General features: G+C 70.2%; 55 protein-coding genes, 1 tRNA gene, 1 pseudogene and 1 riboswitch (2 of these 58 cut by a window edge). Of the genes and pseudogenes, 34 read left to right on the forward strand and 23 right to left on the reverse strand.

The annotated features are described in order from the left end of the window. On the forward strand, positions 1-655 hold the end of the coding sequence (locus tag V7Z98_RS09420) for a penicillin-binding protein 1A (RefSeq protein WP_334157808.1). It extends 1,580 nt beyond the left edge of the window; only the last 655 of its 2,235 coding nucleotides appear in the window; its start codon lies off the left edge, out of view; it ends in the stop codon at positions 653-655. 143 nt (positions 656-798) lie between these two features. Here V7Z98_RS09420 and cyaY read toward each other — a convergent pair whose 3' ends face one another. Beyond that, positions 799-1,125, reverse strand: a complete 327-nt coding sequence (cyaY, locus tag V7Z98_RS09425; RefSeq protein ID WP_334157767.1) for an iron donor protein CyaY — start codon at positions 1,123-1,125, stop codon at positions 799-801. 123 nt (positions 1,126-1,248) lie between these two features. Between cyaY and V7Z98_RS09430 the strand changes: the two genes are divergently transcribed. From V7Z98_RS09430 to V7Z98_RS09455, 6 genes are all read left to right on the forward strand, one after another. Continuing rightward, positions 1,249-1,575 carry a lipoprotein gene (locus tag V7Z98_RS09430; RefSeq protein WP_334157768.1) on the forward strand — a complete coding sequence of 109 codons (327 nt, stop codon included), beginning with the start codon at positions 1,249-1,251 and terminating at the stop codon, positions 1,573-1,575. Beyond that, complete coding sequence (gene lysA / locus V7Z98_RS09435; protein ID WP_334157769.1) at positions 1,572-2,846, forward strand: diaminopimelate decarboxylase; 1,275 nt, start codon at positions 1,572-1,574, stop codon at positions 2,844-2,846. The genes V7Z98_RS09430 and lysA overlap by 4 nt, the downstream gene beginning before the upstream one ends. A 171-nt stretch (positions 2,847-3,017) precedes the next feature. Beyond that, a complete protein-coding gene (locus V7Z98_RS09440) occupies positions 3,018-4,367 on the forward strand; it encodes a sensor histidine kinase (protein ID WP_334157770.1) in 1,350 nt (449 codons plus the stop codon). After that, positions 4,364-4,930, forward strand: coding sequence for a response regulator transcription factor (locus V7Z98_RS09445; RefSeq protein ID WP_293263602.1), 567 nt, complete (start codon positions 4,364-4,366; stop codon positions 4,928-4,930). Before V7Z98_RS09440 ends, V7Z98_RS09445 begins: the two co-directional genes overlap by 4 nt. A gap of 78 nt (positions 4,931-5,008) precedes the next feature. Continuing rightward, on the forward strand, positions 5,009-5,653 hold the full coding sequence (locus V7Z98_RS09450; RefSeq protein WP_334157771.1) for a glutathione S-transferase family protein: 645 nt from the start codon (positions 5,009-5,011) through the stop codon (positions 5,651-5,653). Beyond that, positions 5,650-6,117 carry an RNA-binding S4 domain-containing protein gene (locus V7Z98_RS09455; protein ID WP_334157772.1) on the forward strand — a complete coding sequence of 156 codons (468 nt, stop codon included), beginning with the start codon at positions 5,650-5,652 and terminating at the stop codon, positions 6,115-6,117. Before V7Z98_RS09450 ends, V7Z98_RS09455 begins: the two co-directional genes overlap by 4 nt. A 50-nt stretch (positions 6,118-6,167) precedes the next feature. On the opposite strand, the gene V7Z98_RS09460 is transcribed toward V7Z98_RS09455, so the two are convergent. From V7Z98_RS09460 to V7Z98_RS09550, 19 genes and pseudogenes are all read right to left on the reverse strand, one after another. Next, a complete protein-coding gene (locus V7Z98_RS09460; RefSeq protein ID WP_334157773.1) occupies positions 6,168-7,055 on the reverse strand; it encodes an AEC family transporter in 888 nt (295 codons plus the stop codon). Positions 7,056-7,314: 259 nt separating this feature from the next. Continuing rightward, positions 7,315-8,664 (reverse strand): ATP-dependent protease ATPase subunit HslU, encoded by a 1,350-nt coding sequence (hslU, locus tag V7Z98_RS09465; RefSeq protein WP_293263605.1) that lies wholly within the window; start codon positions 8,662-8,664, stop codon positions 7,315-7,317. Positions 8,665-8,678: 14 nt separating this feature from the next. Then, on the reverse strand, positions 8,679-9,215 hold the full coding sequence (hslV, locus tag V7Z98_RS09470; protein ID WP_293263606.1) for an ATP-dependent protease subunit HslV: 537 nt from the start codon (positions 9,213-9,215) through the stop codon (positions 8,679-8,681). 61 nt (positions 9,216-9,276) lie between these two features. Continuing rightward, positions 9,277-10,503, reverse strand: coding sequence for an STAS domain-containing protein (locus V7Z98_RS09475; protein ID WP_334157774.1), 1,227 nt, complete (start codon positions 10,501-10,503; stop codon positions 9,277-9,279). Positions 10,504-10,743: 240 nt separating this feature from the next. Then, complete coding sequence (locus tag V7Z98_RS09480; RefSeq protein WP_334157775.1) at positions 10,744-11,565, reverse strand: metal ABC transporter permease; 822 nt, start codon at positions 11,563-11,565, stop codon at positions 10,744-10,746. Next, complete coding sequence (locus tag V7Z98_RS09485) at positions 11,562-12,191, reverse strand: ABC transporter ATP-binding protein (RefSeq protein ID WP_334157776.1); 630 nt, start codon at positions 12,189-12,191, stop codon at positions 11,562-11,564. The genes V7Z98_RS09480 and V7Z98_RS09485 overlap by 4 nt, the downstream gene beginning before the upstream one ends. Then, positions 12,188-13,111, reverse strand: coding sequence for a metal ABC transporter substrate-binding protein (locus tag V7Z98_RS09490; RefSeq protein WP_334157777.1), 924 nt, complete (start codon positions 13,109-13,111; stop codon positions 12,188-12,190). Before V7Z98_RS09490 ends, V7Z98_RS09485 begins: the two co-directional genes overlap by 4 nt. Before the next feature lie 14 nt (positions 13,112-13,125). Then, entirely contained in the window at positions 13,126-14,625 is a 1,500-nt protein-coding gene (locus tag V7Z98_RS09495) for a hypothetical protein (protein WP_293263611.1), read from the reverse strand. After that, positions 14,622-15,758: a CobW family GTP-binding protein gene (locus V7Z98_RS09500; RefSeq protein ID WP_334157778.1), complete on the reverse strand. Its 1,137-nt coding sequence runs from the start codon at positions 15,756-15,758 to the stop codon at positions 14,622-14,624. The genes V7Z98_RS09495 and V7Z98_RS09500 overlap by 4 nt, the downstream gene beginning before the upstream one ends. Further along, the gene (locus tag V7Z98_RS09505; protein ID WP_334157779.1) at positions 15,755-16,762 is read right to left on the reverse strand and encodes a CobW family GTP-binding protein; all 1,008 of its coding nucleotides are present in this window, start codon (positions 16,760-16,762) and stop codon (positions 15,755-15,757) included. Before V7Z98_RS09505 ends, V7Z98_RS09500 begins: the two co-directional genes overlap by 4 nt. 112 nt (positions 16,763-16,874) lie before the next feature. Beyond that, the gene (locus V7Z98_RS09510; RefSeq protein ID WP_334157780.1) at positions 16,875-17,351 is read right to left on the reverse strand and encodes a Fur family transcriptional regulator; all 477 of its coding nucleotides are present in this window, start codon (positions 17,349-17,351) and stop codon (positions 16,875-16,877) included. 351 nt (positions 17,352-17,702) lie between these two features. Next, positions 17,703-18,911: a class I SAM-dependent rRNA methyltransferase gene (locus V7Z98_RS09515; RefSeq protein WP_334157781.1), complete on the reverse strand. Its 1,209-nt coding sequence runs from the start codon at positions 18,909-18,911 to the stop codon at positions 17,703-17,705. Between the two features lie 237 nt (positions 18,912-19,148). Next, positions 19,149-20,327: a VIT1/CCC1 transporter family protein gene (locus V7Z98_RS09520; protein WP_334157782.1), complete on the reverse strand. Its 1,179-nt coding sequence runs from the start codon at positions 20,325-20,327 to the stop codon at positions 19,149-19,151. After that, entirely contained in the window at positions 20,324-21,301 is a 978-nt protein-coding gene (locus tag V7Z98_RS09525) for a tyrosine recombinase XerC (protein ID WP_293263617.1), read from the reverse strand. The genes V7Z98_RS09520 and V7Z98_RS09525 overlap by 4 nt, the downstream gene beginning before the upstream one ends. A 59-nt stretch (positions 21,302-21,360) precedes the next feature. Continuing rightward, positions 21,361-22,050, reverse strand: a complete 690-nt coding sequence (locus V7Z98_RS09530; protein WP_293263618.1) for a DUF484 family protein — start codon at positions 22,048-22,050, stop codon at positions 21,361-21,363. Continuing rightward, positions 22,047-22,877, reverse strand: coding sequence for a diaminopimelate epimerase (dapF, locus tag V7Z98_RS09535; RefSeq protein WP_293263619.1), 831 nt, complete (start codon positions 22,875-22,877; stop codon positions 22,047-22,049). Before dapF ends, V7Z98_RS09530 begins: the two co-directional genes overlap by 4 nt. 19 nt (positions 22,878-22,896) lie before the next feature. Further along, entirely contained in the window at positions 22,897-23,439 is a 543-nt protein-coding gene (locus V7Z98_RS09540) for a GNAT family N-acetyltransferase (protein ID WP_334157783.1), read from the reverse strand. A gap of 16 nt (positions 23,440-23,455) precedes the next feature. Continuing rightward, positions 23,456-24,334, reverse strand: coding sequence for an LpxL/LpxP family acyltransferase (locus V7Z98_RS09545; protein ID WP_334157784.1), 879 nt, complete (start codon positions 24,332-24,334; stop codon positions 23,456-23,458). Then, a pseudogene (locus V7Z98_RS09550) lies at positions 24,331-25,248 on the reverse strand (lysophospholipid acyltransferase family protein); the annotation flags it as partial. The gene V7Z98_RS09545 and the pseudogene V7Z98_RS09550, both read right to left, overlap by 4 nt. A gap of 204 nt (positions 25,249-25,452) precedes the next feature. Here V7Z98_RS09550 and metK point away from each other — a divergent pair. From metK to metF, 6 genes are all read left to right on the forward strand, one after another. Beyond that, positions 25,453-26,619: a methionine adenosyltransferase gene (metK, locus tag V7Z98_RS09555; protein ID WP_334157785.1), complete on the forward strand. Its 1,167-nt coding sequence runs from the start codon at positions 25,453-25,455 to the stop codon at positions 26,617-26,619. A gap of 191 nt (positions 26,620-26,810) precedes the next feature. After that, the gene (locus V7Z98_RS09560) at positions 26,811-28,043 is read left to right on the forward strand and encodes an HD-GYP domain-containing protein (protein WP_293263623.1); all 1,233 of its coding nucleotides are present in this window, start codon (positions 26,811-26,813) and stop codon (positions 28,041-28,043) included. Between the two features lie 58 nt (positions 28,044-28,101). Further along, positions 28,102-28,209, forward strand: a riboswitch (S-adenosyl-L-homocysteine riboswitch). Positions 28,210-28,295: 86 nt separating this feature from the next. Next, complete coding sequence (ahcY, locus tag V7Z98_RS09565; RefSeq protein ID WP_334157786.1) at positions 28,296-29,723, forward strand: adenosylhomocysteinase; 1,428 nt, start codon at positions 28,296-28,298, stop codon at positions 29,721-29,723. 123 nt (positions 29,724-29,846) lie between these two features. Continuing rightward, a complete protein-coding gene (locus V7Z98_RS09570) occupies positions 29,847-30,476 on the forward strand; it encodes a LysE family transporter (protein ID WP_334157787.1) in 630 nt (209 codons plus the stop codon). 13 nt (positions 30,477-30,489) lie between these two features. Next, the gene (locus tag V7Z98_RS09575) at positions 30,490-31,332 is read left to right on the forward strand and encodes a TlyA family RNA methyltransferase (RefSeq protein ID WP_334157788.1); all 843 of its coding nucleotides are present in this window, start codon (positions 30,490-30,492) and stop codon (positions 31,330-31,332) included. A 46-nt stretch (positions 31,333-31,378) separates the two neighbouring features. Continuing rightward, the gene (gene metF / locus V7Z98_RS09580) at positions 31,379-32,242 is read left to right on the forward strand and encodes a methylenetetrahydrofolate reductase [NAD(P)H] (RefSeq protein WP_334157789.1); all 864 of its coding nucleotides are present in this window, start codon (positions 31,379-31,381) and stop codon (positions 32,240-32,242) included. Positions 32,243-32,401: 159 nt separating this feature from the next. Here metF and V7Z98_RS09585 read toward each other — a convergent pair whose 3' ends face one another. The 3 genes from V7Z98_RS09585 to V7Z98_RS09595 all read right to left on the reverse strand — a co-directional run bounded on the left by V7Z98_RS09585 (position 32,402) and on the right by V7Z98_RS09595 (position 37,642). After that, positions 32,402-34,903: a putative bifunctional diguanylate cyclase/phosphodiesterase gene (locus V7Z98_RS09585; protein WP_334157790.1), complete on the reverse strand. Its 2,502-nt coding sequence runs from the start codon at positions 34,901-34,903 to the stop codon at positions 32,402-32,404. Next, positions 34,900-35,922, reverse strand: a complete 1,023-nt coding sequence (locus tag V7Z98_RS09590) for an ABC transporter substrate-binding protein (protein ID WP_293263629.1) — start codon at positions 35,920-35,922, stop codon at positions 34,900-34,902. Before V7Z98_RS09590 ends, V7Z98_RS09585 begins: the two co-directional genes overlap by 4 nt. Before the next feature lie 190 nt (positions 35,923-36,112). Further along, positions 36,113-37,642 carry a helicase HerA-like domain-containing protein gene (locus tag V7Z98_RS09595; protein WP_334157791.1) on the reverse strand — a complete coding sequence of 510 codons (1,530 nt, stop codon included), beginning with the start codon at positions 37,640-37,642 and terminating at the stop codon, positions 36,113-36,115. 99 nt (positions 37,643-37,741) lie between these two features. Between V7Z98_RS09595 and V7Z98_RS09600 the strand changes: the two genes are divergently transcribed. The 21 genes from V7Z98_RS09600 to V7Z98_RS09700 form a co-directional block, all read left to right on the forward strand. Further along, positions 37,742-38,467, forward strand: a complete 726-nt coding sequence (locus V7Z98_RS09600) for a YebC/PmpR family DNA-binding transcriptional regulator (protein WP_334157792.1) — start codon at positions 37,742-37,744, stop codon at positions 38,465-38,467. Between the two features lie 92 nt (positions 38,468-38,559). After that, positions 38,560-39,417 carry a DMT family transporter gene (locus tag V7Z98_RS09605; RefSeq protein WP_442951827.1) on the forward strand — a complete coding sequence of 286 codons (858 nt, stop codon included), beginning with the start codon at positions 38,560-38,562 and terminating at the stop codon, positions 39,415-39,417. A gap of 7 nt (positions 39,418-39,424) precedes the next feature. Then, on the forward strand, positions 39,425-40,030 hold the full coding sequence (gene ruvC, locus V7Z98_RS09610) for a crossover junction endodeoxyribonuclease RuvC (protein WP_334157793.1): 606 nt from the start codon (positions 39,425-39,427) through the stop codon (positions 40,028-40,030). Then, a complete protein-coding gene (gene ruvA / locus V7Z98_RS09615; RefSeq protein WP_293263633.1) occupies positions 40,027-40,611 on the forward strand; it encodes a Holliday junction branch migration protein RuvA in 585 nt (194 codons plus the stop codon). The genes ruvC and ruvA overlap by 4 nt, the downstream gene beginning before the upstream one ends. Before the next feature lie 43 nt (positions 40,612-40,654). Further along, entirely contained in the window at positions 40,655-41,728 is a 1,074-nt protein-coding gene (ruvB, locus tag V7Z98_RS09620; protein ID WP_334157794.1) for a Holliday junction branch migration DNA helicase RuvB, read from the forward strand. Between the two features lie 92 nt (positions 41,729-41,820). Further along, positions 41,821-42,267, forward strand: coding sequence for a tol-pal system-associated acyl-CoA thioesterase (gene ybgC, locus V7Z98_RS09625; RefSeq protein WP_334157795.1), 447 nt, complete (start codon positions 41,821-41,823; stop codon positions 42,265-42,267). After that, positions 42,264-42,941 carry a protein TolQ gene (tolQ, locus tag V7Z98_RS09630; RefSeq protein WP_293263636.1) on the forward strand — a complete coding sequence of 226 codons (678 nt, stop codon included), beginning with the start codon at positions 42,264-42,266 and terminating at the stop codon, positions 42,939-42,941. The genes ybgC and tolQ overlap by 4 nt, the downstream gene beginning before the upstream one ends. A gap of 12 nt (positions 42,942-42,953) precedes the next feature. Continuing rightward, the gene (locus V7Z98_RS09635; RefSeq protein WP_334157796.1) at positions 42,954-43,373 is read left to right on the forward strand and encodes an ExbD/TolR family protein; all 420 of its coding nucleotides are present in this window, start codon (positions 42,954-42,956) and stop codon (positions 43,371-43,373) included. Positions 43,374-43,383: 10 nt separating this feature from the next. Then, positions 43,384-44,238, forward strand: coding sequence for an energy transducer TonB (locus V7Z98_RS09640; RefSeq protein ID WP_334157797.1), 855 nt, complete (start codon positions 43,384-43,386; stop codon positions 44,236-44,238). A 63-nt stretch (positions 44,239-44,301) separates the two neighbouring features. Further along, positions 44,302-45,600: a Tol-Pal system beta propeller repeat protein TolB gene (gene tolB, locus V7Z98_RS09645; RefSeq protein WP_334157798.1), complete on the forward strand. Its 1,299-nt coding sequence runs from the start codon at positions 44,302-44,304 to the stop codon at positions 45,598-45,600. Positions 45,601-45,662: 62 nt separating this feature from the next. Then, on the forward strand, positions 45,663-46,187 hold the full coding sequence (gene pal / locus V7Z98_RS09650) for a peptidoglycan-associated lipoprotein Pal (protein ID WP_293263640.1): 525 nt from the start codon (positions 45,663-45,665) through the stop codon (positions 46,185-46,187). Between the two features lies 1 nt (position 46,188). Next, complete coding sequence (ybgF, locus tag V7Z98_RS09655; RefSeq protein ID WP_334157799.1) at positions 46,189-47,010, forward strand: tol-pal system protein YbgF; 822 nt, start codon at positions 46,189-46,191, stop codon at positions 47,008-47,010. Between the two features lie 25 nt (positions 47,011-47,035). Then, positions 47,036-47,692 carry a 7-carboxy-7-deazaguanine synthase QueE gene (gene queE, locus V7Z98_RS09660; protein WP_334157800.1) on the forward strand — a complete coding sequence of 219 codons (657 nt, stop codon included), beginning with the start codon at positions 47,036-47,038 and terminating at the stop codon, positions 47,690-47,692. Positions 47,693-47,741: 49 nt separating this feature from the next. Further along, a complete protein-coding gene (locus tag V7Z98_RS09665) occupies positions 47,742-48,143 on the forward strand; it encodes a PilZ domain-containing protein (protein ID WP_334157801.1) in 402 nt (133 codons plus the stop codon). Between the two features lie 78 nt (positions 48,144-48,221). Next, complete coding sequence (gene queC / locus V7Z98_RS09670) at positions 48,222-48,923, forward strand: 7-cyano-7-deazaguanine synthase QueC (protein ID WP_334157802.1); 702 nt, start codon at positions 48,222-48,224, stop codon at positions 48,921-48,923. Positions 48,924-48,977: 54 nt separating this feature from the next. Next, positions 48,978-50,081 (forward strand): YeeE/YedE family protein, encoded by a 1,104-nt coding sequence (locus V7Z98_RS09675; RefSeq protein WP_334157803.1) that lies wholly within the window; start codon positions 48,978-48,980, stop codon positions 50,079-50,081. 125 nt (positions 50,082-50,206) lie between these two features. Further along, positions 50,207-50,280: transfer RNA gene (locus V7Z98_RS09680), tRNA-Gly, on the forward strand. Between the two features lie 74 nt (positions 50,281-50,354). Then, positions 50,355-50,747, forward strand: a complete 393-nt coding sequence (locus tag V7Z98_RS09685) for a diacylglycerol kinase (RefSeq protein ID WP_334157804.1) — start codon at positions 50,355-50,357, stop codon at positions 50,745-50,747. A 154-nt stretch (positions 50,748-50,901) separates the two neighbouring features. After that, positions 50,902-51,966, forward strand: coding sequence for an HlyD family secretion protein (locus V7Z98_RS09690; RefSeq protein ID WP_293263649.1), 1,065 nt, complete (start codon positions 50,902-50,904; stop codon positions 51,964-51,966). Then, positions 51,963-54,767, forward strand: coding sequence for a ribosome-associated ATPase/putative transporter RbbA (gene rbbA, locus V7Z98_RS09695; RefSeq protein WP_334157805.1), 2,805 nt, complete (start codon positions 51,963-51,965; stop codon positions 54,765-54,767). Before V7Z98_RS09690 ends, rbbA begins: the two co-directional genes overlap by 4 nt. Position 54,768: 1 nt before the next feature. Further along, a protein-coding gene (locus tag V7Z98_RS09700; RefSeq protein WP_293263651.1) for an ABC transporter permease crosses the window boundary here: on the forward strand, positions 54,769-55,421 show its 5' portion. Its footprint extends 499 nt past the window's final position; the window shows 653 of its 1,152 coding nt (coding positions 1-653); its start codon is at positions 54,769-54,771; its stop codon lies off the right edge, out of view.

Here is a 55,421-nt window from a genome sequence, read left to right on the forward strand (position 1 = left end):
CACCCGCTTCGGCTTCGACGCCGACAAGCACCCGCCCTACCTGACCATGGCCCTGGGCGCCGGCTCGGTGACCCCCTGGCAGATGGTGTCGGCCTACGCCGTGTTCGCCAACGGCGGCTACCGCATCCGCCCCTACGTGGTGAAGGAAATCCGCGACGAGCGCGGCCAACTGCTGGCCCAGGCCGAACCGGTGCAGGCCGGCGACGAGAACATCCGCGCCATCGACGCACGCAACGCCTACCTGATGGATTCGATGCTGCGCGACGTGACCATCTACGGCACCGCCGCCAAGGCCAGCGTCCAGCTCAAGCGGCGCGACCTGGCGGGCAAGACCGGCACCACCAACGACTACGTGGACGCCTGGTTCTGCGGCTACCAGATGAGCACCACCGCCTGCACCTGGATCGGCTACGACCAGCCCAAGCGCATCGGCGAAACCGGCGGCGCCGCCGCTCTGCCGGTGTGGATCGGCTACATGTCCCGGGCCCTGCGCGACGTACCCGAGGAAACCCGGCCCACCCCCGAGGGGCTGACGGCGGTGGACGTGGTCAACGAGCGGCGCGGCGGCACGGTGAAGGAGTTCTTCTACAACGAGAACGTCCCGGCCCAGATTCCGCCGGAACCGAAGGATGACGGCGCCAAGCCGGTAGACTGACCCGGCGCCGGCTCTGGAGCCGCCCGCGCCGGGTGGCTCCATACGGCAAACGGCCCTGGCGAAGGGCGCCGCAACCTGCGTGCGCCGCCCTTCGCCAGGGCCGTTTTCTTGTGTGTTGAGCGTCGCGCGAAGTGTCGCCAGCCTCAGCGCAACCGCACCGGCGCCCCACCGTGAGTCGCGATCAGGGCCCCCAGGCGCTCGAACAGTTCCACGCCGTCCCGGGTGTCCTTCCACACACCGTCCTCGGCGCGGAAGTGGAAGCCGCCGGAGCGGGCCGCCACCCAGATTTCCCGGGCCACACCGTGGCGGTTCACCACGATCTTGCCACCATCGTCGAACTCCACCTCCAGGATGCCCCCGGGGGCCAGTTCGAAATCGAAGTCGGCTCCCGCATCCACCGCCGCCTCCAGGGCGGCCTCCAGGCGCGCCAGGGTGGCGTCGGCCAGGGCGTTGAATTCGGCATCATTCATGCTGTGCTACCATCCTTGTCCATTTTTCGGGCGCTGCGGCGCGTCCATGCTGACATTACTGACATCGCGGCGGGAACGCCGCAGCAGCGCCGCTCCCAGCCTGCTTTCAGCCTTTTCTCGCCCATGATCAAACATCCACGGCACTCTTCCGGCACCACGCGGGCACCCCGGGCGCTCACCCTGGCCGTTCCCGCCGTCCTCGGCCTTGGCCTTATCCTGGCGGGCTGCGGCACCAAGGGGCCGCTCACCCTACCGCCGGGCCAGGGCCTGACGCCCGGGCATGTGCCGATCGTGCCGGTAGTCGGCGTCGGCGTCCAGCCGCCCGCCGCCACGGCCAAGCCGGCGCCGCAAGGCACGACGGCAACCCCGGCGTCGCCGGATGTTAGCACGGGCCAACCCAGCGCCCCCGCCACCGGTGCCACCAGCACCTCCACCCCATCCAAGCCATGACCCTGCTCGCCCCCGAACTCACCCGCATCGACGGCCGCCTGCATCTCGAAGGCGTCGCCCTGGACGCCCTGGCCGATCAGTACGGCACCCCCTGCTACGTCTATTCCCGCGCCGCCCTGACCCGGGCCTACCGGGAATACGCCGACGCCCTGGCCGCCCACCCGGCCGGCCAAGGCGCCCTGGTCTGCTACGCGGTCAAGGCCAACTCCAACCTGGCCATCCTCAACGTCTTCGCCCGTCTGGGCGCGGGCTTCGACATCGTCTCCGGCGGCGAACTGGCCCGGGTGCTGGCTGCCGGCGGCGACCCGGCCAAGGTGGTGTTCTCCGGTGTGGGCAAGACCGCCGCCGAGATGCGCCAAGCCCTGGAGGCCGGCATCCGCTGCTTCAACGTCGAATCCGCCCCCGAGCTGGACCGCCTCAACGCGGTGGCCGGCGAGCTGGGCCAGCGCGCCCCGATCAGCCTGCGGGTGAACCCGGACGTGGACCCCAAGACCCACCCCTACATCTCCACCGGCCTCAAGGAGAACAAGTTCGGCGTGGCCTTCGACGAGGCCGAGGCCCTCTATGCCCGCGCCGCCACCCTGCCGCACATCGCGGTAACCGGCATCGACTGCCACATCGGCTCCCAGATCCTCGATCCCTCGCCCTTCGTCGAAGCCCTGGACAAGATCCTCGGCCTGGTGGACCGGCTGGCTGCCCGGGGCATCGCCCTGCACCACGTGGACATCGGCGGCGGCCTGGGCATCCGCTACCAGGCCGACGACACAGAACCCAAAGTGCGCGACTACCTGAACCCGCTGCTCGACAAACTGGCCGGCCGCGGCCTGTCGGTGGTCATGGAGCCGGGCCGCCGCCTGGTGGGCAACGCCGGCCTGCTGCTGACCACCGTGGAATTCCTCAAGCCCAACGCCGCCAAGAGCTTCGCCATTGTCGATGCGGCCATGAACGACCTGGCCCGCCCGGCCCTCTACGACGCCTGGCACGAGATCGTGCCGGTGGTCGAGCGCAGCGACGCCCAGGCGCGCACCTACGAGATCGTCGGCCCGGTGTGCGAAACCGGCGACTTCCTCGGCCACGACCGGCAACTGGCCCTGGCCTCGGGCGACCGCCTGGCGCTGCAATCGGCCGGCGCCTACGGCATGGCCATGAGCTCCAACTACAACACCCGCCCCCGGGCCGCCGAAGTGATGGTGGACGGCAGCCAGGCCCACCTGGTGCGCCGCCGCGAGACCGTGGCCGAGCTGTACGCCGGGGAAGCCCTGCTGCCCTGAGGCCCCACGCCTCCCCGACAAACCGGCGCGTCGCCTGCCCAGGCCCGCGCCGGTTTGCCGTCTACGCCCGGCCGACCTTACGGCGTGACCGAATGCCGCAGGCCCCCGCCTCCTGATTCCGCCTTGCTCCGGCTAGAATCGGACCGTTCCCCGTTGCTCCCTACCCTGCCCGTGCCCACATCCACCTCGCCCGCAGCCCCAGGCACACCCACCGCCCTGCTGCACCGCCTCGTGCCGCTGCGCCGCTTCGAGGTGGCCAGCCAGCTGGCGGTACTCCTCGCCGCCACCCTGGGGCTGGGCATGCCCCTGCCCCTGCCGGTCATGCTCTCGGCCATCGGCGTCCTGCCCCTGGCCAACCTGGTGCTGCGCCGCCAGTTGCGCAGCCTGGCCGGGCGGGATGCCGCCGCCGGCGAAAAGCTGGTGCTGGCCCAGTTGGCCGTGGACGTGGCGGTGCTGGCGGTACTGCTCTACTGCGCCGGCGGTTCGGCCAACCCCTTCGTCTCGATGCTGCTGGTGCCCCTGACCCTGGTGGCCGCCTCCCTGTCGGCCCCTTACGTGGCGGCCATGGCCGCCCTCACCCTGGGGGCCTATTCCCTGCTGATGGTGGTCTACCATCCCCTGCCCACGCCCCGTCTCGACCTTTCGCCCCTGGACGCCCTGTTCGCCCCGGCGGAGGGTAGCGAGCACGTACACAGCGGCTTCGGCCTGCATGTGGTGGGCATGTGGTTCAACTTCGTGGCCAGCGCCACGGTGGTGGGTATCTTCGTCACCCGCCTGGCCCGGGCCCTGCGCGAGCGGGAACAGGCTCTGGCCGAGGCCCGGGAACAGGCTCTGCGCCACGAGCACCTGATCGGCATCGCCACCCTCGCCGCCGGCAGCGCCCACAAGCTGGGCACGCCCCTCTCCACCCTGGCGGTGACCCTTCACGAGTTGCGGCGCGAGCGGCCCGACGATGCCGAGCTCCAGGACGAACTGGCCTTGCTCGAAGACCAGGTGGGCCGCTGCAAGACCATCCTCAAGGAAATCGCCGCCGCTGCCGAGCCGGCCCGGACGCCCTTGCCGGTGGCGGACTGGCTCGCCGCCCTGGCCGACGAATGGCAAGTGATCCGCCCTCGGGCCCGGCTGGTGTGCGACCTGTCCGGCGCCGGCACCGCGCCGGTGGCCCCGGAACGGGCCCTGGAGAACGCCCTGCTCAACCTGCTCGACAACGCCGCCGACGCCACGCCGGAAGGGGGCGAGCCCCTGCGTTTCACCGGCCGCATCGACGGCGACCGGCTGATCCTGTCGATCGCCGACCGGGGCCCCGGCCCCGGCGCCCTGGGCCAGCGCCTGGGCGCGCCGGTGGCCTCCAGCAAGCGCGACGGCCTGGGCATCGGCTACTTCCTCGCCAACGCCGCGGTGGAGCGCCTCGGCGGCCAGGTCAGCCTGGTGCCCCGGGACGACGGCCCCGGCACCCTGACCCGCATCGACCTGCCCCTCATCCGCCTGGGCCCCGGCCCTGCCACCCCCGACACGCCATGACCGACACGCCGCCCCTCCCCTCCGCCGATACCGACGCCCCCACCCTGCTGCTGGTGGACGACGACGAGGTGTTCCGCCGCACCCTGGGCCGCGCCCTGGAGCGGCGCGGCTTCGCCGTGAGCGTGGCCGAGGACGCCGAATCGGGCTACGCCCTGGCCGCCCAGGAGCCGCCGGAATACGCGGTGGTGGATCTGAAGCTGCCCGGCGATTCCGGCCTGACCCTGGTGGAACGGCTGCACGCCCTGGGGGCCGACACCCGCATCGTGGTGCTCACCGGCTACGCCAGCATCGCCACGGCGGTGGAGGCGATCAAGCTCGGCGCCACCCACTACCTGGCCAAACCGGCCAACGCCGACGAGGTGGTGGCGGCCCTGGCGCGTAGCGGCGGCGACGCCTCGATCCCGGTGGCCGACAACCCCCTGTCGGTGGACCGGCTGGAGTGGGAGCATATCCAGAAGGTGCTGGCCGACCACGACAACAACATCTCGGCCACCGCCCGGGCGCTGAAGATGCACCGCCGCACCCTGCAACGCAAACTGGCCAAGCGCCCGGTACGCGAGTAGGCGGGCGCACCAAGCCTCCCGCCTGCGGCGCTGCTAGACTCCGGTCTTTTCCTACAACAACGACCGGAGACACCGCCCATGCTGACCTTCTACCATTTCCCCGGCGCCTGCTCCCAGGCCGTGTTCGTCGCCCTGGAAGAACTGGGCCTGGCCCATCGCCGCGTGGCCGTGGACCTGATCCGCGGCGAGGCCCAGTCCGCCGAATTCCAGGCCATCAACCCGGCCGGCCAGATTCCCGCCCTGGCCCTGCCCGACGGCCAGCTGTTGAGTGAAGCCGCCGCCATCCTCACCTGGCTGGCCGACACCCACCCGGGGGCCGACCTGCTGCCCACCTCGCCCCTGGCCCGCGCCCGGGCGGCGGAATGGATGAGCTTCATCGGCTACAGCCTGCACGCCGCCTCCGGCCCGGTGTGGAAGCCGGCCAAGTTCCTCGCCGACCCGACCCGGGAAGCGGACATCAAGGCCGCCGGCAGCGAACGCTACCTGGCGGCCCTGGCGGTGGCCGAGCAGCGCCTGGGCGACAAGCCCTGGCTGCTCGGCGAGCACTACTCCCTGGTGGATGCCTACCTGCTGCCCTTCTGGCACTGGCCCCAGCGCTGGCGGCTCGACCTGTCCGCCTTCCCGCGCCTGGCCGCCTGGCACCAGCGCATGCTGGCCCGTCCGGCGGTGCAGCGGGTACTGGCCGCCGAGAAGGACGAACTGAAGGCCCTGCTGGCCAAATGAGCGAACACGCAGCGATGACCGATCCCGCCGCCGCAGACTGCGAGGCCGAGCCGCCGGTGACGCCCCTGGATCAGGTGCCCGGGGCCGACCCGGCCGGACGCCTGCGCCTCGACAAGTGGCTGTGGGCGGCACGCTTCTTCAAGACCCGCAGCGCCGCCGCCACCGCCATCGACGGCGGCAAGGTGCGCTGGAACGGCGGGCCGGCCAAGGCGGCCCGGGAGGTGAAGGCCGGCGATGAGCTGGAGATATTGGCCGGGGAGCAGCGCTACACGGTCACGGTACGGGCGGTGAATCCCCTGCGCCGCCCGGCCCCGGATGCCCGGGTCTTGTACGAGGAAAGCGCCGCGTCCCGGGACAAGCGCCATACCGCCAGCGAACTGCGCCGCCTTGCCCCGGCTCCCGGCGAGGGGCTGAAGGGCCGCCCCACCAAGCGCGACCGGCGCCAGATCGACCGCTTCCGCTGAAGCAGCGCTCCCAAGCCCAACCCCCGGGCCGTCCGGCCGGGAGGGCGCCGCTAGAAGCTCGTCCCCGGCAAGGCCAGGGTCAAGGCCAGGGGAATGAAGCCCAGGGCCGCTAGGTTGCCGATCATCACCATCGAGGCCACCTTGTCCGGCTCCTGGTGATAGCGCTCGGCGAACACGTAGTTGAGCACCGCCGGCGGCAGGGCGCCGAACATGATCAGGAGCGCCCGCTGCTGGCCTTCCAGCCCCAGGGCCCAGATGGTGGCGAAGGCCAGGGCCAGGCCCACCAGGGGCCGGCCCACGGCGCTGGCCACGCCCAGGGGGATCGACGACAGGCTGGAGCTGGCCAGGCGCACCCCGAGGGAAAACAGCAATAGTGGAATCGACACGTCGCCGAGCATCTTGATGGCGATCTTGAGGGGCGCCCACACCGGGAAGTGGGTCAGGCTGACCGCCACCCCGGCGACACTGGCAATCACCGTGGGGATCTTCCACAGGTTGGCGAGGCGGGTGTGGTGGTCCAGGTACCAGGCACCGAAGGAAAAGTGCAGCAGGTTGGACACGAGGAACAGCACCACCGCCGGGGCCAGGGCCTGCTCGCCGAAAGCCAGCACCGCCAGGGGCAGGCCCAGATTGCCGCAGTTGTTGAACATCCAGGTGGGCACCAGGGTCTTGGCCGCCACGCCGGAGGAGCGGGCGATCAGCAGCGCCGCCGCGCCGGAACCGGCCACCCCCACCAGGGCGCCCACCGCCAGGCCCCAGTTGGCCACCAGGTCGAAGGACTTGTCGGCCATGGCGGCAAACACCAGGGCGGGGACGAACACGTCCATGTTGAGGTGGTTGGCGAAGGTCATGTCCGGCTTCTTGCGCCGGCCGTACCACCAGCCGGCGGCGATCACCGCGAACACGGGAAAGACGATGGCGACGATGCGCATCAGCATGGGGGGATGTCTCCGTTTTATCGTTGTTGTCGGCGCCGACCGTCGCGTGGGCGCGGCGGGGCCAGGAGGAATGGTAGCCTGCTAAGGTTTTTTCCGGTGTTTTTTACCCAGCCCTGCCAAACCCCGCGCCAGTGGCCGATCTCCAGGCATCTACCGCCAAGAGCCAATAAAAACGCCACTCTCCGGCGGTCATGCCTGAAGAGTGGCGTGGATACTAGACTTTAGGCCAACGGCCGGAGAAGCCCCCGGCCGTTCCGCCTTACAGCACGTAGCGCGACAGGTCCTCGTTGCCGGCCAGGTTGCCCAAGCGCTCCTCGACGAAGGGGGCGTCGATCACCACCTTGGTCAGGCCCGGCTTGCCGGCGTCGAAGCTGACTTCTTCGAGCAGCCGCTCCATCACCGTGTGCAGGCGGCGGGCGCCGATGTTCTCGGTCTTCTCGTTCACCTGGCAGGCGATCTCGGCCATGCGCTTGATGCCGTCCGGGGTGAATTCCAGGCCCACCCCCTCGGTGGCGAGCAGGGCCTCGTACTGGCGTGTCAGGCAGGCGTCGGTCTGGGTCAGGATGCACTCGAAGTCGGCCACCGACAGGGAGCCCAGTTCGACCCGGATCGGGAAGCGTCCCTGCAATTCCGGGATCAGGTCCGACGGCTTGGCCAGGTGGAAGGCGCCGGAGGCGATGAACAGGATGTGGTCGGTCTTGACCATGCCGTACTTGGTGGAAACGGTGGTGCCTTCCACCAGCGGCAACAGGTCGCGCTGCACACCCTGGCGCGACACGTCGGCCCCCTGGGCCTCCGAGCGGCTGGCGATCTTGTCGATCTCGTCGAGAAAGACGATGCCGTTCTGCTCCACGTTCTTCAGGGCGTCGAGCTTCACCTCCTCGTCGTTGACCAGCTTGGCCGCCTCCTCGTCGGTGAGCAGCTTGAGGGCCTCGGGAATCTTCAGCTTGCGGGTCTTCTTCTTGCCGCCGCCCAGGTTCTGGAACATGCCCTGGATTTGGCTGGTCAGTTCTTCCATCCCCGGCGGGGCGAAGATCTCCGCCTGCATGCCGGGCAGGGCCACCTCGATCTCGATTTCCTTGTCGTCCAGGCTGCCCTCGCGCAGCATCTTGCGGAATTTCTGCCGGGTGGCCGAATCCTGGGGTGCCGCCTCGCCCTCATGGGCGAGGAAGCCGGCGCCGCCGCTGCCCCGGGCCGGCGGCAGCAGGGCGTCGAGCACCCGCTCCTCGGCGGCATCCTCGGCGCGCACCCGCACCTGCTTCATGGCCGATTCGCGCCCGTTCTTGATGGCGATCTCCATCAGGTCGCGGATGATGGTGTCCACGTCCCGGCCCACATAGCCCACCTCGGTGAACTTGGTGGCCTCGATCTTGATGAACGGGGCGTTGGCCAGCCGGGCCAGGCGCCGGGCGATCTCGGTCTTGCCCACGCCGGTGGGGCCGATCATCAGGATGTTCTTGGGGGTGATCTCCTGGCGCAGCGGCTCGGCCACCTGGGCGCGCCGCCAGCGGTTGCGCAGGGCGATGGCCACGGCCTTCTTGGCGGCGTTCTGGCCGACGATGTGCTTGTCCAGCTCGCTGACGATCTCGGCGGGAGTCATGGTACTCATGGGCGGCGTCTCCCTTAATCCAGGGTCTCGATGGTGAAGTTGCGGTTGGTGTAGATGCAGATGTCCCCGGCGATCTCCAGGGACTTGCGCACCATCTCCTCGGGCGGCAGTTCGGTGTTGTGCAGCAGGGCCAGGGCCGCCGCCTGGGCGTAGGCGCCGCCGGAGCCGATGGCCACCAGGCCGTGCTCGGGTTCGAGCACGTCGCCGTTGCCGGTGATGATCAGGGAATGTTCCCGGTCGGCGATGGCCAGCATGGCTTCCAGCCGGCGCAGCACCCGGTCGGTGCGCCAATCCTTGGTCAGGTCGACGGCGGCGCGGATCAAATGGCCCTGGTGCTTCTCCAGCTTGGCCTCGAAGCGCTCGAACAGGGTGAAGGCGTCTGCCGTGGCGCCGGCAAAACCGGCCAGGATGCGATCCTGGTAAAGCTTGCGCACCTTGCGCGCGGTGCTCTTGACGACGATGTGGCCGAGGGTCACCTGGCCGTCGCCGCCCAGGGCGACGGTGTTGCCCCGGCGCACCGAGACGATGGTCGTGCCGTGGTATTGCTCCATGATGGCTCCGAAAAGGACGAAGGGGCGCCTGCCGGCGCCGTCGCAGGCGGGAAGGCCCCGCCTAGCGCTTGGGGGAAAGGACCTGGGCGACCGCGCTGACCCCGACCAGGGTGAGCAGCTCCGCCACCAGTTGGTTGGCGCCGCGGATCACCACGGTCTTGCCGGCGGTCTTGAGGGGGGTGAGGGCGTTGAGCAGGGCGCCGGCGCTGGAGAAGTCCATGCGCGCGACCCGGCTCAGGTCGATGGTCACCGGATTGCGCAGGGCGGCAAAGTCGGCCAGCCCGGCAAAGCGCTCGCCGGCCAGCTGGCCGGAAAGACAGAAGGCGTCGTCGCCGGCCGGGGCGGCACGCTCGGGCACCGCCGTGACCACGGCCTTGACCGGCTCCCAGGCGGGAGGCGACACCTCGAAGGTGACAGCATAATCCACCGCCTTTTCCTCGAAGCCGGCGGTATCTCCGCTCAAGGCCAAGAGGTTGAGCAGCAGCAGCCAACAGCCCTCGGCCTCGGGCTTGCCCGCCTCGCAGCGAGGCAGCAGCCGGGACATGAGGCCGTCGATGCCCGACAGGGCGATGCCGATACGGCGCTGCCGCGCCTGGTCGAAACAGGCCGCCAGGCGGGCACAACCTTCCGGGTCGATCAGGGTGACCTTGGCGAAATCCCAGGCCAGGGATGCCCCCGGCCGCCCCTGTTCCAGGGCGCGGGACAGGGCGGCAAAGCCCTCGTCGTTGCCGGCTTCCAGGGCCCCCTTGAACTGGAGGGCGCCCCGGGGCGCCGCCGGCGCGGGACAGGCATCCGGCTGGATCTGCCAGGTGGGCGGCGACTTCTCGAAGGCGTTAGCGAAGGCCAGGGCCAGTTGGTCGAACTCGGCGCGCTGGTTGAGCACCTGGCACAGGTCGAGCTGCATCAGCCACAGCCGCTCGGCCAAGGCGCCCTGGCGATGCTGCTCCCGGGCCTCGGCGAGGATCGCCGCCACCTGGGTGTCGGCACCGTTGGCGTAGAGCATGGCCACCTGTTCGAGCAGCCCCTGGAGCGGGCTCGCCTCGTGCTCCAGCTGGATGCCCACGTCGGAGACTTCCAGGCCGGCGAAATCCAGGGCCCCCAGGTCGTCGTCGGGAAATTCGGTGGAGGCGTCCAGGGCCGGCGCCGTGGCGGCGCCCCGGGACTGGGTGCCCTGGCTGCCGGTGGGGAAATCGAGGGGCGGCACCGACAGCGCTCCCAGCCGCTCCGCCTCGGCGGACGCAGGGCGCGGCGAGGCTGGCGGCGGCACGGCGGCGCGGGGCCGCGGCACCGTCTTCGGCTCGTCATCCGAAGGTTTTGGCTTTTTGAACAGCGAGAAAACCATGGGAACGGGAATCAGGGGCTCGCCGGAGGCGAATGTAGGCCGCCGGTTGCATTTCCGCTGTCAGGACGGCGGCGGAAACCCGGGCGGGGAAGAAGGTTTTAGCACAAGGCCGCCCCCCGGGCAATGTTGCACAGCAACGCTCGCCCGGCGACGGACGGTCGTTCGACCGTCGTCGGACCGCCCGGTTCAGGCGCCCGAACGCCCCGTCGAGGCGCGCAGCACCCCCAGCAGAGCCAGGGCCGCCAGTACCAGGGAAAGCACGGCGCCGAAGGGCTGGTCGAGCAGCAGGGCCAGGGCGAAGGCCGCCACGTAGCCCCCCAGGCCGCAGCCCATGGCGTAGACCAGCCCGCGCCGCCAGCTGCCGGCCCGGTGGAAGGCCAGGAAGGGCGGCACGAACACCAGGGCGAAGGCAGCCATCACCCCGACACTCATGGTGGCGAAGCCCAGGGCCGCCGCCACCAGCAGGTCGAACAGCAGGTGGGCGCGGGAGGCGGAACGGCCCCGGGCGCGGAAGTGGTCGGGGAAGAAATGGGCGGTGAGCAGGGCCCGGGACAGGAAGGCCACGCCGAGGGTGGCCACCGCCAGCACCGCCAGGGCGGTGAGCAGTTCGGCGGTGCCGGTGAAGTACAGCTGGCCGTCCAGCAGAGCATGGCCGAGGCGCTCGGCCACCGGCAGATTGGCTACCAGCAGGACCGCCACGCCCCAGCCGAACAGCAGCAGCAGAGCATAGGCGGCACCGCGCAGGGCCGGCGCAAGGCCCTCGGCGCCGTGCTTGCCGGCGGCCGCCACCAGGGCGCCGAGCAGCCCGCCCACGGCCGGCGGCCAGGCCAGGGCCAGCACCACCAGGGCGCCGGCGGCGGCGGTCTGGGCCAGGGCCAGGGCCGCCAGCCACTCGTCCTTGAGGCGCAGGTAGGCGCCGAGCAGGGGCAGCAGCAGGGCGTAGGGCAGCCCGGTGAGAAAGGGGGTGAGGAACAGGGGATCGAACAGCAACTCGGTCTGCAAGGTCATGCCCCATCCCCCGTGCGCGGCACCACGGCCACCCGGCGCTGGCAGGCGCAGGCCAGGAAGTCGGCGTCGTGGCTGACCACCAGGAAGGCCCGGCCGGCGGCGGCCTGGGTGCACAGTGCCTCGGCCAGGTGGGCGACCCCGGCCGGGTCCAGGTTGTTGGTCGGCTCGTCGAGGATCACCAGGGCGGCGTCACTGCCCAGGCTGGCCCACAGGGACAGGTACTGGCGCTGGCCGCCGGACAGGCGGTCGAGCCGCTCGTCGAGGCGGTGCTCCAGCCACGGCGGCAGCCCAGACGGGCTGGCGCCGGTGAGGGCAAGCAGTTCGCGGCCGGTCAGGGGCACGCCGTCCAGGGGCGGTTGCTGCTGGTTCTGGATCGACACTGCCAGGCCAGGGGCACGCTCCAGACGGCCGCCGAACAGGCGGGCGGCACCCACCAGGGCGCGCAGCAGGGTGCTCTTGCCGCAGCCGTTGGGCCCGGCCATTCCCACCACTTCGCCGGCGGCGACGGTGAACGACACCGGCCCCACCACAGGCCGGTCGTAACCGGCCACCAGGGCGTCGCCGCGCAGCAGCGCGCCACCCAGGACAGCGTCGGGCGCCAGGGAAGGGGCCTGCGCTCCACTCATTTGAGGGCCGTCTTGAGGCGGGCCAGGGTGTCGTCGAACAGGCCGAACAGGTCCTTGGCCTCGGCGTCGCCCCCCACGGTGAAGGGCAGCACCACGGCGGGGATCTTGGCCCGCTCGGCCACCCACTTCGATGGCCCATCGTTCTGGTAGGCGGCGCGGATCACCATGCGCGCCGGGGTGGCCTGCTGGCGGGCCAGCACGTCGGCCAGGGAGGCGCTGGTGGGCTCGACCCCGGGCTTGGGCTCCAGGGCCCCCACCTCGGTCATGCCCAGCCAGGCGGTGAGGTAGGCGAAGGCCTTGTGCTGGACCCACACCCGGGTGCCCTTGAGGCTGGCGCCGTCCTGCTCCCAGCGGGCCATGGCGGCTTTCCAGCGGGCGCGAAAGCCGTCCAGGTTGGCCCGGTAGGTGCCCGCCTTGGCCGGATCTATGTCGGTCAGACGCTGGGCCAGGCCTTCCGCCACCTTGAGGATGTTGCGCGGGTCGAGCTGGATGTGGGGGTTGCCGGCGGGGTGCACGTCCCCGTCGGCCCGGTCGAGGCGGGCGGGGATTTCCAGCCGGGTCACCAGGTTGGCGGCTTCCAGGTAGCCGGGCTGGCCCACCTGGATGCGGCTGTTGCCGGATTCGCGCAGCACCACCGGCAGCCAGCCGATTTCCAGCTCGGCTCCGGTGGCCACCACCAGCTGGGCGCGCCGGGCGGCGGCGATCAGGCTGGGCTTGGCGTCCACCCGGTGGGGGTCCTGCATGGCGGTGGTGGCCTGGTAGACGTTCACCTCGGCGCCCCCCACCTCCTTGGCCAGGGCGGCCCATTCGGGAACGGTGGCGAACACCTGGACGGCGGCCGATGCCGGTGCGGCGCCGAGGAGCAGGGCGAACGCGGCGGCGGACAGGGCCCCCGCCAGGGCGTGCTTGAAGGATTTCATCGGTGCTTCTCCGGTCAGAACTTGTGGGCGCCGTGGGTGCCCAGGCTCATGATGTATTGCAGCCAGACCACGTTGTCGGTCATGTCGGGGCGGGACTGGTCCCGGTTGTATTGCAGGCGCACCCGAGAGAACTCGGAGGGGCTCCAGTCCACCATCACCGAGTTGCGCCGGGGATTGTAGGACTCCAAATAGGGCATCGCCGCCATCGGCACCAGGCCCTCCTGGACCACGCCGATCTGGGCGTTGCCGGAACTCAGGCGGTCGTGGCGCATGCCCACCCGCCAAGTGGGCATGAACTGGTAGACCGCCTGGGCGTACCAGCCGGACTGGGTGGAGCGGTAGCCGCCGTCCACCGCCCCCACCGGGCCGCCGGCACCGCTGTCGTCGTAGCCGAAGGCGCCGTTCTCGGTGCGGCGGAAGTATTCGCCCTGGAACTTGAAGTTGCGGTACTGGGGGTTGCCCTGGGGCGCCCATTTCCAGACGAAGTCGGCGATCCAGGTCTTGCTCGTGCCGGTGAAGGTCTGGGTCACGCCGCTGGCCAGGGGATCGTCGTAGGTCCGCCCGTTGGGCTTGGTCTGGAAGTAGGACAGGCCGGTCTTCCAGCTGTGGGACGCGCCCACGTCGCCGCCCAGGTGGGCGAACAGGGCGCCGGACATGAAGCCGTTCTTGTTGCGGCTCTCGTCCCGGGACGGGAAGCTGCGCGCCCGGGCGGCCTCGGCGCCGATCTCGAAGAAGGTCTCGGTGGGCGCCAGCCAGCGCGCCTGGACCCCGTCCATGCCCAGGTTGAAGCCGAAGAAGGCCTGGTAGGGCAGGGGCGCGTCGGCGAAGTCCCACTCGTGGGGGTGCTGCTCGTTCAGGTAGCCGACGCCGGAGAGGAAACGGCCGGCCTTGATGTTGAAGCCCTGGCCCAGCCCCAGGGTCTGGATGCTGGCTTCTTCCACCCCCACCGTGTTGTCCGGCGCCAGGGAGGCGCGCAGGGTGCCGCGGAACAGATGGTCCACGTTGGCCGAGATGGCCAGCTCCGACTCGCCCAGGTTGAAGCTGCGCGCCGTCGGCATGGCCTCGCCCAGGGTCGGCACGAAGCCCTGGATACGGTAGGGCCGGTCCGGGTTCTGGGAGGTGTTGACGTAGGTACCGGTGAGGATCAGGGAGATTTCCGGGTTGAACGCCGAGGCCGAGGCCGGGCGCTGGCTGGCGGCCTGGGCGCTGACCTGGGCCGCCGTGGCCACGTTTTCGGCGGCGCTGGCCCGGGTTTCGGCGGCGCTGGCGGCGTTCTGGGCCGTGGTGGCGCTGCCCTGGGCGGCCACCGCTGCGGTCTCGGCCTTGCCGGCGCGGGTCTCGGCCGACTGGAGGCGGGCCTCCAGGGCGGCGATGCGTTTCTCGTAGCCGTCCTTCATGGCTTTCAGCTGGGCGCGGATCTCGGCCAGGTCGTCCTTGTCGGCGGCCAAAGCCGGCAACGGGAACGCCGTCGACAAGGCCAGCGCCAGGGCGGTGCTGCGCAGGGAATGGTTCATGGGTTCTCCTTGTGTGCTGGGGTGACGTCTGTCGGTTCGGGGGAGTCAGGCAGGGCCACGGAGGCCCCAGGCTCGGAACAGTCCCGGGCGCCGCAGAAGAGGCGGAAGGCGCCTTCCACGTATTCCCGGGGCAGGCGGTCCACGATGAACACCAACCGGGTCGCCCGGTCGGCGTAGGCCGGATCAGCAGGCCAGGCCGGCAGCCGGGTTTCCGGGTAGCGCAGGTGCTGGACGGCCTGGACCACCCGGGGGGAGTCCTCGCCGCGCACCGCCACCAGCCCCTTCAGGCGCAGGATGCGGTCGCCGCAGGTACCGAGCAGCACGTCCAGGGCTTCGGCGAACTCGCCCCAGGCCAGGGGCTCGGTAAAGCGCAGGACGAAAGCGCGCACCTGGTCCGAATGGCGGTTGGCGTCGTGGACGTGGGCATGGCCGGGGGCGGCGGCGCGCACCGCCTCATCGGCCAGCCAGCGGGCCACATCCGGATGCTTGCCGGCGGGTACGTAGAGGCCCAGGTCGATGAACGACTCCGGCGCCAGGGGGCCGGCGGGCTCCAGGGCCAGGCGCGGCGCCCCCGGGTTGAGGGCGGCCAGGGCCGCTTCGGTGGCGGCGCGCTCGGCCGGCGTGGCCAGGTCGCACTTGGTCAGCAGCAGCCGGTCGGCCATGGCCGCCTGCTTGAGCGCCTCCCGGTGGGCCGCCAGGGTGGCGGCGCCGTTGAGGGTATCGACCGCGGTGAGCACGCCGTCGAGGCGGTAGCGTTCGGCGAGGAAGAAGTCTTCGAGCAGGGTGTAGATCACCGGGGCCGGGTCGGCCAGGCCGGTGGTTTCGATGATTACCCGGGTGATCGGCGGCACCTGGCGGCGCAGGGCGCGCATGAACAGGTCCTTGAGGCTGCGGGCCAGGTCGCCGCGCACGGTGCAGCACAGGCAGCCGGAATCGAGCAGGACCAGGTTCTCGTCGATCTTCTCGACCAGGTGGTGATCGACGCCGACCTCGCCGAACTCGTTGATCAGCACCGCCGCCCCGGCAAAGGCGGGAGTCTTGAGCAGGCGGTTGAGCAGAGTGGTCTTGCCGGCGCCGAGAAAGCCGGTGAGCAGGGTCACCGGAATGCGCCGGTCGGCGGCTGGCGTGCTCATTGCCCAGCCTCAACGTCGGCGGTCGGCTTTTGCAGGCAGCCGTTCAGACCCCGTTCGAGCAGTTCCCGGGGCAGGTTGCGGCCGATGAAGACGAAGCGCGAGCGGCGCGGCTGGCCCGCCGGCCAGAGTCCTTCCGGGGTGCCGCCCATCATCATGTGCACGCCCTGGAAGACGATCCGCTCGGGCCGCCCATCCATGGCCAGCACACCCTTGTAGCGCAGCAGGTCGTTGCCGTAGACCATCACCAGGCCGCCCAGGAAGTCCTCCAGGCGGGCCCCATCGAAATCCCGCTCGGCCTCGAAGACGAAGGCACTGATGTCGTCCTGGTGGTGATGGCGGTGGGAGGTGAGGAAATCCGGCGCCACCTCCAGGATGGCGTCCAGGTCGAAGCCGCGCACGTCGAGCAGGGCGTCCAGGGGGGCATTGCCGAAGGGGGCGTCCATCAGCCGGGCCCGGGGGTTGATGGCGCGCAGCCGGGCGGTCAGCTCCGCCAGGGCCGCCGGCTCGGCCAGGTCGGTCTTGGACAGCAGCAGCCGGTCGGCAAAGCCGGCCTGGGCGCGGGCCTCGCCGTGGGCGTCGAGCTGGGCCGCGCCGTGCACCGCGTCCACCACCGTCACCACCGCGTCGAGCTTGTAGCAGCGCGCCACGTCCTCGTCGGCGAAGAAGGTCTGGGCCACCGGCCCCGGGTCGGCCAGGCCGGTGGTCTCGATGATCACCCGGGCAAAGTCGATCAGGCCGGCCTCGCGGCGGATCGCCAAGTCGGTGAGGATACGGATCAGGTCGCCGCGCACGGTGCAGCAGATGCAGCCGTTGTTCATCTCGACGATGGTCTCGTCGGAGCCGAGCAGCAGCTCGTTGTCCACGCCCACCTCGCCGAACTCGTTCTCGATCACGGCGATGCGCTCGCCGTGGCGTTCGGTCAGGATGCGATTGAGCAGGGTGGTCTTGCCCGCGCCGAGAAAGCCGGTGAGCAGGGTGACGGGAATGGGGGCGGTGCGGCTCACGGACGGACTCCGGCGGATGTTGCGGCAAACGAAGGGAGGAGCATGGCGGCGGCCCCCGGGCGGCAGCGGGCCGCGCCGCTCCGACGGGCGGCGCGGGGCAGGGGTGCCACGGTCAGGCCTTGCCGCTGTTGCAGCGGTCGCACTGGCCGTGCAGATCGAGCTCGGCGCGCTGCAACTGGAAGCCGGCGGGCAGCTCCGGCGGCGGCGGCGGCGGGGTGTCGAGGCAATACACCTGGCCGCAGTCGTCGCAGTGGAAGTGCAGGTGGTTCTGGTGCTTGCCGTCCCGGGCGGCGGCGTAGCGGGTCACCCGGGTGGCGTCCACGCCGCGGGTGGCCAGGCCGGCCTCGGCCAGCCAGTCGAGCACCCGGTAGAGGGTCACCCGGTCGCCGGCGTCCGGCCCCAGGGCGGTCTCCACGTCGTGGTGGGACATGGGCGTGGGCGCCTCGCGCAGCAGGGTCAGCACCCGCACCCGGGCCGGGGTGACCCGGGCGCCGATGGCGCGCAGGGCGGCGGCCGCCGGAGAGGCCACCGGGGCCGCGCCGTCTGCGTCAGCGGCAGAGGGAGGGAGGGGGGACGGAGCAGTAGCCATGGCGCCATGATAAACGCTACACGACCACAAATGCAACAGAGTTGCACAAATGGAATAAAAACATGGCGGCACCCCTGCGCCAAACCCCAATAGGGACGGGCATCTTCACGATGCCATCCTGAAGAGCAAGCAATGGCGCGGCATTCGGCGATGGCAACGCGGAGATGCCCGCCAGTCGCGGCGATTGCAGGGGGGTGGCACACCGCCCCGGGAGAGTCCCAGGCCCGTGCCGAAATTTCCACGGTGCGGCGGCGGCCTGACAGCCTCATCCATGGCACCCGGCCGGCTGGCCGCGTCCCATGGGGACGAAGGCACGGGGCAGAGCGCGGGTCGCCGCCCGGCCGCCCCGGCTCAGTCCACCTGGACGAGCAGGCCCTTCAGGTATTCGCCCTCGGGGAAGGCCAGGGCCACCGGGTGGTCCGGGCCGCCGGCCAGGCGGCGCAGAATGCGGGCGTCGCGGCCGGCGTCGCTGGCGGCGCCGGCGACGATCTTCTGGAACAGGTCCACGCCGATGCCGCCGGAGCAGGAATAGGTGAGCAGCAGCCCGCCCGGAGGCAGCAGGCGCAGGGCCAGCAGGTTGATGTCCTTGTAGGCCCGGGAGGCGCGCTCGGCGTGGGCCGCGGAAGGGGCAAACTTGGGCGGGTCGAGAATGATCAGGTCGAACTGTTCGCCGGACTTGCGGATGGCGCGCAGCTCCTCGAACACGTCGGCCTCGCGCCACTCGGCCCGGGCCGGGTCGAGCCCCGGGTTGAGGGCCAGGTTACGCTTGGCCTGTTCCAGGGCCGGGCCGGAGGAATCCACCGACACCACGTGGGCGGCACCGCCGGCCAGGGCTTGCAGGGAAAAGCCGCCGGTGTAGCAGAAGCAGTTGAGCACGCGCTTGCCTTTGGCCAGCTGGCCGGTGAGCAGCCGGTTTTCGCGCTGGTCCAGGTAGAAGCCGGTCTTGTGGCCGCCGGCCACGTCCACGCCGAGGCGCACGCCGTTTTCGACGATGGAGAGCGGCGCCTCCCCTTCCCCGGCCAGCCAGCCGGTGGTGGGCTCCAGCCCCTCCATGGCGCGCACGTCGGAATCGGAGCGCTCATAGACCCGGGTCACCCCCAGGGGGGCGCCGGCCTGGAGCAGGGCATGGACGATGGCCTTGCGCCATTTGTCGGCGCCGGCGCTGGTGAGCTGCACCACCACCGTGTCGCCGTAGCGGTCGGCGATCACCCCGGGCAGGCCGTCGGATTCGGCGTGGAGCAGGCGCACCCCGCCCTCCGGCCCCAGATCGGCGGCCAGCTCGGGCAGGGCCTGGCGGCGGGCCACGGCGGCGACGATGCGGCGTTTGAAGAAGGCGTCGTCGATGGATTCGGCGGCGTCGAAGGTCCACATGCGCACCCGGATCTGGGATTTGGGGCTGTAGGCGCCCCGGCCGAGCGGCGTGCCGTCGTCGGCCAGCACCTCCACCGTGTCCCCGGGCCGGGCCCGGCCCTCCAGTCGGCCGACCGAGCCGGCGAAGATCCAGGGGTGGCGGCGCCGCAGGGAGCGGTCCTTGCCGGGCAGGAGGACGAGTTGGGCCATGGGGAGGCTTTCGCAGAACGGGAGAAAACGGGGGAAGACGGAAAAACGCACTGCGGCGCCCGGAAGGCGCCGCGAAGGCGGGAGTGTACTGACCCGGAGCGGGGGATGCCAGCGGCGCGCGCACCCCGGGGGTCAAGCAGGCGCCGGGGCCGACAGGATAGGGCAGAGACTCGGCAGCGGCACGGCAGGCAGTATCGGGGCAAGGGTTAGAAAGTGCCGCGACTCCCGCCACGCCCCCTAACTGCCGAATAGCCCTTCCAGCCCGCGCCCGGCCCCGTAGGTGACGGCGGCAGCAGCTAGGCCGATGGCCAGCTGGCGCAGCCCGGACCAGGCGGCATGGCGGCCGGTGAACAGGGAGATGCCGGCGCCGATGGCGAACAGGCCCAGGGCGCTGGCTATGGCACAGCCAACGATGGCCGTCTGGCCGTCGAGATAAAAGAGGGGCAGCACCGGCACCAGCGCCCCCACCAGGAAGACCGCGAAGGAGGCCGTCGCGGCGTTGCCGGCGGAACCGCCCAGGTCGTCCGGGTTGATGCCCAGCTCTTCCCGGGCCAGGGTGTCGAGGGCGGCGGACTTGTCGGCGATCACCCGGGCGGCGATGGCCTCGGCCTCGGCGGCCTCGAAGCCCTTGGCCCGGTAGATCAGGGCCAGTTCGGCCTGTTCCTCGGCGGGCACCTCGGCCAGTTCGTCGGCCTCGGCGGCGATCTGCCGGGCGTACATCTCCCGGCTGCTCTGTACCGAGATCCACTCGCCCATGGCCATCGAGCAGGCGCCGGCGAGCATGCCGGCCAGGCCGGTGGCGAGCACGGTGGAGGCTTCGAACTGGGCGCCGGCCACCCCCATCACCAGGCTGAAGGTGGACACCAGCCCGTCGTTGGCTCCCAGCACGGCAGCGCGCAGGGCGTTACCTCCGCCGGCGCCATGGCGGCCTTCGAGCCGGGCGTAGGCGCCGCCGTCCCAGGCTGCACCGCCCGGGGACGCCAGGCGGGCGAGCAGGCGCGCGTGGGAGCGTTCCTGGGCGGGCATCTGGGTGCCGCTGGCCTCGCGCTGGGCGTCGTAGGTGGTGCGGTCCTGGCTTTCCTGGGCGGCCACCACCGGCAGCACGGTCTTGGCCCCCAGGCGCCGGGCCAGGGCCATCAGCACCCGGGCGCGCCAGGAGGGCAGCAGGGGCGGGCGCTGGGCGCCGGCCTTGACCAGGCGGCGGCACCAGAACTCGACGTGGGCCTCTTCCACCTGGGCCAGGCGGCGGTACACGTCGGCCAGCTCGGGCTGGGGCTCGTGGTCGGCCATGGCCCGGTACAGGGCGGCGCTGTCCACCTCGCTCTGCAGGTTGCGCCGGTAGCGGCGCAGGTCGTCGGGATTGGCGCGACCGCCCCGGGGTGGGACAGAGGGAGTGGAGTCGTCCGGGGCGCTCATTTGCGCTTGGCCCGGGGGTGGGCGGCGTCGTACACCTTGGCCAGGTGCTGGAAGTCCAGGTGGGTGTAGACCTGGGTCGAGGCGATGCTGGCGTGGCCGAGCATCTCCTGCACGGCGCGCAGGTCGCCGGAGGATTGCAGCACGTGGGAGGCGAAGGAGTGGCGCAGCATGTGGGGATGGACATGCACCTCCAGCCCGAGGCGGCGCGCCCGCTGGTCGAGGCGCACCCCCACCATGGCGTCCGACAGGCGGCGCCCGAGGCGGGAGACGAACAGGGCCGGCTCGTCCGGCGCGGCCAGCTCGCCGCGCACCGCCAGCCAGGCTTCGATGGCGGCCTTGGCGGCGGACCCCACCGGCACGATGCGTGGCTTGGAACGCTTGCCCAGCACCCGCACCTCGCCCCCGGCCAGGTCGGCCAGGCAATCGAGGTTAAGGCCGGTCAGCTCGGCGCGGCGCAGCCCCGAGGAATAGAACAGCTCGAACATGGCCTTGTCGCGGCAGAGCAGGCGCGGGTCGGCGTTGTCGCCGGCGCCCGGATCGTCGCCGTCGAGCAGGCGCTGGGCCTCGTCCGGGGAGAGAACCTTGGGCAGGCGCTTGGGCGATTTGGGCGCCCGCACCCCTTCCACCGGATTGGCACCCGGGCCGCCCCGGGCGGCGAACCAGCGGTAGAAGCCGCGCCAGGACGAGAGCAGCCGGGCGATCGAGCGCCCGGACAGCCCGCCGCCGTGCAGAGTGGCGGCAAAGCGACGGATGTGGTGGCCCTGGATGGCGTCCAGGGTCAGGGGCGAGGCCAGCCCGGCGGCCAGGCCGGCCAGCCGCTCCAGGTCGCGACCGTAGTTGGCCACGGTGTGGGGCGAGGAACGGCGCTGGTCGCGCAGCTCGGCGCAGAAGGCGGCGATGCGGGCGGCATCGGCGGGGGCCACGGCCGGCGCCGGGGCCAGGGTCGGTTCAGCGCCGGAGGGCAGGCGCTGCATTGGCGCCGCCCCCCCGGTGCGAGGCCGGGGAGCCGGCTTGGCCCGGGCGGTCATGGCGCTCAGGCCGGGCGGGCCACCCGCAGGAAGGCAGCCGAAACCAGCTCGCCGAGGCGCTCCAGATACAGGGTGCCCATGTCGGCGTAGAAACGCTGGGCGTCCTCGCTGCCCAGGGCGATCATGCCCAGGGTGGCGCCGCCGCTGCGCAGGGCGATCAGAGCCTGGGAGCGCACGTGGGGGGCGTCGGGGCCGAACCAGGAGGAGGTCTCGAAGCCGTGGGCGGCGCCACAGTAGGGCTTGCCCAGGGTTTCGGCGAACACCGCCAGCTCCTCGCCGAAGGCCAGGAAGTCGGGCAGCTCGGCGCCCTCGCCCATGCCCGCCGGAGTGTCCCACAGGCGCAGGGCCACGTGGGGCACCTCGAAGTCTTCCTTGAGTTGCATGTGCACCGCGTTGGCCACGGCCAGGGGCGAGGCGGCGGCCACCAGGGAGACAGCCAGCCGGTGCAGCTTCTCGGAGATGGCGTCGTTCTGCTCGCCGTAGCGCATCAACTCCATCAGCCGGCCTTCCAGGGTGCGGTTCTGCTCGCGCAGGGTGAGCATCTGACGCTCGGTGATGGAGATGGCGCGGCCGCCGTGGGGGTGGGGAATCACCACCCGGGCCATCAGGTCGGCGTAGTCCTCGAAGAACTGGGGGTGGTTCTGCAAGTAGTGGGCGACGTCTTCGGCGCGCAGGGCGGCGGTGGTGGCGCTCATAGGGTGATTTCTCCGGAAAAGACGGTGACGGCCGGGCCGGTCATGAGCACCGGGGTGCCCTCGCCGCCCCAGGCGATGGTCAGGAAGCCGCCCCGGGTCTCGACCCGGACCGGGGAATCGAGCAGGCCCCGGGCGATGCCGGACACCACGGCGGCGCAGGCGCCGGTGCCGCAGGCCAGGGTCTCGCCGGCGCCGCGCTCATAGACGCGCAGGCGGATGCTGTGGCGGTCCGCCACCTGCATGAAGCCGGCGTTGACCCGCCTGGGGAAGCGCGGGTGGGATTCGATGATCGGCCCCTGGCGCTCCACCGGGGCGCTGTCCACGTCGGCCACCACCTGGACGGCGTGGGGGTTGCCCATGGACACGGCGGTGATCAGGACCTCCTCGTCCCCCACTTGGAGGGGCTGGACCGTCTCCCGGCTGGGGCTGACGAAGGGCACCTGGTCCGGTTCGAACACCGGCACGCCCATGTCCACCGTGACCTCGCCGTCGTCGTTGAGGCGCGGTTCGATGATGCCCTTCTGGGTTTCGACCCGGATGGCGCGCTTGTCGGTCAGGCCCTGGTCGTGCACGAAGCGCACGAAGCAGCGGGCGCCGTTGCCGCATTGCTCCACCTCGCCGCCGTCGGCGTTGAAGATGCGGTAGCGGAAATCGACGCCGGGCTGGGAGGCGGGCTCCACCAGCAGCAATTGGTCGCAGCCGACGCCGAAGTGGCGGTCGGCCAGGGCGCGCACCTGGGCGGCGCTGAGGTTTACGGACTGGCGCACGCCGTCGATGACGACGAAGTCGTTGCCCAGGCCGTGCATCTTGGAAAACTTGAGGTTCATGATGGGGTAGCGTAACGCGTCAACGCGGGGTGGTGCTGGATAGATTGCGGACCATTATAAAGTCGTCCATGACGAAGCCGTTGCCGATGTCCTTGGTGACGGATTCGCGCACGGCAAAGCCGTGCTTGCGGTAGGCGCCGATGGCCGGGGCGTTGTGCTTGTTGACCGCCAGGACCAGGGTTTGGCAGCCCCGGGCGGCGGCCCGTTCCACCACGTGGGCGATCAGGGCGCCGCCCAGGCCGCCGCGCTGGTGGGCCGGGTCCAGGTAGAGCTTGTCGAGCTTGGCTTCATCCCCTTCCGGCGAAAACAGGGTGGAAGCGAAGCCGATGCGCGCGCCGTCGCGCCATAGCACGTCCCAGGCCACGTCGTCCCGGCCCAGTTCCTCGGCCAGCACGGCGGCGTTGTAGCGCTGCGCCAGCATGTAGTCGATCTGGCCCTGGGTGATGATGCCCGGGTAGGTGGCCTGCCAGATGCGCCGGGCCAGTTCGGCCACCGGGCCGATGTCGGCCGCATCCATGGGGCGGATGGCGGCGCCGGCGGGCAGTCGGGAAGCGTTGCTCATGACCGTCCTCAGTTCCTCAGTAGATGCGCGGCTCGCCCGGCGGGCGGGTCTTGAAGCGCTTGTGCACCCAGTAGTACTGCTCGGGCATGGTCAGCACCCAGCGCTCGATCTCGGCATTCATGCGCCGGGTATCGGCCTCCAGGTCGTCGGTGGGGTAGTCGGTCCACGGCTCGCCGAACTCCACCTCGTAGCCGGCGCCGTCGGGCAGGGCCCGGGTGACCACCGGCAGCACCGTTGCCCGGCCCAGGGTGGCCAGCCGGGGCAGGCCGGAGATGGTGGCCGCCTGGACGCCGAAGAAGGGCACGAAGATCGAATCCCGGGGGCCGTAGTCCATGTCCGGCAGGTAGTAGAACGGCCGGTGCGCCTTGAGCGCCCGGGCGATGCCGCGCACCCCGTCCTGGCGCGACAGCAGTTGCTGGTCGCCAAAGCGGGTGCGACCGTGCAGCAGCCACTTGTCCAGGATCGGGTTCTTCTGGTGGGCGTACATGCTGGCGCAGTCGTAGCTCATGGCGATGCGCGCGCCGCCCCAGTCCAGGCCGACGAAGTGGGGGGCGAGCAGAATCACCGGCTGGCCGACCAGGGCGTCGAAGCGCTCCTGGTTCTTGAAGCGCACCAGGCGGCGGATGCGCGCCTCGGGGGCGAACCACAGGATGCTGCGCTCGAGGAAGCTGCGCGCCACCATGGCGAAGTGGTCCTTGGCCAGGCGCACCCGTTCGGCGTCGGACAGGTGGGGAAAGCACAGCTTGAGGTTGGTCAGCACGACCTTGCGGCGCGGCGCGGCCAGCCAGTAGAACAGGCTGCCCAGCCCGCGGCCGATGGCGACAAAGGCCGGCAGGGGCAGCCAGTGCAGCAGCCAGAGCAGGCCCAGGGCGATGTAAGTGAAGAATTTGCTCATGCTGAGGTCGGCGGAGTGTTCATGGATGCAGCGGCATCGGCGTTCGGCGCCGGCGGTGCGCCGGACGGCTGCTTGTAGCGGTTGTAGGCCCACAGGTACTGGGTCGGGCATTCCCGGATCATGGCCTCCACCTCCCGGTTGATCTGGGCGGCGCGGGCCACGGTATCGCCTTCCAGGGGCGTGAGCGGCGGGCGGATGTGGTAGTGGTAACCCTCGCCGCCCGGCAGGCGCTCCATGTACACGAACAGGGTGGCAGCGCCGGTCTCGGTGAGCCGGGCCGCCAGGGTCATGGTGTAGGCGGGGCGGCCGAAGAAGGGCAGCCACTCGCCCTGGCCGGCGCCGGGGGCCTGGTCGGGCAGCAGGCCGACCATTTCCTTGTGCTTCAGAGCGCGGATCAGGGTGCGCACCCCGGCCAGATCGGCGGCGGCCACCCGCATCCGGTCGCCGCGCACCCGGCCGGCCAGGAGGAATTCCTTCATCCAGGCCTGCTTGGGCTCCCGATACAGCACCGTGATCGGCACCCCGTGGGCGTGGCGGGCCAGGTACTGGGCGGCGATCTCGAAGCAGCCCAGGTGGGGCGTGAGGAAGATCACTCCCTTGCCCCGGGCCTGGGCTTCGGCCACGTGTTCCCAGCCGCTCACCCGCTTGACCCGGTCGGTCACCGCCTCCAGGGAGGACAGCCAGGTGGAGGGCAACTCCAGGGCGCCCTTGCCGGACTCAGCCATCGCCTCCGGCAGCAGCCGGTCGGCCTCGGCAACCCCCAGGGCCAGGGCAAGGTTGGCCCGGGCCTGCTCCCGGACGCGGGGGGCGAAACGGTAGGCCAGCCGCCCGAGCATGGCGCCGGCGCCATGCAGCAGCGGCAGGGGCAGCCGGGCGATTCCTTTGAAAATAAGGCGGTAAATCAGGGACATGAATAGGGTCTTTAGTGCCCGTCGGCTTGACCGGGTCCGGCCAAAAAGCGAGAATTATCGGACCGCCGAGTTAAACGGACAACTTGCAGGGCGGCGCCGGCCATGAAAAACCGGCGACAAATACTGCTAAAGCGTCACCGCTCGCATCCCCGGAGCCGGTACGCCGGCAACAATCCGGGGATTTTGTTTTTGGAGCGTGCACCACTCATGTCGAACAACTACTTCTTCACTTCGGAGTCCGTCTCCGAAGGCCATCCCGACAAAGTCGCGGACCAGATTTCCGACGCCATCCTGGACGCCATCCTGACCCAGGACCCCAAGGCCCGCGTCGCCGCCGAGACCCTGTGCAACACCGGCCTGGTGGTGCTGGCCGGCGAGATCACCACCCACGCCAACGTGGACTACATCCAGGTGGCCCGGGACACCATCCGCCGCATCGGCTACGACAACACCGAGTACGGCATCGACTACAAGGGCTGCGCCGTGCTGGTGGCCTACGACAAGCAGAGCCCGGACATCGCCCAGGGCGTGGACAAGGCCCACGACGACGGCCTGGACCAGGGCGCCGGCGACCAGGGCCTGATGTTCGGCTACGCCTGTGACGAAACCCCGTCCCTGATGCCCCTGCCGATCTACCTGTCCCACCGTCTGGTGGAACGCCAGTCCCTGCTGCGCCGCGACGGCCGCCTGCCCTGGCTGCGCCCGGACGCCAAGTCCCAGGTCACCATCCGCTACGAGGACGGCAAGCCGGTGGCCATCGACACCGTGGTGCTGTCCACCCAGCACTCTCCGGACATCCCCCTGGACAGCCTGCGCGAGGCGGTGATCGAGGACGTGATCAAGCCCGTGCTGCCCAAGGAGCTGATCAAGGGCGAGATCAAGTACCTGGTGAACCCCACCGGCCGCTTCGTCATCGGCGGCCCGCAAGGCGACTGCGGCCTGACCGGGCGCAAGATCATCGTCGACACCTACGGCGGTGCCGCCCCCCACGGCGGTGGCGCCTTCTCCGGCAAGGACCCCTCCAAGGTGGACCGTTCCGCTGCCTATGCCGGCCGCTACGTGGCCAAGAACATCGTCGCCGCCGGCCTGGCCAGCAAGTGCCTGGTGCAGGTGTCCTACGCCATCGGCGTGGCCCAGCCGACCTCGATCATGGTCGAGACCTTCGGTACCGGCAAGGTAACCAACGAGAAGCTGACCGAACTGGTGCGCGCCCACTTCGATCTGCGCCCCAAGGGCATCGTGCAGATGCTCGACCTGCTGCGCCCGATCTACCAGAAGACCGCCGCCTACGGCCACTTCGGCCGGGACGAGCCGGAATTCACCTGGGAAGCCACCGACAAGGCGCAGATCCTGCGCGCCGCCGCCGGGCTGTAAAGCAGGGCAAGCAAGGCCCGGTTCCGGCGCCAGCCGGGACCGACCGCGACGGGGAGCTTCGGCTCCCCGTCATCGTTTCGGCCGGCCGAGCCTGGGCTGGCCGGTCCAGACAGGGGGAGCGTGGCGTATTTCTTTGGTCCGTTCCGGCACGTGCCTATAAACTAGGCAGCCTACCCATTTCAGATACGCGCATGCTCAAGCGAATCTCGGTCGACCATCTGCGGGTCGGCATGCACCTGCACGAACTCTGCGGTTCCTGGATGGAGCACCCGTTCTGGCGCTCCGCCTTCCTGCTCGAAGACCCGGAAGACATCCAGCGCATTCTCGACAGCAGCATCCGCGAGGTGTGGATCGACACCACCAAAGGCTTCGACGTGGCCGAAGGCCAGGCCAAGGAGGAATCCGACGCCGCGGTGGAGCGCGAGCTGCTGCGCGCCGCCGGCAGCGAGCCCGCGCCGGCTATCGAAAAGGTCTCCATGTCCATGGAGCTGGAACGGGCCGCCCGCATCTGCGCCAAGTCGCGCCAGGCGGTCACCTCCATGTTCCAGGAAGCGCGCATGGGCAAGGCCCTGGACGCGGCCAACGCCCAGCCCCTGGTAGACGAGATTTCCAATTCGGTGCTGCGCAACCCCGGCGCCCTGATCAGCCTGGCCCGACTCAAGACTGCCGACGACTACACCTACATGCACTCGGTGGCGGTCTGTGCCCTGATGATCGCCCTGGCCCGGGAACTGGGCCTGAGCGAACCCGAAGTGCGCGAAGCCGGCATGGCCGGCCTGCTCCACGACCTGGGCAAGATGGCCATCGACCCGGCCATTCTCAACAAGCCGGGCAAGCTCACCGACGCCGAGTTCCTAGCGGTGAAGAGCCATCCGGCCGAAGGCCACGCCATGCTGCTGGCCGGCAGCGGGGTGAGCGACGTGGCCCTGGACGTGTGCCTGCACCACCACGAGAAGATCGACGGCAGCGGCTACCCGGAGCGCCTCAAGGGCGACCAGATCAGTCTCTACGCCAAGATGGGCGCGGTCTGCGACGTCTACGACGCGATCACCTCGAACCGCCCCTACAAATCCGGCTGGGACCCGGCCGAGTCCCTGCGCAAGATGGCCGAATGGGCCGAGGGCCACTTCGACCCGGCGGTGTTCAAGGCCTTCGTCAAGACCGTGGGCATCTACCCGGTGGGCTCCCTGGTGCGCCTCGAATCGGGCCGCCTCGGGGTGGTCATGGAGCAGAACCCCAAGTCCCTGCTGGTGCCGCGCCTCAAGGTGTTCTACTCGACCAAGGCCCAGGCGCGCATCCGTCCCGAGATCGTGGACCTGGGCCAGCCCGGCTGCCATGAAAAGATCGCCAGCCGGGAAGACCCGGAAAAGTGGCGCTTCCCCGACCTCAACCAGCTCTGGGGCGGCCCCGCCGAACCCCTCTGACCCGCCCCGGGCGGCGCCGGGCATTGAGCAAACCGCGCCGGGGACGTATCATCCGCCTTCTTCCGAGGAGCGTTGCAGCCGGTCCGCCGTTTGGCGACCGACCGGTCAGGCTCGGAAGGTGCCCGGCACCCTGCCGTGGCACCCAGGTCAACGGCGCTCACCCGCATATGTCTTTCAACCCTGCCGGGTTCGGAGACGGGTGAGCAGACTGCCGCACCCCCATCCCCCCGGCCACACGATCCGGAGTTCTATATGAACGCTGTGGCTGACCTCAAGGGCGACTTCTGCGTCGCCGACCTCTCCCTGGCCGACTGGGGCCGCAAGGAAATCCGCATTGCCGAGACCGAAATGCCCGGTCTGATGGCGATCCGCGAAGAATTTTCCGCCAAGCAGCCCCTGAAGGGCGCCCGCATCACCGGCTCCCTGCACATGACCATCCAGACGGCGGTACTGATCGAGACCCTGACCGCCTTGGGCGCCGAAGTGCGCTGGGCCTCCTGCAACATCTTCTCGACCCAGGACCACGCCGCCGCCGCCATCGCCGCCAGCGGCGTGCCGGTGTTCGCCATCAAGGGCGAATCCCTGGAAGACTACTGGGACTACACCCACCGCATCTTCGAGTGGCCGGCGGCGGCGAATGGTGAAAAAGTCTTCAGCAACATGATCCTCGACGATGGCGGCGACGCCACCCTGCTGCTGCACCTGGGCGCCCGGGCCGAGAAGGACCTGTCCGTGCTCGACAACCCGGACAGCGAGGAAGCCGTGGTGCTGTTCGCCTCCATCCGCGCCAAGCTGAAGACGGACCCGACCTGGTATTCGACCCGCCTGGCCCAGATCAAGGGCGTCACCGAGGAGACCACCACCGGGGTGCATCGCCTCTACCAGATGCACGCCAAGGGCGAGCTGAAATTCCCGGCCATCAACGTCAACGACTCGGTCACCAAGTCCAAGTTCGACAACCTCTACGGCTGCCGCGAGTCCCTGGTGGACGGCATCAAGCGCGCCACCGACGTGATGATCGCCGGCAAGATCGGCGTGGTGCTCGGCTACGGCGACGTGGGCAAGGGCTGCGCCCAGTCCCTGCGCGGCCTCGGCGCCACCGTCTGGGTCACCGAGATCGACCCGATCTGCGCCCTGCAAGCCGCCATGGAAGGCTACCGCGTGGTGACCATGGACGAAGCCGCCGCCCTGGGCGACATCTTCGTCACCACCACCGGCAACGTCGGCGTGATCACCCACGGCCACATGAAGGCGATGAAGAACAACGCCATCGTCTGCAACATCGGCCACTTCGACTCCGAGATTGAAGTCGCCAGCCTGCGCCAGTACGAGTGGGAAAACATCAAGCCCCAGGTGGACCACATCATCTTCCCCGACGGCAAGCGCCTGATCCTGCTGGCCGAAGGCCGCCTGGTGAACCTGGGTTGTGCCACCGGCCACCCCAGCTTCGTCATGAGCAACTCCTTCGCCAACCAGACCCTGGCCCAGATCGAGCTGTACGCCAAGACCGAGCAATACCCGGTGGGCGTATACGTGCTGCCCAAGCAGCTCGACGAAATGGTCGCCCGCCTGCACCTGAAGAAGATCGGCGCCAACCTCACCGAGCTGACCGACGCCCAGGCCGCCTACATCGGCGTGCCCAAGAACGGTCCCTTCAAGCCCAACCACTACCGCTACTAAGCGGCCCACGTCCCAGCCGGCGCCCCACGTCAATGCGCGGGGCGCCGGCTGGGCGACCGAACACCTTGCTGGCGCGGCGCCTTCCCTCGCTGAGGAAGTGCTGCGCCCTTGCGGAGCCACACCATGGACGGACTCTCGGCTTTTGCCACCCTCACCGCCGTGCATCTACTGGCGGCGGCGACGCCCGGCCCCGACTTCGCCATGGTAGTCCGCCAGTCGCTGCTCGCCGGACGGCGGGCGGGACTGCTCACCAGCCTGGGCATCGCCCTGGGGCTGGCGGTGCACATCGCCTATTCCGCCGCCGGCCTGGCGGCCCTGATCGCCCACTCGGCCGCCTGGCTCGCCGCTCTCAAGCTGGCCGGCGGCGCCTACCTGCTCTACCTGGGCTGGAAGGGCCTGCGCGCCCGGCCGGCCACCTCGCCGGGCAGTGACGACGCGCCGGAAGGCACCGCCGCGCCCGAGTCGGCCCTGCGCCACCTGGGCCGGGGCTTTCTCACCAACGCCCTCAACCCCAAGGCGCCCCTGTACTTCCTCGCCCTGTTCACCCTGGTCCTCAGCCCGGCCACGCCCCTGCCGCGCCTGGCCGCCTACGGCCTGTGGCTGATGGCGTTGCAGTTCGCCCTGGTCACCCTGTTCTTCACCCAGCCCCGGGTGCGCGCCGCCTTCCTGCGCTGCGGCCACTGGCTGGAGCGGGCCTTCGGCGCCGCCCTGGCGGTGCTCGGCCTGCGCCTGTTGCTGAGCGCGGAACGCTGAACCGACACCGGCCATGACCATGGATTCCTTCCACCGCCGCGCCCAGCGCGCAGCCCCGGCGCACAAGGCGCCCGCCTCTCACGCCCGTCCCGCCGGCCGGCAGCGCGCCGACCAGGCCCTGGTGGCCCGGGGGCTGGCCGAATCGCGCACCGCCGCCCAGCGCCTGATCGCCGCTGGCCGGGTGCTGGCCGACCTGGGCAAGGGCTGGGAGGCCGTGGCCAAGCCCAGCCTGGAACTGGCCGACGACACGCCGCTGCAACTCCTGCCCGGCGACGAGGATCGCTACGTATCCCGCGGCGGCCTCAAGCTGGCCGGGGCCCTGGCCGCCTGCGCCATCGACCCGGCGGGGCAGACCTGTCTCGACCTGGGGCAATCCACCGGCGGCTTTACCGACTGCCTGCTGCACGCCGGTGCCGCCCGGGTGGTGGGGGTGGAAGTAGGCCACGGCCAGATCCACCCGCGCCTGGCGGGCGATCCCCGGGTCGTCACCCTGGAAGGCATCAATGCCCGGGCCCTGAGCCCGGCCGACCTGGGCGAGCACTTTCCCGCCGCCGGCTTCGACCTGATCGTGGGCGACCTGTCGTTCATCTCCCTGACCCTGATCCTGCCCCGGGTGCCAGCCCTGCTCGCTCCGGGCGGCACCCTGCTGCTGCTGGTCAAGCCCCAGTTCGAAGTGGGGCCGGACAAGCTGGCCAAGGGCGGGCTGGTCAAGGACGCCACCCTCTACCCCCAGGTGGAGGCGCGCATCCGCGCCGCCGCCGCCGACCTCGGCCTCACAGTGCACCACTACGTGGACAGCCCGATCACCGGCGGCGACGGCAACCGGGAATTCTTCATCCACGCCGGCCGCGCCTGACACCTGAATCCATTATTCCAAGACTGCAAGACTGACAACCAACGCCATGACCACGCCCACCATGACGCCCGCGACCCTGCCCATCTCGATCGAATTCTTCCCGCCGCAAACCCCGGAAGGCGCGGACAAGCTGCGCGCCACCCGGGCCCGCCTGGCCGCCATCAATCCGGAATTCTTCTCGGTGACCTACGGCGCCGGCGGCTCGACCCAGGAGCGCACCTTCGCCATCGTGCGCGAGATCCAGGATGAGGGCCGCGCCGCCGCCCCCCACCTGTCCTGCGTCGGCGCCACCCGGGAAAGCATCCGCGAAATCCTCGCCGGCTTCCGCGCCCAGGGCATCCGCCGCATCGTCGCCCTGCGCGGCGACCTGCCCTCGGGCATGGCCAGCCTGGGCGAATTCCGCTACGCCAGCGACCTGGTGAGCTTCATCCGCGCCGAGACCGGCAGCGCCGCCGAGGGCGGCTTCCACCTGGAAGTGGCGGCCTACCCGGAGGTGCACCCCCAGGCCGCCTCGTTCGAGTCCGACCTGGCCGCCTTCGTCACCAAGGCCCGCGCCGGGGCCGACTCGGCCATCACCCAGTTCTTCTACAACCCGGACGCCTACGCCCACTTCGTCGCCCGGGTACGGGACGCCGGGGTGGAGATTCCGATCGTGCCGGGCATCATGCCCATCGCCAGCTACACCAAGCTGGCCCGCTTCGCCGACCAGTGCGGCGCCGAGATCCCGCGCTGGGTGCGGCGCCAGTTCGAGGCCTACGGGGACGATGCGGAAGCGGTGCGGGAATTCGGCCTGGAGGTGGTCACCGGCCTGTGCCGCACCCTGATCGCCCAGGGCGCGCCGGGGCTGCACTTCTACTGCCTCAACCAGGCCGACCTGACCCTGGAGATCGTGCGCCGCCTCAAGGCGTGACGGGTTGCGGCCGGACGGACGGCCGCCGGGACCACGATGCGGGGTAGCGCAAACCGCTGCCCCAAACCCTAGAACTGGCGCGGGGTTTCAGACAGCCTGTCCGAAACCCCGCGCCAGTTCTCATTCTCCAGCCGCCATAGCTGAAAGTCCGCGCCCCGCCTAGACCTCCAGCAGGTTTGCCTGGCGGGCCACCACCTCGGGAATATCCCCCGCCGGGATCGGCCGACTACAGTAGTAGCCCTGGTACTCGTCGCAGGACAGATCGGCCAGGTAGGCCAGCTGCTCGGCGGTTTCCACCCCTTCGGCGGTGACCTGCATGCCCAGGCTGCGGGCCAGGCCGACGATGGCGGTGACGATGGCGGCATCGTTGGCGTCGGTGCTCAGGTCGCGCACGAAGGCCTGGTCGATCTTCAGCCGTTGCAGGGGGAAGCGCTTCAGGTAGGCGAGGCTCGAATAGCCGGTGCCGAAGTCGTCAATGGCCAGCTGCACCCCCATGTCCGACAACTCCCACAGGTGCGAGATGGCCTGCTCGGTGTTGTCCATCAGGGTGGATTCGGTGATCTCCAGCTCCAGGCGGTGCGCCGCCAGCCCTGCCTCTTCCAGGGCGGCCTTGACCTGGGTGGGCAGCTGGCTCTGGCGGAATTGCAGGGCGGACAGGTTCACCGCCACCCGCAGGTCCAGGCCCTGCTCTTGCCAGCGCGCCGTCTGGCGGGTGGCCTCCTTGAGCACCCAGTCCCCCAGGCTGAGGATCAGCCCGGATTCCTCGGCCACCGGGATGAAGCGGGCCGGCGAGATCAGGCCCTTTTCCGGATGCTGCCAGCGCACCAGGGCCTCGACCCCCACCACCCGGCCGCCGGCCACTTCGACCTGGGGCTGGTAGGCGAGAAACAGCTGGCCCGCGGCCAGGGCGTGGCGCAGGTCGTTTTCCAGGGCGAAGCGGTCCAGGGCCTGGGCGTTCATTTCCGGGGCGAAGAAGCGGAAGCCGCCCCGTTCCGCCTCCTTGGCGTGGCGGGCGGCGGCGTCGGCGTCGCGCAGCAGGCCGGCGCCGTCCCGGGTGTCGTGGGGGAACAGGCTGATGCCGGCGGTGACGGTCACCTCCACCGGCTGGGTGCTCAGGTCGTAGCGCCGGCACAGGTCGCCGAGCAGTTGCTGGGCGCGCCAGGCGGCCCGGTCCACGCCGCAGCGGGGCAGCAGCACGGCGAATTCGTCGGCGCCCATGCGTGCCGCCATCTCCCCTTCCTGAATCGCCGTGCCGAGGCGGGCGGCGATGGCCTGGAGCAGCTCGTCCCCGGCCCCCGGCCCGAGGGAATCGTTCACCGCCTGGAAGCGATCCACGTTGAGCAGAATCAGGGCCAGCTCCTCCCGGTCGAAGGCGGCCTCCTCGATGGATCGGTGCAGGCGCTCCTGGAGCATCACCCGGTTGGGCAGGCCGGTGAGCAGGTCGAAGTTGGCGAGGAAGCGGATGCGCTCCTCGGCCTCCTTGTAGCGGGACAGGTCGGAGCTGACGATGACGTAGTGGGTGAGGCGGCCGGCGGAATCGCGCAGGGTGGTGACCGAGTGCCACAGGGCGATCTGCTCACCCCCCTTGCGGGTGTGCCAGACCTCGCCCTGCCACATGCCGCGGATTTCCGCCTCCTGCCACATGCGTTCGTAGAAAGCGCCCTCGTGGCGGCTGGAACGGAGCATGGCGGGGGGCTTGCCCACCACCTCGTCGGCCTCGTAGCCGTTGATCCGGGTGAAGGCCGGGTTGACCCGGATGATGCGGTGCTCGGCGTCGGTGATCATGATCGCGTCGTTGCTGCTGGCGATCACCTGGGCAGCCAGGCGCAGGGAGGCCTCGGCCTGGCGGCGCTCGTCGATCTCCCGCGACAGGGCGGCGTTGCTGGCGGCCAAGGTCTCCTGGTGGCGACCGATCTCGTCCATCATCCCGGCCAGGGCGGCGGACAGCCGGCCGATCTCGTCGCGCCCCGGCTTGGGCAACTGGGCCAGGGCCTCGGCCTTGGCCCGGCCACCGTCGAAGGCCCGGGCCGCGTCGCTCAGGGCTTGCAGACGGCGCGCCACCAGCCGGTCGAGAACGGCCCACAGCAGCAGGCAGAGCAAGGCGATGCCGGCGCCAATGACCAAAAAGCGCCGTCCCGCTTCCCACCGTGCCAAGTCCTTGGCCACGCCCAGGTCGTACTCCAGGTACAGGTAGCCCACCCGGGTGGCGCGCAGTTCCCCCGGAGGCGGCGGCAGGCGCAGGGGGTAGATCGACCACAAGGTAGTGCGCTCGGGGGACAGCAGCACCTCACCGGCCATGCGCAGGCCGGCGGCGGCGAAATGCTCGGCCGGGGGCATGCCCGGCAGCGAGGCGAAATCGGCCCCCTTGCGGTTGAAGCGGCTGGCAAGCTGCACCCGCAGCCGGTCGTCCAGCACCATCGCCTGGCGCAGGTGGGGCATGGCGGAAAGGCGCACCAGGGTGCGCTCGGCGGCGGCGCTGTCGCCGGCGATGATCTCGTCCTCCACCTCCGCCGCCAGCCGGTCGCCGTTGAAGGCGGCCAGGGACGTCACCTGCTGCTCGACCTCGGCGGCGCTGCGCACCCGGTCGGTCAGGTAGAAGCCCAACCCGAGCAGGGAGGCGAAGGCGAGCAGGGCGACCGGCAGGCCGTGGCGTAGCTTCATGAGCGGCCTCCGCCCTGGGGCAGGATGGCGGCGTCGCGCACCAGCCGGTCGTCGAGCACGCTGGCCGCCGGCGCCTGGCGCAACCAGCCCTGCTGCTCCATGAACGCCACCAGCCGGCCGGCCTGGACGTCCAGTTCCCCCCGGGGGGCCAACAGTCTCCGGTTCTGCTCGATGTCCGGCAGGATCATGCCGGCCAGGGCCTGGCGAAACTGGTCGGGAGTGAGGTTGCTGCGGTGGGCCCCCTGGGCGATCACCGTCGCGTCGCCGCCGATCAGCCGCTGCTGGGCCCGGCCCAGGCCGTGGACCAGGGCCGCCACGTCGCCGGGCCGCTCGTCCAGGGCGGCCTGGCGCACCACCAGCACGTCCACGATCTCGTTGGGCATGGCGGTGCTGTCGTAGAGCACCCGGGCACCGCCGGCGGCGAGCCGGGAACGCACCGGCTCGCAAGTAGCCAGGGCATCCACCTCGCCGCGCTGCAAGGCGCGCTGCTGCTTGTCCAGGGAAAGCGGCACCACGGTCACGTCCCCCGCCGCCAGCCCGGCCGAGTTCAGGGCCCGGTAGAGCAGGAGGGAGGCGGTGGTGTTGGGCTCCAGCCCGATCCGCCGCCCCCGCAGGGCGCCCAGGGATTCCAGCCCAGGCTGGGCCACAACGGCGTCGCCGCCGGCGGACACGTCGAACACCAGCACCACCTTCACCGCCTCGCCGTTGCCCACCAGGGTCAGGGCCTCGTCCAGGGTCAGGGCGGCGGCGTCCAGGGTGCCGTTGCGGAAGGCCCGCATCACCTCGCCGGTGGCGGGAAAGTCGAGCACCCGCACCGCCGCTTCGCTGACCAGCCCCTGGTCCCGGGCCAGGAACAGTGCTTCGTAGCCCGGCCAGGGGTTGGCCCCCACCGCCAGGGGTAGCCGCGGCTTGTCGCAGCCCGCCAGCAGGGCCAGGCCGAGCAGCATCAGCAGGCAGCGGCAAAGACGCCCGCCCGCCATGGCGGCGGCGCGACCGGACCGAAAAAAGGGGAAAGCCATGGGGGTAAAAAGGGACAGGCGGGGAATAACAGGAAGGAATATGCCTGAATCCTATCGCCCGATCATGACTTGCCTCAAGGAATATCGCCGTAAACGAAAACGCCGGCTCCGCCTTGCGGCGGGCCGGCGATGGCCGGATATCTTGCCGGCCGCGACCGCAGCCGATGCGCTGCGGCGCGGGTCGGCACCCTCAACGGCGGCGCGATCCGCTGCCGCCGAGGATCGAGCCGAGCACGCCGCGCACAATCTCCCGACCCACCTGAGAGCCGAGGGCCCGGGCCGCCGACTTGGCCAGGGTTTCCACCAGGGAGTCGCTGCGCCGCCCGCCCTTGGCCGCCGGGGCGCCGCCGAAGATGTCGCCGAGCACGTCCCCAAGGCCGCCGCCCGACGGGGCCGGCGCCGCCGTTCCGGCCGGGGCGCCGTCGGCGGAACCCGGGGTCTGGGCACTGCGGCCGCGCAGGATTTCGTAGGCGCTTTCCCGGTCGATCGCCTGCTCGTAGTGGCCGAACAGCAGGGAGCCCTTGATCACCGCGCCGCGCTCGTCGGCCGTCAGGGGCCCGATGCGCGAGGCCGGCGGCAGGACGAAGGCCCGCTCGACCATGGCCGGCCGGCCCTTCTCGTCGAGGAAGGAGACCAGGGCCTCGCCCACCCCCAGTTCGGTGATGGCCGCAGCGGCGTCGAAGGCCGGGTTGGCGCGCAGGGTCTCGGCGGCGGTCTTGACCGCCTTCTGGTCCCGGGGCGTGAAGGCGCGCAGGGCGTGCTGGACCCGGTTGCCGAGTTGGCCGAGGACCTTCTCGGGAATGTCCAGGGGGTTCTGGCTGACGAAATAGACGCCCACGCCCTTGGAGCGGATCAGCCGCACCACCTGCTCGATCTTTTCCTGCAGGGCCGGCGGCGCCTCGTTGAAGAGCAGGTGGGCCTCGTCGAAGAAGAACACCAGCTTGGGCTTATCCACATCCCCCACCTCGGGCAGGCGCTCGAACAACTCCGAGAGCAGCCAGAGCAAAAAGGTGGAGTACAGCCGGGGCTGCTGCATCAGGGAGTCGGCGGCCAGCACATTGACCACGCCGCGGCCGTTGCCGTCGGTCTGCATCAGGTCGGCGATGTCAAGCATCGGCTCGCCGAAGAACACCTCGCCCCCCTGCTCGCCCAGGGTCAGCAAGCCGCGCTGGATGGCGCCGATGGAGGCGGCGGAGATGTTGCCGTACTCGGTGGTGAAGGTCTTGGCGTTGTCGCCGACGTGCTGGACCATGGCGCGCAGGTCCTTCAGGTCGAGCAGCAAGAGGCCGTTGTCGTCGGCGATCTTGAACACCAGCTGCAGCACCCCGGCCTGGGTGTCGTTGAGGTTGAGCAGCCGGGCCAGCAACACCGGCCCCATGTCGGAGATGGTGGCCCGCACCGGGTGGCCCTGCTTGCCGTAGACGTCCCAGAACACCACGGGCAGCGCCTGGGGCGCCCAGTCGGCGACGCCCAGGCTCTTTAGCCGCTCGGCCAGCTTGGCCGATTCCTGCCCTGGGGCGGCGACGCCGGACAGGTCGCCCTTCACGTCGGCGAGGAACACCGGCACGCCAATGGCCGAGAAGCGCTCGGCCAGCACCTGCAAGGTGATGGTCTTACCGGTGCCGGTAGCGCCGGTGATCAGGCCGTGGCGGTTGGCCAGGGCGGGCAGCAGGCACAGATCCTCGGCCTGGTGCCGGGCAACGGGAAGGGGAGCAACCATGGGGGAGAGCCTCGCTATGCTAGAATTTTGCGATTCTAAAACGCTCTTGCATCCGTATCAGAGCGGGTTTTCGACACTACATCACGTTTGAGGTGAGCTATGGCCGGGCATTCCAAATGGGCCAACATCCAGCATCGTAAAGGCCGGCAGGACGCCAAGCGCGGCAAGGTCTTCACCAAGCTGATCAAGGAAATCACGGTAGCGGCCAAGATGGGCGGGGGCGACCCGGCCATGAACCCGCGCCTGCGCCTGGCGATCGAAAAGGCCAAGGGCGAATCGATGCCCAAGGACAACATCGACAACGCCGTGAAGCGCGGCACCGGCCAGCTCGAAGGTGTCAGCTACGAGGAAGCCCGCTACGAAGGTTACGGCATCGGCGGCGCGGCGGTGATCGTGGATTGCCTCACCGACAACAAGGTCCGCACCGTGGCCGACGTGCGCCACGCCTTCTCCAAGTACGGCGGCAACATGGGCACCGACGGCTGCGTGGCCTTCCAGTTCAAGCACTGCGGCCAGCTGATGTTCGCCCCGGGCACCGACGAGGACGCCCTGATGGAAGCCGCCCTGGAAGCCGGTGCCGACGATGTGGTGAGCAACGACGACGGTTCCATCGAGGTCATCACCGGCCCCTGGGAATTCACCACCGTCAAGGAAGCCCTGGAACGCGCCGGCTTCAAGGCCGAATTCGGCGAGGTGAGCATGAAGCCCCTCAACGAGTCGCCCCTGTCCGGCGACGATGCAGTGAAGATGCAGAAGCTGCTCGACGCCCTTGAATCCCTGGACGACGTCCAGGAGGTGTACTCCTCGGCGGTGTTCGAGGACTGAGCCTCCCGAGGCGAAAGACGAAGCGGCGCCCGGCGCCGCTTCGTCGTTTTGGCCCCCGGCCTTTCCAGCCTTTTTCTCCAACCCCGACGCCTGTGCCCACCCTGCGCCCGCTCCTGCCGCTCCTCTTCGTCCTGTTGTGGAGCACCGGCTTCATCGGCGCCAAGTTCGGCCTGCCCTACGCCGAGCCCCTCACCTTCCTGCTCGCCCGCTACGTGCTGGTGATCGCCCTGATGCTGGCGGTGGCCCTGGCCACCCGCGCCCCCTGGCCGAAGGAGCCGCGCCAGTGGCTGCACATCGCCGTCACCGGGGTGCTGCTGCATGCCTGCTACCTGGGCGGGGTGTTCGTCGCCATCGGCCTGGGCCTGCCCGCCGGGGTCACCTCCCTGGTAGTCGGCACCCAGCCCCTGCTCACCGCCCTGGGCGCCGGCTTGCTGCTCGGCGAGAAGGTCACCGGTCGGCAATGGCTGGGGCTGGCCCTGGGCTTCGTCGGCGTCGCCCTGGTGGTCTCCAGCAAGCTGGCCGGCCTGCCCCTCGGCGCCCTGCTGCTGCCGGCCCTGTTCGCCCTGGCGGCGATCACCGCCGGCACCCTGTACCAGAAACGCTTCTGCCCCCACTTCGACCTGCGCACCGGCGCGGTCATCCAGTTCGTGCCCACGGCCCTGGTCACCGCCCTGGCCGCCGCGGCCAGTGGCGAATCGTTCCACATCGCCTGGAGCGGCCAGTTCGTCTTCGCCCTGCTCTGGCTGGTGCTGGTGCTGTCGGTGGGCGCCATCAGCCTGCTCAACCTCTTGATCCGCAGCGGCAGCGCGGTCAACGTGGCCAGCCTGTTCTACCTGACCCCGCCGACCACGGCCATGATCGCCTGGGCCGCCTTCGGCGAGACCCTCACCGGCGCCGCCCTGGTCGGCATGGCAGTGGCGGTGAGCGGTGTCGCCCTGGCGCGCAAGTGAGCCGGCCGTGACCTTGCCCGCGCCCACCACCCTGCGCATCCTCGGTATCGACCCGGGGCTGCGCATCACCGGCTTCGGCGTCATCGACGTCACCGGCAGCAAGCTCGCCTACGTGGCCAGCGGCTGCATCCGCACCGACGACAAGGCCGGTCTGCCCGAGCGGCTGGCCACCATCGCCCGGGGCATCGACGCCATCGTCGCCGCCCACGCCCCGGGCCAGGCGGCCATCGAGGAGGTGTTCCTCAACCGCAACCCCTGGTCCACCCTGCTGCTCGGCCAGGCCCGGGGCGCCGCCATCACCACCCTGACCCTGGCCGGCCTGCCGGTGGCCGAATACGGCACCATGCAGATCAAGCAGGCGGTGGTGGGCCACGGCCGGGCCGACAAGACCCAGGTGCAGCACATGGTGCGGCGCCTGCTGCAACTGCCCGGCGACCCGTCGCCGGACGCGGCCGACGCCCTGGCTTGCGCCATCTGCCACGCCCACGGCGGCCTGGGCATGGGCGCCCTGCCCACCGCCGGCCGCCGCCGCGGCGGCCGGCTGATGGCCAAGGACCTGGCCCGCCTGCCCGGCGCGGCCACCCTCTCAACCTCTTCCGGGAACAAGAAATGATCGGACGACTCGCCGGCACCCTCATCGAGAAAACCCCGCCCCAGGTCCTGGTGGACGTGGGCGGCGTGGGCTACGAGGTGGACGTGCCCATGAGCACCTTCTACAACCTGCCCGGCCTGGGCGAAAAGACCGTGCTGCTCACCCATCACGTGGTGCGCGAAGACGGCCACTTCCTGTTCGGCTTCCTCACCGCCGAGGAGCGAGCCACCTTCCGCCAGCTGGTGAAGATTTCCGGGGTCGGGCCGAAGATGGCCCTGGCCGTGCTCTCCGGCCTGTCGGTGAGTGAGCTGGCCGCCGCCGTGTCGCGCCAGGAAACCGGGCGGCTGACCAAGATCCCCGGGGTAGGCAAGAAGACCGCCGAGCGCCTGCTGCTCGAACTCAAGGACAAGCTCGCCCCGGTGGGCGCCGCCGCCGGTGCCGCTGGCGCCCTGGCCCCGGACGCCAGCCACGACATCCTCAATGCCCTGCTGGCCCTCGGCTACAATGAGCGCGAAGCCGGCCAGGCCATGGACAAGCTGCCTGCCGGCGTTTCCGTTTCCGACGGCATCCGCCAGGCCCTCAAGCTCCTGGCCAAGACCTGAGTTGCCTCCGCCCCGGCCTCTGCCCTGATCCGTCCGTCCCCCGATGATCGAAACCGACTCCTTTTCCGCCCCCGCCAACCGCCTGATCGCCCCCGGCGCCGCCTCCACCCAGGAGGAGGCCATCGAGCGGGCGCTGCGGCCGAAGCGCCTGGCCGACTACGTGGGCCAGGCCAAGGTGCGGGAGCAACTGGAGATTTTCATCCAGGCGGCCCGCAAGCGCGGCGAATCCCTCGATCACGTGCTGCTGTTCGGCCCCCCCGGCCTGGGCAAGACCACCTTGGCCCACATCGTCGCCCAGGAGATGGGCGTCAACCTGCGCCAGACCTCGGGCCCGGTGCTGGAACGCCCCGGCGACCTGGCGGCGATCCTGACCAACCTGGACGCCAACGACGTCCTGTTCATCGACGAAATCCACCGCCTGTCGCCGGTGGTGGAGGAAATCCTCTACCCGGCCCTGGAGGACTTCCAGATCGACATCATGATCGGCGAAGGCCCGGCGGCCCGCTCGGTCAAGCTCGACCTGCCGCCGTTCACCCTGGTGGGGGCCACCACCCGGGCCGGCATGCTGACCAACCCGCTGCGCGACCGCTTCGGCATCGTCTCGCGGCTGGAGTTCTACAACGCCGCCGAGCTGACCCACATCGTCAGCCGCTCCGCCGGCCTGCTCAACGTAGCCATCGAACCCGACGGCGCCCTGGAGATCGCCAAGCGCTCCCGGGGCACGCCGCGCATCGCCAACCGGCTGCTGCGCCGGGTGCGCGACTACGCCGAGGTCAAGGCCGGCGGCGTGATCACCGCCCCGGTGGCCGACGCCGCCCTGTCCATGCTCGACGTGGACCCAGCCGGCCTGGACATGATGGACCGCAAGCTGCTCGAAGCCGTCATCGACAAGTTCGGCGGCGGCCCGGTCGGCGTGGACAACCTGGCGGCGGCCATCGGCGAGGCCCGGGACACCATCGAGGACGTGCTGGAACCCTACCTGATCCAGCAGGGCTACCTGCAACGCACCCCCCGGGGGCGCATGGCCACCGCTGCCATCTACCGCCACCTGGGTTTCCGCCCCCCCGCCGGACTGCCCGCCGAAGCCACACCCCAGCTGTGGGACGAGAAAAGCTGAGCCGCCTTTCCTCCGGATTTGCAACAACTGGTTACAGTGCGTTACAGCCCAGGTTTCTCGCTCGCTTTCCAGACTCCTAAAATAGCGCCTTCATGCCCGCCCACGAACAAAAGCCCAACGCCTTCACCTGGCCCGTCCGGGTCTACTACGCCGACACCGATGCCGGCGGCGTGGTCTACCACGCCACCTACCTGGATTTCCTCGAACGCTGCCGTACCGAATGGCTTCGCCAGATCGGCCACGACCAGCGCGACCTGGCCCGGGACCACAACCTGGTGTTCGTGGTGCGCAACATCAACATCGACTACCTGCGCCCGGCCCGTCTCGACGACCTGCTCGACGTCGGCCTGGAGGTCGACAAGCTCGGCCGCAGCCAGGTGGTGTTCCGCCAGCACGTGCGCCGCGCCAGCCCGGACGCTCCGTCCGGCTGGGAAGAACTGGTCACCGCCACGGTGCAGATCGTCTGCGTGGACTTCGCCAAGATGAAATCGACTCCCATCCCCGACTGGCTGCGCGCCAAATTCGAGACCCTGCAATGAACGTCACCCAAGACCTGTCGATCCTGCACCTGATCACCAACGCCAGCGCCGTCGTGCAGCTGGTGATGGCGCTGCTGGCCGGCGTCTCCTTCATGTCCTGGTACTACATCTTCCGCAAGTGGTTCGCGGTACGCCTGGCGCGCAACAAGACCGAGCAGTTCGAGCGCGACTTCTGGTCCGGCGGCGATCTGGCCAACCTGTACCAGAGCGCGGTCAACGACCGCCACCACGCCGGCGCCATGGAGCGCATCTTCGAATCCGGCTTCCGCGAATTCACCAAGCTGCGCGGCCAGAAGAACCTGGAAGCCAAGGACGTGGTGGACGGCTCGCGCCGCGCCATGCGCGCCACCTACCAGCGCGAGGTGGACGGCCTGGAAGACCACCTGGCCTTCCTCGCCTCGGTCGGCTCGGTGTCCCCCTACGTGGGCCTGTTCGGCACGGTGTGGGGCATCATGCACGCCTTCCGCGGCCTGTCCAACGTGGGCCAGGCCACCCTGGCCTCGGTGGCTCCCGGCATCGCCGAAGCCCTGGTGGCCACCGCCATCGGCCTGTTCGCGGCGATCCCCGCGGTGCTCGCCTACAACCGCTTCGCCTACGACATCGACCGGCTGTCCACCCGTTTCGAGAGCTTCATGGAAGAGTTCTCCAACATCCTGCAGCGGCAGATGCGCTAAGGGTCCGAGTCCATGCGTCCCCGCCGTCTCAAGAACGAAATCAACGTCGTCCCTTACATCGACGTGATGCTGGTGCTGCTGGTGATCTTCATGGTCACAGCGCCGATGATGCAGACCGGCTCGATCGACCTGCCCACCGCCGCCGCCGGCAACGAAACGCCGCAGAACCCGGTGGTGGTGTCCCTCAAGGCCGACCAGTCGATCGTCCTCAAGGACGGCTACAACGGCCCCGAGCAGTCCGTGGACAAGCGCGACATCGCCCGCACCGTGGTGGAGCTGCAAAACGGCAACGACGAGCGTCCGGTGGCCGTGGTCGGCGACAAGTCGGTCAAGCTCGAACTGCTCGCCGAGGTGCTCGGCCAGCTCAAGGAATCGGGCGTCAAGCGGGTCGGCATGGACGTCCAGGTCACCCCGACCGCCGGCAAGCGCTGATCCTCCTCCAATGTCCGCCCTGCACTACCTCGACACGGCCCCGGCCCCGGGAAAACGGGCGAGCCTCGTGCTCGCCGTCGCCGTGCACGTGGCCCTGGCGATCTTCCTCATCGTCGGCGTCTCGTGGCGCTCGACCCCGCCGGCCTCGGTCCAGGTGGAGCTGTGGAACGCCACGCCGGGGCTGGTGACCGCCGCGCCCAAGCCGAGCGCCCCGCCGCCGCCTCCCCCGCCCGAACCCAAGGTCGCGCCCAAGCCGGCCCCAGAGCCGCCGCCCCCAGTCAAGCCGGTGGCCAAGCCCGACATCGCGGTGAAGAAGGAGCCGGAGAAGAAGCACGAGCCAAAACCCGAGCCCAAGCCCGAACCGAAACCGGAAAAGAAGCCGGAACCGAAGCCCGAGCCCAAGCCGGAGAAAAAGCCCGAGCCGAAACCCGAACCCAAGGCCGAGAAGAAGCCCGAGCCGCCCCGTCCGGACTTCAGCTCGGCCATCAACGATGAGCTGAACCAGGTCAACAAGAAGGTTTCCCGGCAGCAGAGCGACAACCGGCTGAAGAACCTGGCCGAAGCGGAAACCGCCACGGTGGCGCGCAACATCGGCCGCGGCGACTACGCCGCCAAGATCAGCGCCAAGGTGCGCGGCTACGTGGTGTTGCCGCCCAACGTTCAAGGCAACCCGGAAGCGGTGTTCCAGGTGGAGCAGCTGATCACCGGAGAGGTGATCAGCGTCAAGCTGCAAAAGAGCAGCGGCAATCCGGCCCTCGACGCCGCGGTGGAGCGCGCCATCCACAACGCCTCGCCGCTACCCAAGCCGGACTCGGGCCAGCCCGACCGCGTGATCACCATCAAGTACCGCCCCCGGGAAACCTAAGGTTTTATAATGCTTTTTTTTCGCGGCGCCCCACCGGCTGCCGCCTGAACCCCGATATCGCCCATGACGACTCCCCGATTCCTGTCGCGCCGCTCCCTGATCCAAGGGCTGCTTGCCGCCCTGGCCCTGTCGGTCCTGCCCCACGTGGCTCACGCCCAGCTGACCGTCGAGGTCACCGGCGCCGGTGCCAACCGCATTCCCATCGCCATCGCCGATTTCGGCGGCGAACCGGGCCTGTCCCGCGCCCTGACCACCGTGGTGCGCGGCGACCTGGAACGCAGCGGCCTGTTCAAGATGATCGACCCGGGCAGCCAGGCGCTGACCGAGAACAGCGCCGTGGACTACGGAAGTTGGAAGGGCCGCGGCGCCGACGCCCTGGCCGCCGGCAGCCTGGCCAGCGGCGGCGATGGCCGCATGGAGGCCCGTTTCCGCCTCTATGACGTGACCCGCCAGCAATCCCTGGGCGGCGCCGCCTACCTGACCAGCACTCCGGCGCTGCGTGCCGCCGGCCACCGTATCGCCGACTTCATCTACGAAAAGCTCACCGGCGAACCCGGCGTCTTCTCCACCCGCATCGCCTACGTGGTCAAGACCGGTTCCCGCTACGCCTTGCAGATCGCCGATGCCGACGGCCAGAACGCCCAGTCGGCCCTGGTCTCCAAGGAACCGATCATTTCCCCGGCCTGGTCCCCCGACGGCGGCCGCCTGGCTTACGTGAGCTTCGAGAACAAGAAGCCGGTGGTGTATGTGCACAACCTGGCCACCGGACGGCGCCAGGTGGTGTCCAACTTCAAGGGTTCCAACTCGGCCCCGGCCTGGTCCCCCGACGGCAACCGCCTGGCGGTGGTGCTGACCAAGGACGGCGGCTCCCAGATCTTCGTGCTCAACGCCGACGGCTCCGGGGTCACCCGGCTGATGACCTCGTCCGGGATCGACACCGAGCCCCAGTGGTCCGCCGACGGCCGCTACGTCTATTTCACCTCCGACCGGGGCGGCCAGCCCCAGATCTACCGGGTCGCCACCAGCGGCGGCGCGGCGGAGCGGGTCACCTTCGAAGGTTCCTACAACGTCAGCCCGCGCCTGTCCCCGGACGGCCGGCTGCTTGCCTACATCACCCGCGGCGCCGGCGGTTTCCGCCTGGCAGTGATGGACCTGAACTCCCGCCAGACCCAGGTCCTCACCGACTCCTCCCGCGACGAATCCCCCAGTTTTGCTCCCAACGGACGCATGATCCTGTTCGCCACCGAAATCGGCGGCCGGGGCGTGTTGTCCGCCGTATCCGCCGATGGTCGCATCAAGCAGCGCCTGTCGATCGCCGCCGGTGACGTGCGGGAGCCAGCCTGGGGTCCCCTGGTCAAGTAGCCCCGGCCGTCCGTCACCGTCTGACCACTTCCTCCTCTACGCTCTTCCTTTCGGAGAACACAATGCGTTTCGCTCAAACCTCTGCCATTACCGCAGCCCTGCTCGCCGCCCTGGTGACCGGTTGCTCCACCACCAGCACCGAAGGCCAATCCGGCGCCGCCGTGGAAACCCGCACCCCGACCGCCACCTCCTCCGGCGTGGGCAACCAATCCGGCGCCCTGTCCCCGCTCAAGGACCCGAACAACATCCTGTCCAAGCGCAGCGTCTACTTCGACTTCGACAAGTATGAAGTGAAGGCCGAGTACAAGCAGCTGGTGGCCGCCCACGCCAAGTACCTGTCCGAGAACAAGTCCGCCAAGATCCTGATCCAGGGCAACACCGACGAACGCGGCTCCCGCGAGTACAACCTGGCCCTGGGCCAGAAGCGTGCCGACGCCGTGAAGAAGGCCCTGAACCTGCTCGGCGCCAAGGATGACCAGATCGAGTCCGTCTCCCTGGGCGAAGAGAAGCCGAAGGCCGAAGGCCACGACGAAGCGGCCTACGCCGAAAACCGTCGCGCCGACATCCTCTACAACGGCGAGTACTAAGATGGTTGGCCTGCGACCCACCTCTCCCCACGCGCCTGCCGCCCGCCTGTCGCGGACGGCGGCGATCCTGGCGGCTCTGTTGGTCGCAGGCCTGTCGGCAGCGCCCACGGCACACGCCGGCATGTTCGACGACGACGAGGCCCGTCGCCAGATCGCCGATCTGCGCGCCGAGTCCCGTGCCCGCCTCGACAAGCTGGAAGCGGCCAACCGCGCCCAGCTAGAGCTGTCCAACCAGCTCGACAACCTCAAGTCCGACGTGGCCCAGCTGCGCGGCCAGGTGGAAATGCTCACCTACGAGCTGCAGCAGGCCCAGCAGCGGCAAAAAGACTTTTACCTGGACCTGGACACCCGGCTGCGCAAGTTCGAGCCCCAGGCCCAATCCGGCGGCGATGCCCCGGCTGCCGGCGGCGACGCCCCCGCAGCCCAGGCTCCGGCCAAGCCGGCCGCCAATCCCCAGGCCGAAGCCAAGGAATACGAAGCGGCCCTGACCCTGTTCAAGGGCGGCAAGTACAAGGAAGCGGCCAACGCCTTCGACGCCTTCGGCCGCGCCCATGCCCAGAGCGACTTCGCCCCCTCGGCCCAGTTCTGGCTCGGCAACAGCTTCTACGCCCAGCGCGACTGCAAGAAGGCGATCGCCGCCGAGCAGGTGGTGCTGAGCAAGTGGCCCGACCACGCCAAGGCGCCGGATGCCCTGCTGACCATCGCCAACTGCCAGCAGGAGCTGGGCGACGCCAAGGGCGCCCGCCAGTCCCTGGAGCGCCTGGCCGCCAAGTACCCGGACAGCCGGGCCGCCCAGTCCGCCAAGGACCGGCTCAAGAAATAAGCAGCACGCAAAGGAAGTACCCGAGGTGGAGAATCACCGTCAGCTGACCCTGCGGATCAGCGAAATCTTCTATTCCGTTCAGGGCGAAGCCTCCCGGGTCGGCTTGCCGACGGTGTTCGTCCGCCTCACCGGCTGCCCCCTGCGCTGCGTCTGGTGCGACACCGCCTACGCCTTCACCGGCGGCGAGACCCAGACCATCGGCCAGATCCTCTACGAGGTGGCCAAGTACCCGACCCACCACGTCTGCGTCTCGGGCGGCGAGCCCCTGGCGCAGAAGAACTGCCTGCCCCTGCTCGCCGCCCTGTGCGACGACGGCTGCGACGTGTCCCTGGAAACCTCAGGCGCCCTGGACATCGCCAAGGTGGACCCCCGGGTGGCGCGCATCATGGACCTGAAGGCGCCGGACTCCGGCGAGGTCGCGCGCAACCGGCTCGCCAACCTGGCCCACCTCACTCCCCGGGACGAAGTGAAGATCGTCATCGCCTCCCGGGGCGACTACGACTGGGCCAAGGCCCAACTGGACGAGCACGCTCTGGCCGACAAGTGCCCGGTGCTGTTTTCCCCGGTGGCGGGCCAGCTCGAACCGCGCCAGCTGGCCGAGTGGATCCTGGCCGACGGCCTGCCGGTGCGCTTCCAGGTGCAACTGCACAAAATCCTTTGGGGTAACATGCAGGGCAAGTGAGCCCGCCCCGGCCGCATCCCCGCGGCCACGGGGCTTGAGGAGCCCTGCCATGTCCGACCAGCCCGCCCATCCCACCGCCCTCGTTCCGCCCACCGGCCAGGAGCGCCGCCACCATGCCCGGGTGGTCTACCGGGGACCGGCCCGGCTGCTCACCCGCCAAGGCCGGCTCGACGGCGAAGTGCTCGACCTGTCGTTCAAGGGCGCCCTGCTCGCCCTGGACGCCCCGCCGCCCATCGGCACCCAGTGCACCGTGGAAGTCCCCCTCGGCGACGCCGGCCCGGTGGTGCGCCTGGAAGGCCACATCGCCCACGTCGAGGCCACCCACCTGGGCCTCTTCTGCGAGCGCATCGACCTGGACAGCGCCTGCCACCTGCGCCGCCTGGTCGAACTCAACCTGGGCGACCCGGACCTGCTCGAACGGGAGCTGGCCGCCCTGGCCCACGGCCACTGATCCCGGGGCGGCCCCCGCCGCCCGCCTGCCACTGCTGCGAATTGACCTGCCCGGGGTTTATCCCCACCATCCGCCCCCATGACCGATTCCGTTTCTCCCGCCGCCCCCAAGGCGGTCATCCTGCTTTCCGGCGGCCTCGATTCCGCCACCGTTCTGGCCATCGCCCGCGAACAGGGCTACGCCTGCTACTGCCTGTCCGTGGACTACGGCCAGAAGCACCGCGCCGAGCTGGACGCCGCCGTCCGCGTCGCCAAGGCCCTGGGCGCCGCCGAGCACCGGGTGGCCAAGATCGACATCGGCCAGTTCGGCGGATCGGCCCTCACCGACCCCGGCCTGGAGGTACCCACCGAAGGCCTCCTGCCCGGCATCCCCATCACGTACGTGCCGGCGCGCAACACCATCCTGCTCGCCCTGTCCCTGGCCTGGGCCGAGGTGCTCGACGCCCGTCACGTCTTCGTCGGCGTGAACGCGGTGGACTATTCCGGCTACCCGGACTGCCGCCCGACCTTCGTCCAGGCCTTCGAGGACCTGGCCAACCTGGCCACCAAGGCCGCCGTTGAAGGCGCCCGGCTGAGCGTGCACGCCCCCCTGATCGACCTGTCCAAGGCCGACATCGTGCGCACCGGCACCCGCCTCGGCGTGGACTACGGCCTCACCGTGTCCTGCTACCAGGCCGATGACCAGGGCCGCGCCTGCGGCGCCTGCGATGCCTGCCGGCTGCGCCGCGAAGGCTTCGCCGCCGCCGGCCTGGCCGACCCGACCCGCTACCGCGGCGCCTAACACCCCCGCCGTCCCTGCCTTCTCCCGCTTTTCCCGCCCTTTCCCGCCTTTCCCATGGACGTCAGCCAACTCGCCAGCCAGGTAGTCCTTTACGGCTTCTTCCTGGGCGCCCTGCTCGGTTTCAGCACCCGCGCCACCCACTTCTGCACCGTCGGCGCCGTGGCCGACGTGGTCAGCATGGGCAGCTTCACCCGTCTGCGCATGTGGTCCCTGGCCATCGCCGTGGCCATCCTCGGCGCCGCCCTGCTCGAAGTCGCCTTCGACCTGCCCCTGGCCCGCACCATCTACCGCCAGCCGCGCCTGCCCCTGGTGCCCTTCGTCACCGGTGGCCTGCTCTTCGGTGCCGGCATGGTGCTGGCCTCGGGCTGCGGCCTGCGCTCCCTGACCCGGGCCGGCGGCGGCAACCTGAAGTCCCTGGTGGCCTTCCTGGTGCTGGCCCTCACCGCCGAAATGACCATGCACGGCATCCTCACCCCGCTGCGCACCCTGGTGCAGAGCGCCCCCCCGCTGCCCCTGCCGGCGCCGGACGTCGGCACCCTGGCCGCCGGGCTGGGCCTGGCTCCCGGCACCGCCCGGATCGTCGCGGCCATCGTGGTGGGCGGCCTGTTCCTGGCCTGGGCCCTGGCCAGCCGCGACGTCTGGCGGACCCGCCCCCTGCTCGGCGGCCTTGCCGTGGGCTGCCTGGTGGTGGGCGCCTGGTACGTCACCGGCCATCTGGGCTTCGTCGCCGAAGACCCGGACACCCTGGAAGAAGCATTCATCGGCACCGCCAGCGGCCGCCCCGAGGCCCTGACCTTCGTCGGCCCCCTGGCCCACAGCCTGGAATGGCTGTCCTGGGCCAACGACGGCAGCCGCAAGGTGACCTTCGGCATCGCCACCGTCGCCGGCGCCTTCCTCGGCGCCCTGCTCCAGGCCCTGGCCTTCCGCGAGTTCCGCTGGGAAGGCTTCCGCGACGCCCGGGACACCGCCCGCCACCTGATCGGCGCCGTGCTGATGGGCTTCGGCGGCATCCTGGCCATGGGCTGCACCCTGGGTCAGGGCGTCACTGGCGTCTCGACCCTGGCCCTGGCCAGCTTCGTCGCCCTGGCCGCAATCATCGCCGGCGCCTTCGCCATGGTCCGCCTCGACCTGTGGTGGATGGAGCGCCAGGCCGGCTGATGGCCTCCCCCGGGAGCCGGCCTTGCCGCACCGGCGCTCCGCCCGTAGAATGCGGGCCTTGTCTTGCGGCACACGAATGCGTGCCGCCCCGCCAGTGCAACGCCGGCGGCGCAAAGCCCAGACGGGCGGGTGTAGTTCAATGGTAGAACGGCAGCTTCCCAAGCTGCATACGAGGGTTCGATTCCCTTCACCCGCTCCATCCCACGCGGCACCCAATACCTTCCCCACCGCTTCTTCTCCGGTCCGTTTCTGTCGAGCGCCTCGCCACCGACCATGACCTCGCCCAAGGAAACGCCTTACGTCACCGGCAACGGCCTCGCCCGCCTCATCGCCGCCGCCCGCAATTCCTGGGCCGGGCTGAAGGCCGCCTGGCGGCTGGAAGCCGCGTTCCGCCAGGAAATCCTGCTTGCCGTACTGCTGCTGCCCCTGGCCGTGGCGGTGCCCGTGACCCATGCCGAGCGGGCCCTGCTGCTGCTCACCCTGGGCCTGGTGCTGGTGGTGGAAGTCCTCAATTCGGCCATCGAGGCGGTGGTGGACCGGGTGTCCCTGGAGCGCCACGAGCTGTCGGGGCGGGCCAAGGATCTGGGCAGTGCCGCGGTGCTGCTCGCCCTGCTCACCCTGGCCGGGGTGTGGGGCGCCATCCTGCTGCCCCTGCTATTCCCCTGATCGCCCTAGCCGGACGCACGTCCGGCCCGGTGCTTGCCCTGGATCAAGCACCATTCGCCTGGCCGGGAATAGGCTTGGCATGACAAACTATGAGCCTGCGAACGATCCGCCGCCTACCCGCCGCGGCGCATCACCACACGTTCAGGACGAGATCATGAATACCCGCAAACTCTGGGCTCTCGGCGGCGCCGGCCTGGCCGCCTGTGCCGCTTTCCTGATCTGGCAGTCCCGCCAGGTGCCCACCCTCCCCCCCGGCTTCGCCCAGGGCAACGGCCGCATCGAGGCCACCGAGATCGACGTTTCCACCAAGGCCGCCGGTCGGGTCAAGGAAGTGCTGGTGCGCGAGGGCGACTTCGTCACCGCCGGCCAGAAGGTGGCGCGCATGGATACCGATGCCCTGGATGCCCAGTTGCAGCAGGCCCAGGCCCAGGTACGCCAGGCGGAAAGCGCCCAGGCCACTACCCAGGCCCTGGTGGCCCAGCGCGAGAGCGCCAAGTCGGCGGCCGAGGCGGTGGTGGCCCAGCGGCGCAGCGAACTGGCCTTTGCCGAAGGCGAGTTGCGCCGTTCCCAGACCCTGGTGGCCAAAGGCTTCATCACTCCGCAGAAGGTCGACGCCGACCGGGCCAAGCGCGACAGCGCCGCCGCCGCCCTGGCAGCGGCCAAGGCCCAGGTGGTGGAAGCCAGGTCCGGCATCGCTGCCGCCCGCTCCCAGGTGGTGGAGGCCAAGTCGGCCATCGAGGCGGCCAAGGCCACCGTCGCCCGGCTGGAGGCCGACAAGGCCGACAGCGTGCTGGTGGCGCCCCGGGACGGCCGGGTCCAGTACCGGGTGGCCGAACCCGGCGAGGTGCTCGGCGCCGGCGGCAAGGTGGTCAGCCTGATCGACCTGACCGACGTGTACATGACCCTGTTCCTGCCCGAGACCCTGGTGGGCAAGCTGGCCATTGGCGCCGAGGCGCGCATCGTCCTCGACGCCGTGCCCCAGTACGTGATCCCGGCCAAGGTGTCCTTCGTCGCCAGCGAGGCCCAGTTCACCCCCAAGACGGTGGAAACCGCCGTGGAGCGGCAGAAGCTGGTGTTCCGCGTCAAGGCGCGCATCGACCCCGACCTGCTGCGCGAGCACATCGCCCAGGTCAAGACCGGCCTGCCCGGGGTCACCACCGTGCGCCTGGCCGGCGGCGGCGAGTGGCCCGACCACCTGGCGGTGCACCTGCCCCAATGACCCCCGCCACCGCCCCGGCCGGCACGACGGACGCCGCCGTCGCCACCCTGGCGGCGGTGAGCCACCGCTACGGGCGCACCGTGGCGGTGGACGGCATCGCCCTGACCCTGCCGGCGGGCTGCGCCGTGGGCTTCATCGGCCCGGACGGGGTGGGCAAGTCCACCGTGCTGGCCCTACTCGCCGGGGCCAAGGGCGTACAGCAGGGCACGGTGCAGGTGCTCGGCGGCGACATGGCCGACGACGCCCACCGGGAAGCGGTCTGCCCTCGGGTGGCCTACATGCCCCAGGGCCTGGGCAAGAACCTCTACCCCACCCTGTCGGTGCGGGAAAACGTGGATTTCTTCGGCCGCCTGTTCGGCCACGGCGAGGCCGAGCGCCGCCAGCGCATCGCCGAGCTGCTGGAGAGCACCGGCCTGGCCCCCTTCGCCGACCGGCCGGCGGGCAAGCTGTCCGGTGGCATGAAGCAGAAGCTCGGCCTGTGCTGCGCCCTGATCCACGACCCGGACCTGCTCATCCTCGACGAGCCGACCACCGGGGTCGATCCCCTTTCCCGCCGCCAGTTCTGGGAACTGGTCGAGCGCATCCGCGCCCGCCGCCCGGGCATGAGCGTGGTGGTGGCCACCGCCTACATGGAAGAGGCCGAGCGCTTCGATTGGCTGGTCGCCATGGACGCCGGCCGGGTACTGGCCACCGGCACCCCGGCACAGCTCAAGGCCGACACCGGCGCCGACACCCTGGAAGCGGCCTTCATCGCCCTGCTGCCGCCGGACAAGCGCGACGGGCACCACCGCCTGGCGCTGCGCCCGCGCCGCGCCGACCTGCACGAGGTGGCCATCGAGGCCCGGGAGTTGACCTGCCGCTTCGGCGACTTCACCGCGGTGGACCGGGTCAGCTTTCGCATCGAGCGCGGCGAGATCTTCGGCTTTCTCGGCTCCAACGGCTGCGGCAAGACCACCACCATGAAGATGCTGACCGGGCTGCTGCCGGCCAGCGACGGCCAGGCCAGCCTGTTCGGCCAGCCCATCGACGCCCGGGACCTGGGGGTGCGCAAGCGGGTCGGCTACATGTCCCAGGCCTTCTCCCTGTACGGCGAACTGACCGTGCGGCAGAACCTGGAACTGCACGCCCGCCTGTTCCACCTGCCGACCGCCGAGATTCCCGCCCGGGTGGCGGCCATGGAAGAGCGCTTCGACCTGGCCGGCTACCGGGAGGCCAAGGCCGACAGCCTGCCCCTGGGCATCCGCCAGCGTCTGTCCCTGGCGGTGGCGGTGATCCACGGCCCGGACCTGTTGATCCTCGACGAGCCCACCTCCGGAGTGGACCCGGTGGCCCGGGACGGTTTCTGGCAACTGATGCTCGACCTGTCGCGCAACGACGGGGTGACCATCTTCATCTCCACCCACTTCATGAACGAGGCGGAGCGCTGCGACCGCATCTCGCTGATGCACGCCGGCCGGGTGCTGGCCAGCGACACCCCGGCGGGCCTGGTGGCCGCCCGGGGCGCCGCCAGCCTGGAAGACGCCTTCATCGCCTACCTGGAAGCCGCCACCGCCGCTTCCGCCAGTCCGGCCAACCCAGCCGCTGCCGCCGCACCGGCCAAGGCCACTGCTGCCGCAGCACCGCCGGCCCCTCCTTCCGCGCCCCCATCCCAGAACAATCACCGGCGCCCCCCGGCCTTCAGCCTGCAACGGCTGTTGTCCTACGCCTACCGGGAGACCCTGGAGCTGCGCCGCGACCGCATCCGCCTGGTGTTCGCCCTGCTCGGCACGGCATTGCTGATGCTGATCCTCGGTTACGGCATCAGCATGGACGTGGAGGGGCTGCCCTACGCCGTGCTCGACCGGGACCAGACCCAGGAGAGCCAGTGGTATGCCGAGCAGTTCGCCGGCTCCCGCTACTTCATCACCCGGGCGCCGATCGCCAGCGAGGCCGAGATGGACCGGCGCATGCGCGCCGGCGAGCTGAGCCTGGCCATCGAGATTCCCCCCGGCTTCGGCCGCGACCTGCGGCGCAACGCCCAGCCCGAGGTGGCCGCCTGGATCGACGGGGCCATGCCCTACCGGGCCGAGACCATCCGCGGCTACGTCCAGGCCGCCCACTACGCCTACGTGAACAGCCTGCGCGCGCGCCTGCCCAACCCGCCGGCCCTGGCCCCCAGCGGCGGCCTGGAAGTGCGCTACCGCTACAACCCGGAGGTGCGCAGCCTCAACGCCATGGTGCCGGCGGTGATCCCCCTGCTGCTGATCCTGATCCCGGCCATGCTCACCGCCGTGGGGGTGGTGCGCGAGAAGGAGCTGGGCTCGATCATCAACCTCTACGTCACCCCGGTGACCCGCATCGAATTCCTGCTCGGCAAGCAGTTGCCCTACATCGGCATCGGCCTGATCAACTACCTGACCCTGGTAGCCATGGCGGTACTGATCTTCGACGTGCCGATGAAAGGCAGCCTGGCCGCCCTCACCCTGGCCGCCGTGCTCTACCTGACCGCCGCCACCGGCCTGGGGCTGCTCATGTCGTCGTTCACCCGCACTCAGATCGCCGCCCTGTTCGGCACGGCCATCGCCACCATGCTGCCGGCCATCCAGTTCTCGGGCCTGACCAACCCGGTATCGTCCCTGGAAGGCGCCGGGGCGGTATTCGGCCAGCTTTACCCGACCACCTACTTCATGCTGATTTCCCGGGGCACCTTCGCCAAGGCCCTGGGGCTGGCGGAACTGGCCCCCTTCTACCTGGCCATCGCCGCCTTCATCCCGGTGTTCACCGTCGCCAGCGTGCTGCTGCTGCGCAAACAGGGGGACTGACATGGCTACCGGAACGACCGGGCTGGGCGGCACCCTGGCCAACATCCTCAACCTGGGCATCAAGGAGCTGCGCAGCCTGAAGGGCGACCCCCTGATGCTGGCCTTCATCGTCTGGGCCTTCACCGGCGGCATCTACGCCGTGGGCAGCGCCGTGTCGATGGAGCTGCACAACGCGCCGGTGGCGGTGGTGGACGAGGACCAGTCGCCCCTCTCCCACCGCCTGGCCGATGCCCTCCAGCCGCCCCGCTTCAAGGTGCCGCAACGGATCGGCCTGGCCGACATGGACCCGGGCCTGGACCAGGGGCGCTACACCTTCGTCCTCGACATCCCCCCCCACTACCAGCGCGACCTCAACGCCGGCCGGGCGCCCCTGATCCAGCTCAACATCGACGCCACCCAGATGAGCCAGGCCTTCATCGGCGCCGGCTATATCCAGACCATCGTCAACAACGAGGTGGGCGGCTACCTGCGCCACAACCGGCCGGCCGAGCCCCTGCCGGCGGGGCTGACGACGCGCATGCGCTTCAACCCCAACCTGGACAGCGCCTGGTTCGGTTCGGTGATGGAGATCGTCAACCAGATCACCCTGCTGTCGATCATCCTGGCCGGCGCCGCCCTGATCCGGGAACGGGAGCACGGCACCCTGGAGCACCT

Origin of the sequence: Oryzomicrobium sp., from assembly GCF_036820405.1 — a bacterium.
Classification (GTDB): domain Bacteria; phylum Pseudomonadota; class Gammaproteobacteria; order Burkholderiales; family Rhodocyclaceae; genus Oryzomicrobium.

Coding starts and splice junctions, on each gene's coding strand:
- cyaY (WP_334157767.1), bottom strand. CDS start 1,125: ATGAATGATGCCGAATTCAACGCCCTGGCCGACGCCACCCTGGCGCGC.
- V7Z98_RS09430 (WP_334157768.1), top strand. CDS start 1,249: ATGATCAAACATCCACGGCACTCTTCCGGCACCACGCGGGCACCCCGG.
- lysA (WP_334157769.1), top strand. CDS start 1,572: ATGACCCTGCTCGCCCCCGAACTCACCCGCATCGACGGCCGCCTGCAT.
- V7Z98_RS09445 (WP_293263602.1), top strand. CDS start 4,364: ATGACCGACACGCCGCCCCTCCCCTCCGCCGATACCGACGCCCCCACC.
- V7Z98_RS09450 (WP_334157771.1), top strand. CDS start 5,009: ATGCTGACCTTCTACCATTTCCCCGGCGCCTGCTCCCAGGCCGTGTTC.
- V7Z98_RS09455 (WP_334157772.1), top strand. CDS start 5,650: ATGAGCGAACACGCAGCGATGACCGATCCCGCCGCCGCAGACTGCGAG.
- V7Z98_RS09460 (WP_334157773.1), bottom strand. CDS start 7,055: ATGCTGATGCGCATCGTCGCCATCGTCTTTCCCGTGTTCGCGGTGATC.
- hslU (WP_293263605.1), bottom strand. CDS start 8,664: ATGAGTACCATGACTCCCGCCGAGATCGTCAGCGAGCTGGACAAGCAC.
- hslV (WP_293263606.1), bottom strand. CDS start 9,215: ATGGAGCAATACCACGGCACGACCATCGTCTCGGTGCGCCGGGGCAAC.
- V7Z98_RS09480 (WP_334157775.1), bottom strand. CDS start 11,565: ATGACCTTGCAGACCGAGTTGCTGTTCGATCCCCTGTTCCTCACCCCC.
- V7Z98_RS09485 (WP_334157776.1), bottom strand. CDS start 12,191: ATGAGTGGAGCGCAGGCCCCTTCCCTGGCGCCCGACGCTGTCCTGGGT.
- V7Z98_RS09490 (WP_334157777.1), bottom strand. CDS start 13,111: ATGAAATCCTTCAAGCACGCCCTGGCGGGGGCCCTGTCCGCCGCCGCG.
- V7Z98_RS09495 (WP_293263611.1), bottom strand. CDS start 14,625: ATGAACCATTCCCTGCGCAGCACCGCCCTGGCGCTGGCCTTGTCGACG.
- V7Z98_RS09500 (WP_334157778.1), bottom strand. CDS start 15,758: ATGAGCACGCCAGCCGCCGACCGGCGCATTCCGGTGACCCTGCTCACC.
- V7Z98_RS09510 (WP_334157780.1), bottom strand. CDS start 17,351: ATGGCTACTGCTCCGTCCCCCCTCCCTCCCTCTGCCGCTGACGCAGAC.
- V7Z98_RS09515 (WP_334157781.1), bottom strand. CDS start 18,911: ATGGCCCAACTCGTCCTCCTGCCCGGCAAGGACCGCTCCCTGCGGCGC.
- V7Z98_RS09520 (WP_334157782.1), bottom strand. CDS start 20,327: ATGAGCGCCCCGGACGACTCCACTCCCTCTGTCCCACCCCGGGGCGGT.
- V7Z98_RS09525 (WP_293263617.1), bottom strand. CDS start 21,301: ATGCAGCGCCTGCCCTCCGGCGCTGAACCGACCCTGGCCCCGGCGCCG.
- V7Z98_RS09530 (WP_293263618.1), bottom strand. CDS start 22,050: ATGAGCGCCACCACCGCCGCCCTGCGCGCCGAAGACGTCGCCCACTAC.
- dapF (WP_293263619.1), bottom strand. CDS start 22,877: ATGAACCTCAAGTTTTCCAAGATGCACGGCCTGGGCAACGACTTCGTC.
- V7Z98_RS09540 (WP_334157783.1), bottom strand. CDS start 23,439: ATGAGCAACGCTTCCCGACTGCCCGCCGGCGCCGCCATCCGCCCCATG.
- V7Z98_RS09545 (WP_334157784.1), bottom strand. CDS start 24,334: ATGAGCAAATTCTTCACTTACATCGCCCTGGGCCTGCTCTGGCTGCTG.
- metK (WP_334157785.1), top strand. CDS start 25,453: ATGTCGAACAACTACTTCTTCACTTCGGAGTCCGTCTCCGAAGGCCAT.
- V7Z98_RS09560 (WP_293263623.1), top strand. CDS start 26,811: ATGCTCAAGCGAATCTCGGTCGACCATCTGCGGGTCGGCATGCACCTG.
- ahcY (WP_334157786.1), top strand. CDS start 28,296: ATGAACGCTGTGGCTGACCTCAAGGGCGACTTCTGCGTCGCCGACCTC.
- V7Z98_RS09570 (WP_334157787.1), top strand. CDS start 29,847: ATGGACGGACTCTCGGCTTTTGCCACCCTCACCGCCGTGCATCTACTG.
- V7Z98_RS09575 (WP_334157788.1), top strand. CDS start 30,490: ATGACCATGGATTCCTTCCACCGCCGCGCCCAGCGCGCAGCCCCGGCG.
- metF (WP_334157789.1), top strand. CDS start 31,379: ATGACCACGCCCACCATGACGCCCGCGACCCTGCCCATCTCGATCGAA.
- V7Z98_RS09585 (WP_334157790.1), bottom strand. CDS start 34,903: ATGAAGCTACGCCACGGCCTGCCGGTCGCCCTGCTCGCCTTCGCCTCC.
- V7Z98_RS09590 (WP_293263629.1), bottom strand. CDS start 35,922: ATGGCTTTCCCCTTTTTTCGGTCCGGTCGCGCCGCCGCCATGGCGGGC.
- V7Z98_RS09595 (WP_334157791.1), bottom strand. CDS start 37,642: ATGGTTGCTCCCCTTCCCGTTGCCCGGCACCAGGCCGAGGATCTGTGC.
- V7Z98_RS09600 (WP_334157792.1), top strand. CDS start 37,742: ATGGCCGGGCATTCCAAATGGGCCAACATCCAGCATCGTAAAGGCCGG.
- ruvA (WP_293263633.1), top strand. CDS start 40,027: ATGATCGGACGACTCGCCGGCACCCTCATCGAGAAAACCCCGCCCCAG.
- ruvB (WP_334157794.1), top strand. CDS start 40,655: ATGATCGAAACCGACTCCTTTTCCGCCCCCGCCAACCGCCTGATCGCC.
- ybgC (WP_334157795.1), top strand. CDS start 41,821: ATGCCCGCCCACGAACAAAAGCCCAACGCCTTCACCTGGCCCGTCCGG.
- tolQ (WP_293263636.1), top strand. CDS start 42,264: ATGAACGTCACCCAAGACCTGTCGATCCTGCACCTGATCACCAACGCC.
- V7Z98_RS09635 (WP_334157796.1), top strand. CDS start 42,954: ATGCGTCCCCGCCGTCTCAAGAACGAAATCAACGTCGTCCCTTACATC.
- V7Z98_RS09640 (WP_334157797.1), top strand. CDS start 43,384: ATGTCCGCCCTGCACTACCTCGACACGGCCCCGGCCCCGGGAAAACGG.
- tolB (WP_334157798.1), top strand. CDS start 44,302: ATGACGACTCCCCGATTCCTGTCGCGCCGCTCCCTGATCCAAGGGCTG.
- pal (WP_293263640.1), top strand. CDS start 45,663: ATGCGTTTCGCTCAAACCTCTGCCATTACCGCAGCCCTGCTCGCCGCC.
- ybgF (WP_334157799.1), top strand. CDS start 46,189: ATGGTTGGCCTGCGACCCACCTCTCCCCACGCGCCTGCCGCCCGCCTG.
- V7Z98_RS09665 (WP_334157801.1), top strand. CDS start 47,742: ATGTCCGACCAGCCCGCCCATCCCACCGCCCTCGTTCCGCCCACCGGC.
- queC (WP_334157802.1), top strand. CDS start 48,222: ATGACCGATTCCGTTTCTCCCGCCGCCCCCAAGGCGGTCATCCTGCTT.
- V7Z98_RS09675 (WP_334157803.1), top strand. CDS start 48,978: ATGGACGTCAGCCAACTCGCCAGCCAGGTAGTCCTTTACGGCTTCTTC.
- V7Z98_RS09685 (WP_334157804.1), top strand. CDS start 50,355: ATGACCTCGCCCAAGGAAACGCCTTACGTCACCGGCAACGGCCTCGCC.
- V7Z98_RS09690 (WP_293263649.1), top strand. CDS start 50,902: ATGAATACCCGCAAACTCTGGGCTCTCGGCGGCGCCGGCCTGGCCGCC.
- rbbA (WP_334157805.1), top strand. CDS start 51,963: ATGACCCCCGCCACCGCCCCGGCCGGCACGACGGACGCCGCCGTCGCC.